The following is a 56,374-nucleotide window of genomic DNA, read 5'->3' as shown; positions in this document are numbered from 1 at the left end:
GGTCACGGAATGGATGATGTCTTTGCCCATTGGGCAAACGTCTCCCGTCGACAATGACTTCGCGCCGGCTGCTTCGATCAGCCCGCCCGGATGGTCCTTAATCCGGCGCCAGAATATGTTGTCCTCTCGGCCACCGTAGATGCCTATGACGGCCCACATTGCGTGGTTGTGAGGTGGGATGGTTGTTGAAGGCTTCCAAGCCAGGTTGATAATAGTCAGCTTGGATGATTGATAGAGCGGCGTGATCCCAGGCTCACATGGTTCCCCCAGTGCTGCAAGGACTTCGGATGGATCGGACATCGCACGTCGCATGACCTCTGCTGTCGTTTTGTTCGTTGGATCTTTGTTAACCGCATCGAGGCAGTCAGCAATAAACGTGTCTATGTTAAACATTTGCATCCCTCCACCGCAGCAGAGCTTATCACAGATTCCCACATGCGTCAGCTTAGGGCTCGAGGCGGTGCAGCACGACTCTTATATCGGGTCAATGCCCGTAGCCGAAACACTCGGCCCACTCCGGCCATTGAGCTTTTGTCTCTTCCGCTGTGGTGCAGCCCGTCAGACCGGACTTTCGCTGAAGGTGCGAAACCCATGCCGGGGAGAAATCACAGCCTGCGGACTCAGCCGCCGCTCGCAAAAAGGCGAGACAACCAGTTACCAAGTAGAAAACATCAGCAGCCGAACTGCAACATCGGCCCTAATGAACTATGCCGTGTGGTCCGTGCTTCATAAAATGCCATTGACCGTAACTGTCCTTCAAATCAAGCGCGATGGCCGTAGTGCCCTTGGTCGACGCGTTGCCAACCTCGGCAACTGAAAACTCTATACCATTGGGCATGTCGATGCGCACACGGTGCTCTCCGTCGCCATGTGGCGGCTTGATCGGGCGACCGGAAGAAGTCAGCATATGGCCGATTTTCACCGATGCTGTGCGCGCTTCCATGTCGGAGGTGAAGTCGATGGCCTCAAAAACAGTGTCATGCAGCGTCGGACACATGGCGCGAAATACCCACCAGTGTGTTGCCTCCTCATCGGTCTCGCCGCCCGTGAGTACCGTCTCGAGCGCTGCGCGTTGATCAGGCGACGCCGCAGGGTCGATGATCAACTGCATCTCGCCTTTACCTTCGTGGATTGGCCCGGGCCATGCATAAAGCACCGCGACTTTCAAACCCGTAAGTTCAAGGTCTTCAAAGTGCCCCTTGGTGATCTCCATCACTTCAAAACCCCGGCAATCGCCGTGGGTCGGGTCCTCCTCGAACTGGCAGGGACATGAATAGCCGCAATTGCAGTTCCCGAATGCCGGGCCTTCGACATACCAATCTTTATGAGCCATGAGTTCTCCTTTCTTTTGGCCGTCGTCACACGGATGTGAAAATGCAGCAGAGGCCCCAACCAATGAGGAGGGCTCCTGTCAGCCTCGCGAAGAAGCGCGGTTTAGGAATGATTTTTTCGGCCAGCACGTACAGAGCAAGGCCGACAATCCAGTAAAGGTTCATGATGCCGCCGACAAAGAGCAGCGCCATCAACGCCCAGCAACAGCCAAAGCAATAGGCGCCGTGATGCATACCCATCAGAAGCGCGCCTGCGCCGCCTGTTCTGCGGTGACGTGTGAGAAAGTCTGCGGGAGAACTGCATTGTTTTAGGCAGGCCGTCTTTAGCGCTGAAAACTGGAAGAGGCCAGCCAAGATCAGCACTACGCCCGCGGCGGGACGTGACGCGAGTGTCATCATCGGCCCATCAACGAAACCCAAAGTTTCTGTTCCCCATTGTAGCCCTGCCGCCAGGAGGCTGAAACCACCCCAGATCAGAAGATAACCAGCAAGGAAGATCAGGCTGAGTTTCGTCGCCGATGCGCGTTCTGAACCATACCGTTTCAGTGCAGTGTAGAGCAAAAGCGTTGGCGTGGCACTTGGCGTCATCATGGCAATCATCATGACCCACCACATCAGAAAGATGAGCAGCGCAGCACTCAATGTCCAAGGCTGCAATCCACCCATTGCCATAGGTTCGCCGATCGGACCCGCCATCTTAGTCATGTCCAGCGCAGACATGTTCATGCCGACGCCGCTAAATGTGTAAAGACCGGCCAACAGGACGATCATAGTAACGGCGCCCGCCACCACCCAAGTGTCGCGCGCCATAATCCTTTCGAAGGGCCCTACGGAACCAATCATCACAGATCTAACGTTATGCGGCGACGCGGCCTTGGCCGGTCAGGTGCAAGCTTGCCATATGTGCGTGGGTGCCTGTGTTCTTGTTCAGGTCTAGATCACCACCAGAAGTCTTGGTCTGACCCTTGGCCATTTCGGCAAACCCGAACTCGAAACCGTGGGGCAGCCTGATGCCGATGCGGTGCGGCTCCCCTGTTACGATGTTCGGAATTGGCTCTGCATTAATTTCGAAAATGCCCTGGGCGACTCCTTTGCCTACGCGATCCTCACTGTTCATATCCAAAGAAACCGGTGCGTAGATCGTTTTATGCTTGTTTGGGCTCATCGCGCCAAAGACAAACCACATGGTGGCCATTTCTTCCGTATCGGCCCCGGTCATGATCGCTTCGAGCGCTGCGCGCTGATCGGCATCCGCATTGGTGTCGATAATGAGCTGCATGTGGCCATTCCCTTCGTGAATTGGGCCAGGCCACTTATAGACACCCGCCGCCGTCAAGCCGTCGAGTGACGTGCTCCCGTAGTGCCCTTTATGGATTTTGTAGACAACTGCTGCTTCGCAAGTGCCATCTGTAGGCAAGACGCCAAATTGACAAGGACATCCGAAATTACAGTTACAGTTAGCGAGCTCTTCGCCCCTTATCTCCCAGTCGATCATAAATCCTCCTCCTTGGATTAACTGCTGCCAAAGCTGGCAAAGCTGTGTTTTGCTCGAAGGTTTGCAGATCGCTACGTTTATTAAATTTACTTATTTTTAGGCCCGATCTTTGATGCGAATGATAACGTAAAATTGGTCGTGTGTCATCAATATCGAAATGGGCGAAGATGAGGTTCCGTCATGGGACTGCCATGGGCTCACAGCCGTCTCGCGGCAGTGCCGGATGGTGCCCAGAAAAAACGCCGGTCGAATGTCTGCTTCCAACTTCTCAGACGGTTTGCTTCGCGACTGCGGAAAACGGCCGCTTCCCGCCCTTCCCAACGAACGCTGCGTCGCGGCAACAAGATCAGATCGCATCTTTGCCGGTGATGAGATACATTTGGATTTCAGAGTCATCTGGTTGAGCGTGACTAGCATCGAAGTCAATTTTCGACTGCTCAAATTCTTCCATCGAATTAGTGGCTTACGACCTGAACACCAAAACAACGTAGTCATCAGGTTCGGAGAATAACAGCCCGTAGAGAATGCGTGTGCGCCTTTCTGGGCGTGGGCCGGTGAACAGCCCAACGCGCATAACCCTCTAAAACAACGGGAAAATCCGGCCTCAGGCGGATCGGGAGAACCGTTTTTCAGGGTCAAGTGGCGGAGCGGGAGGGATTCGAACCCTCGAGACGGTTCCCCGCCTACACACTTTCCAGGCGTGCGCCTTCGACCACTCGGCCACCGCTCCATCGGGCGCGTTCTAGCCGCAGGGGGGCGGGGTTTGCAAGGGGGAGTTTGCGCAGGCAGGCGGGAAAAAATTGGGGTGTCGCTTTGACGCTGATTGCCGCAAGGTTCTGTCGGAAATTTGTCAGGGCTGCCGCTTTTTGGCATTTCGGGGGTAGATCGCTTTTGTAACCCTGCCCCTCAAGCATAAGGCAAAGGCAGGACAGGCTGTGACGGGTTATGATTATGTTATCGTCGGCGCAGGCTCGGCTGGCTCTGTGCTGGCGGACCGGCTGAGCGCGAGCGGGCAGTATTCCGTCCTGATCCTCGAAGCTGGTGGTCGGGGACGCAGCCCTTGGATCGCCCTGCCCCTTGGCTATGGCAAAACCTTCTTTAACGAGCGCGTGAACTGGAAATACGAGTCTGAGCCAGAAGAGACACTGAACGGTCGCCGAGGCTATTGGCCACGCGGCAAGACCGTGGGCGGATCGGGCGCAATCAACGCGCTGGTCTACGCCCGAGGCCTGCCGCATGATTTTGATGACTGGGAGGCTGCCGGCGCTACCGGCTGGGGCTGGGAACAAGTCCGCCAAACCTATGAGGCACTGGAGACCCTCGTGGCTCCTGATGGAGCGCGGCGCGGCAACGGGCCGATTACGGTGCAGGATGTGTCGGATCAGATCCATCCGGTGAACCGGCACTATTTCGCAGCGCTTGACGAGCTGGGCCTGCCCCGCGCCGAGAACATCAACGACCCTGCGGGCGAAGGGGGCGCGGTCTACCGGATCAACACGGCAGGCGGTTTGCGCAATTCCTCGGCGCGCGCCTGCCTCAAACCGGCGCTGAAACGCAGCAATGTGACGCTGGTGATCGGCGCCTTGGTGGAGCGGATCGCCTTTGACGGGACAAAGGCGGTGGCGGTGCACTATCGGCGCGGCACCCAAGCGCATGTGGTGCGGGCCAGACGTGAAATCATCCTGAGCGCCGGGGCTGTCACCTCGCCGCGCCTTTTGCAACTCTCGGGGATCGGCCCTGCCGACCTCTTGCGGCAGCATGGCATCACACCGCTGCGCGATTGCGCCGATGTCGGGGGCAATTTGCAGGATCATCTGGGGATCAACTATTATTTCCGCGCGACAGAGCGCACGCTCAACAACGATCTGGCCCCGTTCATGGGCAAGGTGCGGGCGGCGTTGCGGTTTGCGTTGACGCGGCGCGGGCCTCTGGCCCTGTCGGTCAACCAATGCGGTGGATTCTTTCGCTCAACGCCCGGCCAGAACCGGCCCGATCAGCAACTCTATTTTAACCCCGTAACGTATACGACCACACCCGCGGGCACCCGGTCTGTGGTGCGGCCTGATCCCTTTCCAGGCTTTATTATCTGCTTTCAACCCGCGCGCCCGACCAGCCGGGGGCGGATTGACATCAGCGGTCCCGATCCAGAGGCCCCGCCTCTGATCCGACCCAATTCGCTGGCGACCCAAGAGGACTGCGCGCAGGTGATAGCCGGGGGCAGGCTCTGTCAGCGGCTGATGTCCACAAAGGCGCTCGGCGGTCTGGTGGAGAGCGCGATGTACGAGGACCTGCGGACCATGGACGACGCCGCCCTCCTTGCGGATTTCCGCAAGCGCAGCGGTACGGTCTTTCATCCGGTGGGCACCTGCCGGATGGGTTGGGATGCCAGTCACTCTGTGGTCGATCCGCGTCTCAGGGTGCATGGCGTGACAGGGTTGCGGGTGGTCGACGCCTCGGTGTTTCCCAATGTCACCTCCGGCAATACGAACGCTCCCACGATGATGTTGGCGTGGCGGGCGGCAGATCTGATCCTCGAGGATGCCCGAGCGCCACTTTAAATCGCAGCAGAGCGGTGAAATACCTGATTTTACCACTTAAATGCGTCGTTCGGCGATTGTCACCTGCCCTGAAATTCCCGATACTCGGGCGCAACAGCATGCCAAGGACAGGCCAGACCGTGACCGCAAGAGAGCACGACCACCACCCCGGCCCGAGCACGCCGGAATTTCAACGTATTCGCACTGTGGCACAGATCATCATTGCCTTTGCGGTGGTGCTGTTTTTGTTGGTCCAAGCGCGGTTCCTGCTGATCTCGTTGGCCACAGCGATTATCCTCTTCAGCCTGACGTCGGATGCGATCAATTCTATTGCCCGCCTGCGGCTCGGTCCGGTGCGGGTGCCCAACTGGCTGGCCAGCATTGTGGCCTTGCTGCTGATCTCGGCGGCGCTGCTCAGCCTCTCGGCGGTGATCCTGTCGCAGCTCAACACGGTGCTGTCGACGACGCTGGCCTATACCGACCGCGCGCCACAGGCGATGTCCGCAATGGTGGCATGGTTGGGACCGGATGCCGAAAAAGCGGTGTTCAACGCGGTGGCGACGCTGGATGTGGCAGGGTATCTGCGCACCCTGGCCGGGCAGGCTGGCGGCCTCATGCAGGCCACGGTTCTGGTGATCCTCTTCGTCGGCTTCCTCTTTGCCGAACGCATCTGGTTCACAACCAAGCTCGAGAGCCTCTTTGGCGATGCAAAACAGGCCGAACGGGTGGGCCGGATCGTCAGCTCCATCATTCACCGCGTGAACTATTACCTTCTGGTCAAAACCCTCGTCAGCGTCGTGACCGGCCTCATGGTTTACGGTGTCGCGCGCTACTTCGCGCTCGATCTGGCCGGGGCCTTGGGGATTCTCACCTTCGTGCTCAATTACATCCCCTCGATCGGCTCGATCGTGGCGACGGTGCTCGTGGCTCTGGTGGCCTATGTGCAATTGGCCGATGGCACCCTCGCGCTGGTGATCTTTCTGATCGTCGGGATCATCCAATTCTTGAACGGAAACATCATCGACCCGATGCTCATGGGCCGCGCGCTGCGGGTCTCCTCCTTTGGCATCATCATCAGCCTTGCCTTCTGGGCGGCGGTCTGGGGGATACCGGGGATGTTTCTGGCAGTGCCGATTATGGTGGCCCTGATGATCGTGTGCAGCCATGTGCCGGGACTCCGCGCCATCGCCATCCTGCTGTCCCGCGAAGGGCTGCCCGAAACCGATCAGGATCTGGATGCGCCGGCCCGCAGGCGTGGGTGAGGCGTAAAGCGCTGACCTGAGGCGATGTTTCTTTTCGGGAAATCCGAAGCAGCCTTTCAGCGCCTGAAAAAACCGGATCGCCGCCCCGGCAAATCCCTTGCTCCACGTCGCTGCACGGCCCATTCCTCATACGAAAGGAGACCCTGCCATGTCGATCACCCCTTTGAAAACCGCCCCCGGAGAGCCGCCACAGACCGCGCATGACGTGGCCGATACCGTCCAGATCATGCTGGCCCGGCTGCGCACCGGCGGCGCGCAGGTGGCGCTGGAATATGCACGGCACCTGGATGGCTGGCCCGGGGCAATCACGGTCACGCGCGCTGAAATCGACGGGGCAATCGCCCGCGTACCGCAATCGCTCAGGGATGATATCGCATGGGCGCATGACAATATCTCGCGCTTTGCCGCTGCACAGCGCGCCACGGCACAGGATATGGAGATCGAATTGCGTCCCGGGCTGCGCGCCGGTCAGCGCCAGATCCCGCTGCAGGCTGCAGGCTGCTACGTGCCCGGCGGGCGCTATAGCCATATCGCCTCGGCGCTGATGACCATCGGCACGGCACGCGAGGCTGGTGTCGCCGATATCACCGCCTGTTCGCCCCCCTGCGGCAATCAGGGGATTCCCGATGCCATGCTCTATGCGATGGATCTGGCCGGAGCCACGCGCATCCTGACCATCGGCGGGGTGCAGGGCATCGCCGCCATGGCCCTTGGCCTCTTTGGTGCGCCCGCGGCGGATATTCTCGTCGGTCCCGGCAATGCCTATGTGGCCGAGGCCAAGCGGCAACTCTTTGGTCCCATCGGCATCGACATGTTCGCAGGCCCGACTGACAGCCTGATCCTTGCCGATGACACGGCCTGCGCCGAAACGGTCGCCGCGGATCTGGTCGGACAGGCGGAGCATGGCGCGAATTCACCGGTCTGGCTTGCCACCACTCACGAACCCTTGGCCAGATCGGTGATCTCCCGCGTGCCCACCCTCATCACCAGCCTACCGGAGCCAAATCGAAGCGCGGCTGCCGCCGCGTGGCGCGATCTTGCAGAAGTCGTGCTCTGCGACACCCCCGAGGATATGGCGCAATATGCAGATCAAAAGGCACCCGAACATTTGCATGTGCAGGCGCGCGACCTGCCGTGGTGGCTGGGCCGCCTGCGCGTCTATGGCTCGCTCTTTCTGGGCGAGACCACCACCGTCGCCTTTGGCGACAAGGCGGCGGGGCCCAACCACGTCTTGCCCACCTCTGGGGCCGCGCGGTATACAGGGGGGCTATCTGTGCATAAGTTCCTGAAAACCGTCACGTGGCAAGAGGTGGACGAGCGCGCGCTGCCTGATCTCGCGCGTGTCACGGCCAGCCTGAGCCGGGCCGAGCGGATGGAAGGCCACGCGCGCAGCGCCGACATCCGTTTGACCACCGCACCCGTCGCGGCAACCTCCACAGGGTAAAGTCCAAGCTATGAAAACTGTTGGCATTCTCGGGGGTATGGGCCCCGAAGCGACCATTCTTCTGATGCAGAAACTGCTGGCCGCCGTGCCTGCACGCGACGACAGCGATCACATTCCGCTGATCGTTCACCAGAACCCACAGGTTCCCAGCCGCATCAAGGCCCTGATCGAGGGCACAGGAGAAGACCCCGGCCCGACCTTGGCGCGCATGGCGCGGGATCTCGAGGCAGCGGGTGCGCAGGCACTGGCGATGCCCTGCAACACCGCGCATCATTATGCGCCAGCCGTGGTGGCGGCCACATCCCTGCCGTTTCTCAATATGTTGGACCTCACGGCCGCTGCGCTCGTCGCCCAAGGCGCGCGCCGGATCGGCATGCTCGCCTCGCCTGCGACGCGGCTTGCGGGCGTCTTTGCTGCGCCCTTTGCCGCCCACGGGCTGACACCCGTCTTCTTGCCTGACGACAGCGATCTTCTGACGCTCATCCGCGCGGTCAAAGCCGGAGAAGTGGCTGCGTCCCTCAAACCCCGGCTCACCCATGAGGCAGAGGCGCTCTTGGCCGAGGGGGCGGATCATTTGCTCGTGGCCTGTACGGAGCTGTCCTTGATGACAGACGCCCTGCCCCGGACGGCCCCGCATACCGACAGCTTGGATTGCCTGACCGTTGCAATTGCGCGTTTTGCACAGAATGGAGCGCCGCAAGAGCGCCTCTGAGGGCTCTCAGCCGTCCAGATGCAGATAGACCCGGCGGTTCTGGCGGCCCTTCTTTTCGAATTTGCCCAGTCTGAGCCGTCCGATCTCGCCGGTGCGCGCCACATGTGTGCCGCCGCAGGGTTGCAGATCAACCTGGTCTCTCCCCTGCCCAATCCGCACCAAGCGCACCCGGCCAGAGCCCATGGGCGGTGCCACCGACATGGTCTTGACCAGTCCCGGATTGGCGCGCAGTGCGTCATCGGTGATCCAGTCTTCTGTCACTGGCAGATCCCGGTCTACCAGTTGATTGAGATAATCCTCAAGCGTGTCACGGTCGGTCGGCGCCTCGGGCATATCGAAATCAAGACGGCTGCGTTCCTCGGCGACGGCCCCGCCCGAGACGGGCAATGGGATCACCACCGACAAGAGGTGCAGCGCCGTGTGCATACGCATCAGGCGGTGCCGTCTTGGCCAGTCGATCGTTTGCCGCAAAGCTGTTCCGACGGCTGGCAAAGGCTGCGGCTCTGCCGCGACAAGGGCGATGGCCGCACCGTCGGCCTTGACCGCCGTGGCAATCGGCAGGCTACGCCCCCGCCACTCGAGCCGCCCACTGTCGCCCGGCTGCCCACCACCGGTGGGATAGAACAGGCAATGGTCCAGCACAATGCCCCCCTCCGGCGTGTGGGCGGTCACGACCGCCTCGGCCTCGGTCTGATAGGCATCCTGCCGAAAGAGCGCTATGGTCATCGCCCATCCCCCCCACCGTCGCCGTCAACATCGCCTTCGGTCAGGCCGGCTGGCGCGCGGCTGGTCTGGCCTTCGGCCTCAACAGGGCGCTCTTGAGGCGTGCTTGTTGGGGTGCGAAACCAGATATCCTGTTGCGGGAATGGGATCTCGATCCCCTCCTCGGCAAAGCGGCGCGCGATTTCGTGGTTCATGTCGGATTTCACGCTGGCCACCCAATTCACATCGCGCAGGATGGCGCGGATCTCGAAATCCAGCGAACTTGCCCCGAAACTCTGGAACAGCACCGTCGGCGGCGGCTGCATCAGCACCATCGGATGCGCCTCGGCCACCTCGCGCAGGATCCCTTCCACCCGGCGCGTGTCTGTGCCATAGGCCACGCCCACCGGCACAATCACCCGGCCCACGGTATTGCCTCGGGTATAGTTCGTCACCGTGCCACTGACGAAATCGGCATTGGGCACGATCACATCGGTGCGGTCAAAGGTCTCGATCCGGGTCGAGCGCACCGAGATCGAGCGCACATAGCCATGCTGGCCGCCCACTTCGATCCAATCCCCTTCCGAGATCGGTCGCTCGATCAACAGGATGATGCCCGAGACAAAGTTGGACACGATGTTCTGCAGACCGAAACCGATGCCCACAGAGAGCGCACCGGCCACGATGGCTAGCGAACTGAGGTCAATGCCGGCACTGGTGATCGCGATCAGCGAAGCAAGGAATATCCCGATATATCCGACGCCCGACACAATGGCATTGCGCCCGCCCATATCGAGTTTGGTCTTGGGCAGGATCGAGTTCTTGAGTGTCCCCTGAACCAACCGCGTGAGCAAATAACCGATCGTAAAGACCGCCGCGAGCGTGAGAAACCCGGTGGGCGAAATGGTGATGCCGCCAAAGCTGACGCCTTGGGTAAATTGCAACCACGCCTCATGCAGCTGTGCAGGCCGCGCCCCCCAGATGAGGGCAAAGATCGGCACCGACGCCAGCACAAAGACAAAACCGAGCAGCACTGGAAAGAGCGACTCCTCGGCGTTCTGCGAATTGCCGCGCAGCATGATGTAAACTTCGGTCAGGATGCGTTGCAACAGCAGCAGGGCCGCGATCATCATCAGCGACAGCAGCGCAGGCAGCATCATCGCCTCGGCAGCAGCCACATACCCGATGGCGGCCAACACGGGCGCAAGGATCGCCAAGGCCCAGAGCACGCGGGCCAGAATACGCACCAGTTTGCTGCGGAACCCAAGCTCGGTTTCCACCTCATCCGCCGTGGCGCGGTTGTGCTGCATCAAGAGCCGTGCCAGTCGCCACAACAGCAGCGACGCCACAACCATGATCGGGAAAATCAGAACGTTTCTCGCCTCTTCGGACCATCCAAATCCATTGGCAAGATCCTGAACATAGGCAAAACCCCCAATCACGAGGCCCAGCATCGCCCCATAAAGCCGCCCGGCATAGCGCTCGGCGGTCTCGAGGTTGAGCAGGGACATTTGCAGGTCGTCACGTGGAAAGACACGCAACGCCAACCAGCGCGCCAAGAGGAAAATGAAAATCGCCGACGGGATGGACCCGATCACCAAAAGCCCCTTAGAGCCGAGCAATCCGGTCAAAGCCGCCGCAGCAACCAAAGCGATGGTGCCCAGATAGGGCAGCAGCCAGTCCCCGAGCGATATGGCAAAGGCAGAAAGACGCCGTCCTGCGGTCGGGGTCGATCCCAGAACGCGCGCGTAAAGACGGGTCGTCCAGATACGTCCCCGGCTGATCAGGAAAATCCCGATCAGACAGAGAACAAACACGCCCGGCAGACTGCCTTGGAACCGTTCCCGGCGAAAGGCGCTCTGCCAGTTGGTGGCGGTTTCTGCACGCAACGTCTCTACAGTGCGATAGAGCGTCTTGACCGCCTCGGGCCAATGCAATGGATTGACGGGCGACGGACCAAGGCGCAACAGAGCCTCGGTCTGGCGGTTGCTGATCACCCGGTCAATCGCGCTCACCAGCCCTTCGGCACGGCTGCGGGCCAGTTCAGCCAGCTTCACCGGAGCCTCGAGCCGCGCAAGGCGGCGCTTCAATTCCTCGCGTTGTGCAGAGATGTCTTCGGGTTCTTCGCCGCTTTCAGGCACCGGCCCAAGCGAGTCAATCTGACTGCGCACCGTGGCTATCGCGGCGGCGTTGCTGCCTTGCATGTCCACGAATTGCTGACGCCAGCCATTGACCTGACTGCGCAGGCTTTCGAGATCTTCGGTCGAGGCATCGCCATTTGCGAGCATGTCGTCGGCGCTGGTCGCGAGATCTTCCCAGGCGACGTAATCAGGAGCGTTCGGGCTATGTTGGCCCTGCGCCAGACCGGATGGGACGTGACCAACCGCCGCGCTGAATGCCAGGCAGAGGATCAGGCCAAGTTGCCGCAGCATCCGTGTCACCCTGCGAAAACCCCCGGGATCGAGCGCGGCGCCTGATCGAGCCAATCCGGCGTCGGCAAGTTGTTGGCGCGCAGAAATTCAGGATTGAAGAGCTTGGATTGATAGCGCGTGCCGTAATCGCAGAGGATCGTCACGATAGTATGGCCGGGCCCCATCTCGCGGGCCATGCGGATGGCCCCGGCGATATTGACACCGGTCGAAGCGCCCATGCACAGCCCCTCGTATTGAAGGAGATCAAAGACGATGGGCAGCGCCTCGGCATCGGGAACCTGACAGGCGAAATCGGGGGTGAACCCCTCAAGATTGGCTGTGATGCGGACCTGCCCGATACCTTCGGCGATGGACGACCCTTCGCTCTCCAACTCGCCCTTGGTGTACCAGGAATAGAGCTTGGCCCCCATCGGATCGGCGATGCCCACCTTGACGCCCTTGGGTTGCAGCGCCATGCCGACCCCCGCCAATGTGCCGCCCGATCCCACCGCGCAGATGAACCCATCGACCTTACCACCCGTCTGATCCCATATCTCGGGTCCGGTGGTCTCGATATGCGCCTGACGATTGGCCACGTTGTCGAACTGGTTGGCCCAAATCACCCCGTTGGGTTCGGTTCTGGCAAGCTCGGATGCCAGCCGCTCGGAATAGCGCACAAAGTTGTTGGGGTTGGAATAGGGCGCTGCGGGCACCTGAACCAGATCGGCTCCGGCGAGGCGCAGCATGTCCTTTTTCTCCTGACTCTGCGTCTCGGGGATCACGATCACTGTCTTGAACCCAAGCGAGGCCCCAACCAGCGCCAGACCGATGCCGGTGTTGCCAGCAGTGCCTTCGACAATCGTGCCGCCGGGTTTCAGGTCACCGCGCGCAATGGCGTCACGGATGATGAAGAGGGCAGCCCGGTCCTTGACCGATTGACCGGGGTTCAGAAATTCGCATTTGCCGAGGATTTCACAGCCGGTTTCCTCACTGGCGCGACGCAAACGAATAAGGGGAGTATTTCCCACGGCTGCGGCCAGATCCTGTGCGATGCGCATCTCTCATGCTCCTGTGGTAAAACTGTTGTCTTGGTTTAGGCGGTCGGATGCTGGAACTCAAGGCGATGCGCGCAGGCGCGCGCGTTCGCGCTCGAGCCAGATCAAGCTCAGGATCAGCGGACCGTTGTTCGCTTCGCCAGTCCGAAGCAGTGCCATTGCACGTTCAAAATCAATGACATGGGTGCGGATGTCTTCATGTTCCGTGGCCAACCCGCCCTGGCCCGTATCGGTATCGGGCAAGTCGCAAACGCCAAGGAAAATATGGAAGAACTCCGTAGAGTAGCCCGGTGTGCAGTAATGCGCGGAAATCTTCTCGAGATGGCGCAGTGTCAGCCCCGCTTCTTCCAGACATTCGCGCCGTGCCGCCTCTTCCGGTGACTCGCCGCCATCTATCCGGCCTGCGACGGGTTCCAGCATCCACGGGTGCGGATCGCCGCGCCCATAGGGGCCCATGCGAAACTGTTCAACAAGCAGCACCCGGTCGCGGACTGGATCATAGGGCAGCACCAACGCGGCGTCTGTGGCGACAAAAACCTCACGTCCCAAGGTGGCGCTCATGGTCCCGTCAAAGCGCGGATGGCGCAGCGTATAGGCACGAGACAGAAAGAAACCCACGTGGGTGATCTCGCACGCCATATCCTGAACCTGATCGGCATGGGTTGCGCTGCGCAGGTTGGCCGGGGCCGATTGTCGCGCGGCAACCCTGCCGCCCGCGCGCGACAGGATCATTGGCAGGCGGTCCGCCAGATCAGCGGCGGGCACGCGGTCTTTGACTGTCATGATTTCACGCGCAGCCGCCTGCAGGATGGCCCCTGATTTTGCCACCCACTCTTGGGGATGCCACGCGCAGCGCCCCGGTCGACCCGGAAACACGAGCGCCTCGCGCTCTGTCCCATCCTGCAGGACCACAAGTCTCTCAGCCGGGCCCAACCCCAGCACCTGTGCGAGATAAGAGAGCCGCGCCACGGCGTCAGCACCCGAGATCAAGAGACCTTCTGCGTTGCCCTGCCCCGCGCTCAGGCCTGAAACCGGCACGGGTTCATCACACAGGGTGATCGCAAGGTCCGGCGCTTGAGCTGGCCGGACATCCGCATCGCCGATCACGGTCTGAAGCAACATCGGGGTAGCCAGCGGACCATAGACAAAGAGCGGTTCCGTCAGGACCACCTGTGCGACACCCATTCCGAAACGATTCCGACCACAATCCCGCCCGTGACCAGCAGACCGATCAGCGGTCCGTTGATCATCAGGCTGCCATATTCCACAATCAGTTCAAACATCGAGATAACGCCCTCGACGACCCCGTCGTACCGAGTGTCGAGGGCGCGTTTGAGCATCTCGTTGAGGCTCTGGAGAAACAGCGCCCAGAACACCAGCGCGCCGACACCCGTCAACCCGGCGCTGAACCCCTCGGCATAGCCAAAGCCAAGCCGCTTGCCGGTCACGCGCCAGCCGCAAATCGCGCCAAGGACAACGTTGACCACATTGAACCAACCGAAATTGGTATCTTCGGGCATGAGAGGGCGAAAGAGCTCTGATCCGTACCACCCCAAAGCGCCCAGACCGATCGCTGCGACCAGCCTCCCGGCAGTTGGCATGTGATCTGTGACGGGCATCTATCCGGGCCTTGCGATGGTGATCTGTGTCACATCGCAACTACCCCCTTTGAAGGCCCCCGCGCAAGAGGTCAGGTAGAAATTCCACATCCGGCGAAAGCGCTCGTCAAAGCCCATTTCGGCAATTGCGTCCCATTTGTCGTTGAAAGTCTGGTGCCACCGGCGCAGGGTCTGGCTGTAACTCTCACCAAACTCGATGGAGCGCGCGACGTTGAGACCTGCCCGCTCGATTTCGGCGCGCAGCGCGGTGGGGCTGGGCAGCATGCCACCCGGAAAGATGTACTTCTGGATGAAATCCACATCGCTGCGGTAGCTTTCCCACCGCTTGTCCTCGACCGTGATGATCTGCAATGTGGCCAGAGCTCCGGGATTAAGGCGCTCGCGCAAGCTGTTGAAAAACACCGGCCAATAGCGTTCTCCCACCGCCTCGAACATCTCGATACTGGCAATGCCATCGTAGGTACCGCGCTCGTCGCGATAGTCCTGCAACTTGAGCGTGACCCGGTCCGACAATCCCGCGCGCGCCATCCGGTCGCGCGCATATTTCAACTGCTCCGCGCTGATCGTGAGGCCGGTCACGCGCAGCCCGCGTTCCTTGGCGGCATATTCGGCAAAGCCACCCCAGCCACAGCCGATTTCCAGCACGTGATCACCGGGTTTCACCCCCATCTGATCGACCATGCTGGCATATTTGGCGATCTGCGCCTGTTCGAGACTGTTTTGGCCGGGCTGAAAGATCGCGCTGGAATAGGTCATCGTTTCATCCAGCCAGAGGCTGTAGAACTCATTACCCAGATCGTAGTGATAGCTGATGTTGCGGCGCGCTTGCGTCTTGGAATTACGCTTGAACCAGAACCGGATGCGCTCATAAATCTGCGCCAGTCGCTGACCGGGATAGCCGTTGTAAATCCCGTCATTGTCATCGTTGAGCAGATCCATAAAGGATTGAAGATCCGGCGTGGACCAATCGCCATCAAGATAGGCCTCGCAAAAGCCCAGATACCCCTCGCGCACCAGCCGTGCAAAAACCTCGGTATCGTGGATCTCCAGAACGGCCACCGGTCCGGGCCGATTGCCTTCGGCGCGGAACACGCGACCATCGGGCAAGCGGATATCAAGCCGCCCGGCGTCGATCTGACGGGCCACACCGAAGCAACGGGAAAAATAGCGCGGCAGGCCGGTCTGGCCGTTGGTATCGGTCAGAATCATGCGGTCTGTCCTCTTGTTATCGGTCAGTGCAGCAGCCGTTGGCCCAGCGGTCAAGTCAGTCATGGCTCAGAACTCCCGTGCTTCATAAGCCGCAAGTGCGCGGTTTCGGCCTCCGGCAAGATCGACCAACCGGTTGGGATAGGAGGATGTCGACGACAGACTCCAACGGCGGGGAATGGCCTTGAAATAGTCAAGCGCCGTCGCGGGTGGTTGCCCCTGTCCCTCGGCGATCCATCTACGGGTATAGGCACCGTCACGGTCGAATTTTTCCAGCTGCGTTTCGGGGTTGAAGACCCGGAAATAAGGGGCGGCATCCGGGCCGCACCCCGCCGCCCATTGCCACCCCATCGCGTTCGAGGCCGGGTCCCAATCCGTGAGGCAGTCGGCGAACCAGTCCAGACCGACCTTCCAATGGGTCATCAGGTGCTTGGTCAGATAGGACGCCACGATCATCCGCGCGCGGTTGTGCATCTTGCCTGTGACATACATCTCGCGCATGGCGGCATCGACAAAAGGCTCTCCGGTTCGCCCCTGTTTCCACGCAATGACGTCGGGATGATCGGCATCGGTGGACCACGGAAAGGCATCCCAATCCGTCCGCCAATTGTCCGTCAGGATATGTGGCGTGTGATACATGAGATGATAGGCAAACTCGCGCCAGACCAACTCTTTCAGCCAATGTTCCGCGCCTTGTGCCCCTGCATGCAAAGCCCTCTGCCCGGCATGCCAACATTGCCGGGGCGAAATCTCCCCGTAGGTCAGGTTCTCCGAGAGGCTGGATGTAGCCTCCACCGCCGGAAAATTGCGCGCGTCCTTGTAGTCCGCGATGGCTCCGTCGGTGAAGGCGTGAAGGCGATCCATGGCCGCCGCCTCGCCCACGCGCTGATAGGGCAGGCAAACCTCTGCGCCGCGCACCATCGCCGCCCCCATATGCCAGTCATCCAGACCATCACTGACGGGCCACATATCCGGGGCCAGGATCATTGACGGTGCCCGAAGAGGCACTGCCACCTCACGATCCTTCACCGCGCGCCACATCGGACTATAGACGCGGTAGAACCCGCCGGTCTTGGTCTCGACAGTCCAAGGCTCGAACATCACATGACCCGCATGGCTCTGCGCGGCGATGCCATCCTCACGCAGCGCGGATTTAACCGCCTTGTCGCGTTCAATTGCCTGCGGATCATAGAGCCGGGACCAATGCACGGCCCCGGCCCCGGTCTCAGCCACCAGTGCGCGCAAGACCTCAAGGGCCGAACCGCGACGCAGGATCAGACGGCTGCCCCTGTCCTCCAGATCGCGCGCCAAAGATGCCAGCGACAGACCCAGCCGCCACTTTGGCGCGGCACCCAGCCCCGCCACGCTGTCATCATGGATAAACACTGGTATGATCGGCCCACCGCCCTCGATCGCGGCACAGAGCGCCGGGTGGTCCGCCAGGCGCAAATCGCGTCTGAACCATACGAGTATTGGTGGTTTCACCGTCATCCCCTGCCCCGGTCTTTGGTGGGTATACGGTGCGTATCAGCAGACGGATCAAAGAATATCATCAAGCGCAGTCAAGAGTTTGTCCACCTCGGCACGGGTCGTGTAATGCACGAAACTCAGCCGCAAAACGCCACGCTCGGGGTCTACCCCCATGGCTGTCAGAGGCCGCACAGCATAGAAATCGCCACCCCCCGCCATGATCCCATGCCCCGCCAATTGCGCCGCCGCCTCGGCCCCCGCCCGGTTGAGGGCGACGGCCACGGTTGGTGCCTTATGCTCGGCCTCGACCGGGCCGATCAGCCGCGCCGAATTGCGCTCCTTGAGAAAATCCAAGAGCGGCTGCAAAAGTGCTGTTTCATGCGCCCGCATGAGATCATGCACCCCTGCCGCCCGTGTCACGGCACCGCCCGTGATCCCGTGATGCGCTGCCAGATCGTCGATATAATCCGCCATGCCCGCACTTGCGGCAACCTGCGCATGATCCGGGCCCGCCGGCGTGAAGCGTTTGTAGAGCGTGCCTGCGTTGAAATAATGCGCCTGATTGGGCAAGAGATTGCCCAGTTCCCGCCGGATCACCATGATGCCCTGATGCGGCCCATAGGTCTTGTAGGCCGAGAAAAGGTAGATATCCGGCCCCATCCCGCCCACATCGGGCAGACCATGCGGCGCGTAGCTGACCCCATCGACACAGACAAAGGCCCCGGCGGCATGCGCCAGCGCCGTAATCTCGACCACCGGGTTGATCGCCCCCACCACGTTGGAGCAATGCGGAAAACACACCAGCCGCACCCGGTCATCGAGCAGGTTCTCGAGGTCTGCGGGATCAAGCAATCCGCTCTCGGGGTTGATCTTCCACTCGCGGACTTCGAACCCCGCATCGGCCAACCGCCGCCACGGCCCGGAATTGGCCTCGTGATCCTGATTGGTGACGATGATCGCATCGCCGGGCTCCATCCACTGCCGGAACGCTTGCGCCAGAACATAGGTGTTCTGCGTGGTCGAGGGGCCGAAACTCAGCTCATCCGCCGCCACGCCCATCATTGCCGCCAGCCGCGCCCGCGCCTCGTCCATCTCGGCGCCCGCCAGTTGGCTGGCCGCATAGGGCGCATAGGGCTGCACCTTGCGTTGCCGGTAATACCGCTCCAACCGCGCGATCACAGGCGCGCAAGTATAAGAGCCGCCCGCATTCTCGAAAAACGCCTGTCCCACAAGGCTCGGTTCGGCAAAAGCCGGAAATTGCGCGCGCACGAAATCGGTGTCGAGTGTCATACTTGTCCCCAGTGTCCCTTTTTGTCGCCACAAAACAACAAAGCCCCCCGGCACGCAAGCGTCGGGGGGCTTCAAGATTACACTCTTTAGAGTGTTACAGGCTTTTCATTTCGCTCTGCAAGCCACGAAAGATCGCCCAGCACATCACCAAGAGCACCAAAGTAAAGGGTAGACCGGTCGAAATCACCGCCGATTGCAGCGCCGCAAGACCACCACCGATCAAGAGCACGATGGCAACTGCCCCCTCAAAGATGCACCAGAACACCCGCTGCGCGACTGGCGCATCAACCTTGCCACCCGCCGTGATCGTATCAATCACCAGCGAGCCGGAATCCGAGGAGGTGACAAAAAACACCACCACAAGGATGATCCCGATGGTCGAGGTGATCGTCGCCAAGGGCAACACATCGAGCATCTGAAAGAGCTTGAGCTCCAGCGGCGCAGTCATGGCCGCGTCATACCCATCGGCAATAACCTGATTGAGTGCTGTGCCCCCGAACACACTCATCCAGAGCACGCAAACCAGCGACGGAATGAGCAGCACGCAGATCAGGAACTCCCGCACCGTGCGGCCCCGGCTCACCCGGGCGATGAACATGCCCACAAAGGGCGACCAGCTGATCCACCACGCCCAGTAAAACGCGGTCCAACCCTGCATGAAATTGGTGTCCTCGCGCCCAAACGGGTTGGAGAGCGCCAGGAGGTTCTGCAAATAGGCCCAGAGGCTGTCAAAGAAGAACGTCAGCAGGAAAACCGGCCCGCCCACAAAGAACACAAAGATCAGCAGCAGGCCAGCCAGCCCCATATTGATCTCGGACAGCACCTTGACCCCGCCATCAAGACCCCGCACCACCGAAATGAGCGCAATCGACGTGATGCCGGTAATCAGCAGCACCAAGAGCAAGCTGGAATCCGGCACGCCACTATCCTCGGTATTGCCATAGGTGATGCCAAGGAAACTGCGCGTTCCCTCTGCCGCGTCGCCAGATCCAAACAGGAACGTCAGACCCGAAGCGGCCTGTTCCGCGCCAAAACCGAGCGATGTCGCGAGGCCAAAGAGCGTGGCAAAGACCGCCAGCGTGTCGATGGCATGTCCCCACCAGCCCCAGACCCGCTCGCCCAGAATTGGATAAAACGCCGAGCGGAGCGTGAGCGGCAGGCCCTTGTTATAGCTAAACAGCGCCAACGCGAGGGCAACAACCGCGTAGATCGCCCAAGGATGCAGACCCCAGTGAAAAATTGTCGCCGCCATGCCCAATCGCGTCGCCGCTTGCGGATCCCCTCCTGCGGCACCGAGAGGCGCCCAATCGCTACGCGCCCCGCCCTCCATCGCCGTGCCGCCCAAGGCACTGGAAAAATGGCTCATCGGCTCTGACACGCCAAAGAACATGAGGCCAATACCCATGCCAGCGGCAAACAACATCGCGAACCAGCCGATATAGCTGTAATCCGGCGTCGCCTCGTCGCCCCCCAGCCGCACCTTGCCGAACGGGCTGACAATCAGAAAGAGACAAAAGATCACAAAGACATTTGCGGCACTCAGGAAGAACCAGTCAAAGCCCTTGGTAACGGCCGAAAAGAGCCAGTCAAATACGCTCGCCGCCTGATCCGGCAGAACCAGAGCATAGAAAACGAAGATCACGATCGACATCCCGGAAATGAAAAAGACCGGGTTGTGAATATCAAGGCCGAAAGGCCCGACATTGTCCTGCCCGATCGTATACTCCGTATCGATCACATCCGACTGCCCCTCTGGCGCGGGTATCCCTTGGTTTGTTGTTTCGTCGGCCATCTGGCCTCCTTTTCCTGTTCTTTTGGCTGCCAGCCCTGTCCCGTCGCTGGGGATGGTCACCGCTCCGTCGCGGCGCGTGGCAGCGTTTCGGGTTCGCGCGCACGGCATGACCCCTGCGCGAGCCGGGCCTCAGAGGCCGGTGTCTGTCCTTGGCTTTTAGCAAAAAACCGCCAAGACTCGCAACCCAATGACGGGAAACATGTAACTTTTCCGCCATTCCAATGTCGCAAAACATCCTGCTTTTGGGGATTCGCACAGGTGTTCGCACAGGTCTTCGCACTGGGCAATTCGGGTACTCCCGTTTGCCATCGTGATGGTGCTGATGGTCATATCGCTGACCAAGGCGCTTTACCGCGACCATCTGCGCGAAAGACATGGCGTTATGGCCGAGCAACCGGCGGAGTGATCATAGAGACGTAAAGCCAAAAGACGCCGCGCCCCCGCGCGGCGTTATTCTTTTTGACGTGCCCGGTCCCGATAATAGGCCAAGATATAGAGCCGGATCGCCGTGGCCAAGCCTGCGTCAACCCCGCGCTTTTCATCAATTTCGGCCGCCAAGACATTGAGAGCCATAGATTTTTCCTCGGAAATCTCGCGAAATGCCTGCCAGAATTCATCCTCCAGCGACACGCTGGTGCGATGGCCGCGCAAGGTGAGCGAGCGTTTGACGGGGCGCGCGTTCATCGCGGCCAAGGTTTGGGGGCTCTGCCCCCGTCCCGGACCGTGTCCCGGCCTCCTCCGAGGTATGTCAGGTCAGATGAAACCGCCATCAATCCTTGTCCAGACGATGGTCATCGAGGGCGACGCGCGCCTTGTCGGCCTGGGCTTGCTCAATCGCCTTCTGCGCCTTGGTTCGGCCAAAGCGCGCGGCATTCTCCTCCGCGCGGGCCTTGTCAGCGGCCCGCGCCTTTTGCTTGCGCACCCGGTTCAGATTGACCGGGCCCTCGCTCATTTCGGTCCGACCATGTCTTCGGGGCGCACCACGCGGTCAAAGGTTTCGCCATCGACGAAGCCAAGCGCAATCGCCTCTTCCCGCAGGGTCGTGCCGTTCTTATGCGCGGTCTTGGCGACCTTGGTGGCATTGTCATAACCGATGGTGGGCGCCAGCGCCGTCACCAGCATCAGGCTTTCCTGCATCAGCTTTTCGATGCGCGGGCCATTGGCCTCGATGCCATTGAGCATCCGCTCGGTGAAACTGTCGGCGGCATCGCCCAAAAGCTGCATGGATTGCAGGAGGTTATAGGCCATCATCGGGTTGTAGACATTCAATTCGAAATGCCCCTGAGAGCCTGCAAACTTGATCGCCGCGTCATTGCCCATGACATGGGCCGCCACCTGCGTCAGCGCCTCGGCCTGCGTCGGGTTGACCTTGCCCGGCATGATCGACGATCCCGGCTCGTTCTCGGGCAGGATCAATTCGCCCAGACCCGAACGCGGACCAGACCCGAGGAACCGGATGTCATTGGCGATCTTGTAGCAAGAGCCCGCCACGGTGGCGAGCGCGCCGGACATGAAGACCATCGCGTCATGGGCGGCCAGCGCCTCGAACTTGTTGGGGGCGGTGACAAACGGCAGACCGGTGATCTCGGCCATTTGCGCCGCCACGGTCGTGTCCCAGCCTTTGGCGGTATTCAGGCCGGTGCCCACGGCGGTGCCGCCCTGGGCCAGCTCATAAATGCCGGGAAGGCAGAGGTTCACCCGCGCGATCCCCTGCCGGATCTGATGCGCATAGCCCGAGAATTCCTGACCCAAGGTCAGCGGCGTGGCATCCTGCGTATGGGTGCGGCCGATCTTGATGATATCCTTGAACTCTTCCGACTTGGCCTCAAGCCCCGCCAAGAGTTTTCCCAGCCCCGGCAAAAGCACGTCGCGCGCGGTCATCGCTGCGGCGATGTGCATGGCCGTCGGGAACGTATCGTTCGAGGATTGCCCCATGTTGACATGGTCATTGGGATGCACCGGGTCCTTGGTGCCGATGACGCCGCCCAGAATTTCAATCGCACGGTTGGCGATCACCTCATTGGCGTTCATGTTGGATTGCGTGCCCGATCCCGTCTGCCAGACCACCAGCGGGAAATTGTCGTCGAACTTGCCCGAAATCACCTCTTGCGCGGCCTGAATAATCGCGTCGGCCAGACGCGCGTCTAGCGTACCACTGGCCTTGTTGGCCTGCGCACAGGCCTGTTTGATCACACCGAGTGCGCGCACAATCGCGATGGGCTGCTTCTCCCAACCGATCGGGAAATTCTGGATCGAGCGCTGCGTCTGCGCCCCCCAATATTTATCGGTGGGCACCTCAAGAGGGCCAAAGCTGTCGGTTTCGGTGCGGGTGGCGGTCATGGCAAAGCCTTTCGTGACAAGTTTGCCCCGTTCATACCGCAGTTGCACGAAATATCAATGCTGTATACGACGGAATACAACGGGTCGCACCCACGCGTTCTGCCTATGACTTGCGGAAACTGTCGAGGCTCACCACCTCGGCCTTGTTCGGACTCGGGTCATCATCCGGTGGCTCGGTATCGTCGAGGTCGTCGTCTTCCTCATCGACCTCTTGCGTCTCGAACCGCAACCCGAATTCCACGGACGGATCGACAAAAGTCTGTATCGCGTCATAGGGCACATAAAGCCGCTCTGGCGCGTCGCCGAAATTCAGGGTTACGGCAAATCCGTCATTGGTCACCTTGAGATCGTCATACCAATGCTGCATCACGACCGTCATCTCGGATGGATAGCGCTGTTTCAACCAGTTGGCGAGTTTGGCCTCGGGATGTTTGGTGTCGAAGGTGATGAAAAAATGGTGTGCGCCCGGCAACCCCTCGGATTGCACCTTGCTCAACACCTCTTGGATGAGGCCGCGCATGGCACGGTGCATAAGATTTCCATAGTCGATTGATCGAGACATGTTGGACCCCGGGGAATTGCTGCACGTCAGCATAGGGGATTCTAAGCAAAACAAAAGACCTGCAATGCGCGGCTCAAGTCAAAACATGCCACGCGCCCGAGAGCGCCGCCATCAGCGCCAGACCCAAGACCATCGGCAGACGAAATACCAGTAAGAGAACGCCTGCGAGGGCCACAAATGTCGCATCGAGCGGCGAAAAGCTGCTGAGCTCTGGACGTGGTCCGAGACGCGTCATCGCCACCTCCGCAAACAGCACATGGAGCGCGAACCAGACCGACAGGTTGAGGATCACACCCACAACCGCCGCAGAAATCCCCGCCAAGGCCCCCTTGAGTCGGGGGCGCGCCAGAATGCGCTCGATATAGGGCGCACCCGTGAAAATCCAAAGAAAACAGGGCGTGAATGTCACCCAGACGGTCAGAACTGCCGCTGTGATTGCCATCCCTGCCCCGCCCTGCGCATATCCGGCCAATAGCCCGACGAACTCGGTCACAAGGATCAGTGGTCCCGGTGTGGTCTCGGCCAGCCCGAGTGCGTCGATCATTTCGGCGGTGGTCAGCCAGCCCTTGGTCGCCACCACCGTATCGGTCATATAGGCCAGCACCGCATAGGCTCCGCCAAAGGTCACGACCGCCAGCTTGCTGAAGAAGAGCGCCAGATCGGTGAGAAACGTGGCTCCCATGCCCCAGGCGAGCAGCACCGGTGCCGCCCAGAGCGCGCCCCAGACCAGCGCCGTGGTCACGGTCCCGGAGAGCGGCACAGCCGCCGGGGTGACGAGGCTCAGATCCGCCGCCATGTCCCGATGGGACCACCACCCCCAGAAAGCGGCGGAAGCAATGATCAGCGGGAAAGGCACCGACAGAAAGAACATCGCAACAAAGCCAAGGCCCGCCAGCACCCAACTGTCCAGCCGCAGAAGTGCCCGACGCGCCAGCTTGAGCAGCGCTTGCAGCACGATAACCACCACCGCCGCCTTGACGCCCAGAAACACCGCCTGCACCAGCGGCAGATCGCCGTAAGTGGCATAGCCAAGGCCAAGCGCCAGGATCACCGCCGCCCCCGGCAGCACAAAGAGAAGCCCGGCAATCAGCCCCCCCAGCACCCCGCGCAGCCGCCAACCGGCGTAGGTGCAAAGCTGCATCGCCTCTGGCCCCGGCAAGAGCATGCAAAACGACAGCGCGCCCAGAAATTGCTGCTCGGTCAGCCAGCCGCGCCGCTCCACCAATTCATCATGCATCATCGAAATCTGCGCCGCAGGCCCGCCAAAGCTCAGGAGGCCAATTCGGCCAAAGCTTCGAAAGAGATGGCTGAGGGATACATCCGTCATCTCTCAACCCCGCCCCGCTGGCCAGTCATGGCCTTCATCAAACCCGTCGCGCGCCCAACGGTAGAGGGCATCATAGAGCAAGATCCCAGCCTCTAGCTGGGCGTGATCGTCGCGGTATTGCCGCGACAGACCCACCGAGATCGCCAGCAATCCAGCCGACACCGGGTGTAAATCATGTCGATTGGTATCCGCACCGCGCACGACGTCCGCCAGACGCTCCAATGCGGGCGCGTTCAAAGCAAAACACTCAAGCATGGTGTCAAAGGTGCAGGTCTCGCCCCGGTGGCTGAAAGAAACTCCCTCAATGTCAAACGGCGTGGCTCCAAAACGCTCGGCCACTGCCGTTACCTCGGACGGGGCCACAAACAGAAACCGCGCCCTCGGATCGACAAACCGACGGATGAGCCACGGGCAGGCAATCCGGTCCACCTTGGGTCTGTGGCGCGTGACCCAAAGGGTGGCCCCCTCTACGGGTGCAGGCAGAGCCGCATATGGCACGCGCAGCGTATCGTCAGCCGCACGCCAGGCATGGATGCCTCCCTGAAGGTATTCGGCCTGCTGCCCCTCGGACTCGAGCCACGCCACCACACCCTGACTGAGTTTCAGGCCCCTTTGACAGACGATTACGGCGCGTCGTCCATGAAGACGCACGATCAACCCTCTGATATCGCTGTGAGAGTGACGTATCGAGCCGGGAATGAGATACGGATCTGCATCAAAATCCTCGGGCAAGCAAACATCGACAATGACCGGACAATCGGGCGTGCCGATCAGGCGGTTGAGTTGTGAGACAGTGATTTCGTTGGTGGCAGGCATGGCACATCCTCTGGGATTTCAGTGGATGCGACTTTGGGCCTTGGCCTCACGGGGCAGTCGCGGAGGCCCCATGTTGCTATCTGCACGTAAGGGGAGAAGTCTGTCAAGACTGGTTTGAAAGTGCAGGCTTCTGTTGCCAGGTGCCTGCGAACCCCGCCTTACGCGGCTAAGCGCAAGGGCTTAAGTTTCGGTTTGGTTACTGCTTACGCAGCAACGGCCACCGGAGCACGGTTGTCATTTGCAACTGTACGTTTCGGACCGATAACGGTGGTACCTCACCGAGACAAAGCATAACCCCTTTAGACGTTCGTCGATCCTGTTTCGACCCCATGATCCCCAAATGAAGGATGTTTGGTGGAGTCGCCGGGTACCGCCCCCGGGTCCGATCCGCGTATTACGAGCGCGTTTATGTCCATAGTCCGCTTGCGCGAACACCCTATACATAGGCGCTCTGATCCCGCTTGCAAAGGGGGTGTCGGATCACCGTGGCAAAAGTTTCAGCCAGATGCCATCGCGCCCCCGCACTGTCAGATGCGCCACCGGCACCGGCGGACGCTCTGCCACCACGTCAAATCGGTAGGCCTGCACCAGCATCGCCAGCAAGAGCGGCCCTTCGATCATGGCAAACCCCGCCCCGGTGCAGACCCGCTGCCCGGCGGAAAACGGGATGAACGCCTCGCGCAGACAGGTCTTGCCATTCTCGGTGCTATAGCGCGCCGGATCGAACCCGTCGGGATTATCCCACAGCCGTTCATGCCGGTGCAAATGCCACGGGCTGATCACCACCTGCGCGCCGGGGGCAATGTCGCGGTCCCGGAACCGCTCGGGACAGGTCGTCTCGCGCACCATCATCGGCACCGGCGGATAGAGGCGCAGCGTCTCACGGAACACATCGCGGGTGATGCGCAGTCCGGACATGTCGGAAAACTCTGGCGGGCCTGCGCCAAAGACCGCGTCTGCCTCCGCCGCAACCCGCTCCTGCCACTCCGGGTAAAGCGCCAGCAGATAGAGCGCCCAAGCCAACGCCGATGCACTGGTTTCATGCCCCGCGAGAAAGAAAATCGCGACCTGATCGACCATTTCCTCCGTCTCGAACCGGTCACCTGTGACCGGATCAACGGTGGTCATGATCTTGGTCGCCAGATCGTCGGGCGCTGTTCCCGCTTCGATCTCGGCACGCCTTTTGGTCGTCAACCCAGTGATGAGCGCCCGGATAGAGCGGGCAGTGGCCCGCGTCTGGCGCCGGTGAAACCGGGGAAACCATTGCGGCAAAGGGATAAAAGCCGCAAGATTGAGCACCGGCTGCGTGCGTTGATGCGCTTTGAACTGCTCGAACACCTCTGCAGCTGTCGTGTTCTCGATCGGGATAGAAAACAAGGTGCGAAAGATCACATCGGCGGCGGCGTGGCTGGTGTGAAACTCAATCTCTAGCGGCGTGCCATCGGCCAAAGGGGCAAGGCGTGTCACCGCCCCCTGCCCGGCTGTGACCATAGCCGCGAACGTATCGCGCAGCCGCCCACCCTCAAACGCGGGGTCGATGATACGGCGTTGGCGCTTCCATGTCTCGCCATTGGTGACGAACACCGATTGCCCAAGCAGAGGACGCAACCCCTCGGAAACACGGGTGGATTTCGGAAAATCATCAGGGCGTTGCTTAAGCACCAGATCGACCAGCGCGGTATCGTTGCAGAGGTAGGATCGAAAGAACGGCGTGCGAAATTCAGCCATCCAGGCCCGGTAAAGACGTGCCGGCTGAGCAGAGAGGATATCGGCGCGAAAGAGCCGCAGATAGCGCCAGAGCGTCACGCGGTTCGGGCGCGCGGGCGGCTTGGGCGGGATCATGGCGCAAGGCTCGTGTAACGCGAGGTGGCGCGTTCGATCCGGCTTTTCGACGGTGGGCGGTCGCGGAAGCGTTCAGCCAACGTCAAAGGCCCTGCCGTGATGCGGAAATAATCGTAGTCGTTGGGCCGGTCAAAGGCGCAGAGGTATTGAAAATGCAGCCGAAAAAAGCGCCATCGCAAAGCGCGCCACCGCTCGGGGCTCAGCGTCTGCGTGAACGCCGCCGAAATGACCAGCGGCCAACGTTTGTTGGCCGGGGCCACCCCTGAAACGCTGACGGGATCACAGAGGGCAAAGGCGCAGCCATCGCCGGGGGCGGTGACATCGACCCAGGTCAATTCCTCCCGCACGCTCAGATAGGCCAGGTCCGCCCGCAGCCTGTGTGCGCGCGGCAGAAACGACACCATCGGCACCACCTGCCCGAGGCTCAGGAACGACAGCACCGGGCCTGTCTTGGGGACCTGTCCGCCGCGGATCAGATCGGCCAGAAGCGACACCCCCAGATGCGCGCCAGAGGAATGGCCAACAATCAGAACCTCGTCGTTATCCCCTTGTAATGCCGTCGCAATTTCAGTGGTAAACGCCGCCATCCGCGCCTCCAACTCGGGCGGATTGGCCCCAAGATACTGCGCTGAATAGGCGTAATCATGCATCAGGTAATAGGCAAAGAACCGGCCATCCTGCCGCCGGAACCATTCGAGGATGAATGGCACGACAATGACACCGCCCCATGCGGCCCAAGGATGCCAGAGCGCCAGCACGCGGCCCAGTCCCCAGGCTGCCAAGAGCGCCAAGGCCAATTGCGCCAGAAGGAATCCCACCGGATAAAGCGCTGCAATCACTGGACCTTTTCGCAATCGCATGAGGCGAAAGAGTGCGCCGCTGCCGATGTAGATGGCCGCAGTGCGGATCAAGGTCAGATAGGTGGCCAAAATCCCCTGATCCATGCTGCCCTTGACGATGTCGGACCAAACCAGCACTTCAAAGCTGCTCTCGACCTCCGCATCTTCGATCCGCGCGGCCACATTCCAACCGAACCTAACCTGAGCTTTGGCAGGCAACACACTGATTTCATATCCGGAAATAGAGGATTGCTCCGCACCTTCCTTGCGATAGAGCTCGCGGTAGCGGCGCGGTGGAATGGGGTCATAGCCCGGAATATAGAACACGCGCCGACGGCGCACGGGGGCCTTGCTGCTCATGTCCAACCTCTTGTTGAGCAGAGCCTAACGTGAAAATCGGGCAAGCGTAAGGTGTTATCCAAGCACCGCAAGGGCCGGGAATGTTTCCAGCAGCCAAAAGGAAAAGGCCGAGAAACCGCCGGTCAACATCAAGAGACCGATGGTCCAGAGCAGGAGGCCCATGACCCGCTCAATCTGCTCCATATGGCGTTTCATCCAGCCCATAAGCCCCTGAAGACGCGGCAGAAATGCAGCCACCAGCAAGAATGGCACACCCAACCCGATGGCATAGATCGCCAAGAGCGCAGTGCCACGCGCAACCGATCCCTCGGAGGCCGCCAACGACAGGATCGCGCCGAGTTGGGGGCCGATACAGGGCGTCCAGCCGAACGCGAACGCAAGGCCAAGGACATAGGCGCCAAAGGACGATCCCCCCTTGTCCCCCGCATCAATCCGCGCCTCGCGGTCGAGGAATTTGATGCGGTAGACACCCACGAAATGCGCACCGAAGGCCATCACAAGAACGCCCGCTATCGTATTGAAATAGCTTTGATATTGCAGAAACACAGTCCCGATCGCCGAGGCGGTGAACCCCAAAAAGATAAAGACCGTCGACAGGCCAAGCACGAAAAACAGCGCCGGCACCACCGCTCGAGCGCGGCTGCTGCCGCTTTCAGAGAGGTCACTCAGGCTGATGCCGCTCATATATGCAAGGTAAGGCGGGACGATGGGAAGCACACAAGGGCTTAAAAATGAAATGATTCCAGCAGCTAAGGCCACGAACATGGCGGGCAACAGGGCTGCGTCTATGATTTCGATTCCGAACATGGGTCAGACATAGCCCGCCCGAGGACCGGCGTCACCACGCAAAAAGTCACATCCTTGTGGACAGGCTGTAACAAGGCCGCTATCTGGATGGCCATGATACCGAATGACACGCTCGATGCCTGTGGGCTGCTGTGCCCCCTGCCCGTTCTCAAGCTGCGCAAGCGCTTGAAATCATTGGGCATTGGTGAGGTGATCGCGATGCAGGCCGATGATCCGGCCGCCATTATCGACGTGCCGCATTTCTGCGCTGAATCGGGGCATGACTTGCTCTCGGCGACAGATACAGGCGGTGTCCAAACCTACCTGATCCGCAAGACCCTCTAACGCCCGCTTGATCCGACAGACATACGCCGCGCCCCAGATCTGAGGCGCGGCGTATGTACAGCCTGTACGCTGCGTACGCGCGTTGCGTACGCAGCGAGAAGGATCACCCCAGAGACCACCAACCGCGACGTTTCGGCTTGCTGTCTTCCTCGACGGCAGGCGCTTCTGCGGCGGGTGCCGGGGTCGGCGCTGGCGTCGGCTCGGGTTGCGTTTCGGCAACCGGCGCATCCACAACCGGCATCGGATCTGGTGCCACGACGTCGGCAACAGCCGGGGCCGCTTCGGCCTTGGGCGTTTCCGGCGCGGGTGCCGTCACCTCGGCCTCGGCATCCGCGACCGCCTCGGGTTCTTTCTTTTTGCGCGGGGTTGGCGTGCGCCTGGGTTTGGGCTTGGGCTTGTCTTCTGCCTTTGCCGTAGGCGCATCCTCAGAGGTCGACGCCTCACTGACCGCCGGCTCTTTCTTCTTGCGCGGCGCGCGGGTGCGCTTTGGCTTGGGCTTCTCCTCAGAGGTGTCGGCGATCTGGGTCTCGGCATCGGTCTGCGCCTCGGCGGGGGCCGCGGTCACGGCCTCAGGCGTCTCAGTCTGAGTGTCCGTCGCATCCGAGACGACATCCTCGTCGTCGTCCTTGCTGTCATCACCGCTGTCATCAGCGCCGTCCCCATTGCGATCAAAGCCGTTGCCCCCCTTGGGCTTGCGACGGCGGCTGCGACGGCGGCGGCTTTTCTTGGGCTTGTCCGAGCCATCACCACCGGTCTCCGAGGGGGTCTTGCCCTCATCGCTCTTGTCGGTGTCCGCCTCGTCCTCGTCCTCGATATCCTCTTCGATCTCTGTATCGTCGTCGATGTCATCCATCAGCGCCGAACTCCCGGACACGAACTGCGCCATCGGCACTTCGGGAACATTGCGGGTCGCGGTCTTGAATTTCTCCATCGTGAAATCCGGGCTGACCAGACGCGGGTCGCCTTCGATTCGCACCGACAGGCCATAGCGGCCCTCGATTTGCGCCACATGATCGCGTTTCTGGTTCATCAGATAGTTGGCGATGCCCACCGGGCATTTCACCAACACCTCGCGCGAGCGGCGGCGCACGCCCTCTTCCTCGATCTGGCGCAGGATCGACAATGCGAGGCTGTCATCCGAGCGGATGAGACCCGTGCCATGGCACGCCGGACAGGGCTGCGTCGTCGCCTCGATCATGCCGGGGCGCAAACGCTGGCGCGACATTTCCAAGAGGCCAAAGCCCGAGATGCGACCCACCTGAATACGGGCGCGGTCGGTCTTGAGCTTATCCTTGAGGCGCTTTTCCACCGAAGCGTTATTGCGGCGCTCGTCCATGTCGATGAAGTCGATCACGATGAGACCGGCCAGATCGCGCAGGCGCAATTGGCGGGCGACCTCTTCGGCGGCCTCGATATTGGTCTTGAGCGCGGTTTCCTCGATCGAGCCTTCTTTGGTGGCACGGCCAGAGTTGACGTCGATGGCGACGAGCGCCTCTGTCACGCCGATCACGATATAGCCACCGGATTTCAACTGCACGGTGGGGTTGAACATGCCCGACAGATAGCTCTCGACCTGAAAGCGGGCAAAGAGCGGCTGTTGATCCACGTAATGCTTAACGTTCTTGGCATGGGACGGCATGATCATTTTCATGAAATCCTTGGCGATGCGATAGCCACGCTCGCCCTCGACCAGAACCTCGTCAATATCGCGATTATAGAGATCGCGGATCGAGCGTTTGATCAGGTCACCCTCTTCGTAGATTTTCGCAGGCGCAATCGAGCGCAGCGTCAATTCGCGTATCTGCTCCCAGAGGCGTTGCAGGTATTCATAGTCGCGCTTGATTTCGGCCTTGGTGCGTTTCGCCCCGGCGGTGCGCACGATAAGACCCGCGCCGCGCGGCACGTCAATCTCTGTGGCGATTTCCTTGAGCTTTTTGCGATCGACGGCATTGGTGATCTTGCGGCTGATGCCACCGCCACGCGCGGTGTTGGGCATGAGCACGCAGTAGCGACCGGCAAGGCTGAGATAGGTGGTCAGCGCCGCGCCTTTGTTGCCGCGTTCTTCCTTGACGACCTGCACCAGCATGATCTGGCGGACCTTGACGACCTCCTGGATCTTGTAACGCCGCGCACGGGGCTTGCGCACCGGGCGGATATCCTCGCTGTCGTCTTCCTCGGCGACGGATTCGATCTCGTCATCCTGGGCCGCATGATCGCGGGTATCGGTTTCCGGTTCCTCGTCGCCAGCCTCTTGCGAGGTCGGCGCGGGGCGGTCTTCGGGCTCTTCGACCGGGGTTTCGGGGACGCGTTCCATCGGCGATGTGCCTTCGGGCACCGCCGCAGTGGCCGCTTCATCCTCAAGGTCGATGGTTTCCATCCCCGAGATTTCAGACGTGGTCACGGCATCGTCAGACTGGGTCTTTTCCGACCGCGAGCGCGAGCGGGACCGCGACCGCGAACGGCCATTGCCGTTACCATTGCGATTATCGTTGCGGTTGTCGCCGCCGCCACTGTTGCGGCGCGGGCGATCCTCGTCCTCGTCGTTCTGGGCGTTGGCGAGGGCCTCTTCTTCGGCCATCAGCGCTTCGCGGTCAGCGACCGGGATCTGGTAGTAATCGGGATGAATCTCTGAAAAGGCCAGAAATCCGTGGCGATTGCCGCCGTAATCGACAAAGGCAGCCTGAAGCGAGGGTTCAACCCGCGTCACCTTGGCCAGATAGATGTTGCCAGCTAGCTGGCGTTTGTTTTCAGACTCAAAATCGAATTCCTCGACCTTGTTTCCGTCGACCACCACAACCCGAGTTTCCTCGGCGTGGGTGGCATCAATGAGCATTTTCGTAGCCATGTTTTCCGTTTGCATCGCGGCGCGGCGGCCGGCCCCGGAGGAGCGGCGCGTTGCGGCAAATGTCTGATAAGGGCGATAGCGGGCGCGCGTCGATCGGTGCCGGTTGCGGCCCCTGCTCTGACGTGGTGATGTCTCGCGCGCTTCATCGCGGTTCTTCTTCTCCGGCCCCTTGCGGCGCCAATTCAGAGCCTGTCCACCGATTTACAGGGTTCAGGCTTGTATGTGGCCCCTGAATCGGGGCCCAATCGGTCTGCCCAATCATGTCGGAGTGATCCTGACGGAGGATTGAAACAGCGAATCTCACCTGGCGCGGGGCGCATTTGCCCTTTTACCATACTGTCACAGTAAAGCGTCACAGGCGGCAATGACAATGGAGAAAATGAAATTGCCGCCCCGACTGCCTCAAAGATAATCAGAGCGCTGCAGGCTGTACTTGGCCATTTTTTCGTTCAGCGTGCGGCGCGGCAGGCACAATTCGTCCATCACGGCGGCAATAGAGCCCTTGTGGCGGCGCATGGTGTTGTCGATCAGCATGCGCTCGAACGCCTCGACATATTCCTTGAGCGGTTTGCCTTCGGTGGTCATCACCGGCTGCATGTCCTGATGGTCCGACATGAGCAGCGAGGTGATCGTGCCGGACCCGCGCCGTGCCTGAAGCACCGCACGTTCCGCCACGTTGAAGAGTTGGCGGACATTGCCGGGCCAGGGTGCCTGCAGGAGCTGCGTGGCCTCCTGCGCGCTGACCTGCGGGGCCTCGCAGCCATAGTCATCGGCAAATTGCTCGGCAAACCGGGTGAACAGCGTGAGAATATCCTCGCCGCGTTGCCGCAACGGCGGCACGGTGATCCGCAGGCTGGCGAGGCGGTAAAAGAGATCCGGACGCAGAGCGTCTTCGCAGGTGTGGCCCTCGTCCTGCATGTTCGAGATGCCCACAACGCGGGTCTCGGGCGGGTTGCCGTCGGCGTTGATATGGGTCAAGAGCCGCGCCTGAGCCGCGTCGCTCAGCGCCTCGATATCCTCGAGCACAAGCGTGCCGCCGCGCGCCTCTTCAAAGGCGGGCAAATGGGTGTCTTCGGGCTGCATCGGTCCAAAGAGGCGCTTGATCAGCCCCTCGTCATCAAAGGCGGCGCAGGCGATGGTAACGAACTTGCGCCCGGCCCGCGCCCCCACGGCGTGCAGCGCGTGTGCCACAAGCGTTTTGCCGGTGCCGGTCTCGCCTTCGATCAGGACATGGCCATCGGCCTGCCCGAGATCCAGAATATCCTCGCGCAGCCGCTCCATCGCATTGCTGGTGCCGATGAGTTTCTTCATCAACTGCCCGCCGTCCGACAAATCCTTGCGCAGCGCACGCGCATCCAGCGTCATGCGCCGGGCATTGGTGGCCTTTTTCGCCAGTTCGGTCATCCGGTCCGGGTTAAACGGCTTTTCCAGAAAATCGAACGCCCCGATGCGCATCGCCTCGACCGCCATCGGCACATCGCCGTGGCCGGTGATCATGATGACCGGCAAAGAGCTGTCGGACCCCATCAGTTTCTTGAGGAACTGCATGCCATCCATACCGGGCATGCGCACGTCAGTGACAACAATACCGGGGTAATCCGGGCCCAGAGATTTGAGCGCCTCTTCCGCCGAGGGAAACGCCTCTGTGTCATAGCCCGAGAGGGCCAGCCACTGGCTGATCGACTGGCGCATATCCTTTTCATCATCGACGATGGCGATTTTCATGGCTGCTGGCATTTCATTTTACTCCGCTGCACGAGTCTCTGCTGGCAATATGGGAAGCTGCATCTCGAATACAGCCCCCCCATCGGGCGCATTGCGCGCCACGAGACGTCCGCCAAGGTCGTTGACGATCCCCGAGGAAATGGCAAGCCCCAGCCCGACCCCGTCGCCGGGTTGCTTGGTGGTATAGAACGGCTCGAAGAGGTTCTTGAAATCGCCGATCCCCTCGCCGTTGTCGCGCACCGTCAGCACCGCCGTTTCCCCCGCCGCCAAGAGGATCTCGATGACGGCATCGGGCACCGTGTTGGTGGCGTCGATCGCGTTGCGCAAGAGGTTGACGATCACCTGTTCCACCCGCACCCGATCGCCCATGATCATCACCGGTTCATCCGGCAGGGTGCGGGTGATGGTGATCTTGCGCTGGCGCAATTGCGGCTCCATCATCGAGAGCGCAGAGGCCACGGCATCGGCCATGTTTACAGGGGAAAACTGCGTGCCAGACTGACGGGCATAGGACTTGAGCTGCTTGGTGATCGCCCCCATCCGTTCGATCAGATCGTCGATCCGCTGAAAGGCCGAGAGCGCCTCGTCGGGGCGGTTGCGTGACAGCAAGAGACGCGCCCCCGCAAGATAGGTTTTCATCGCCGCGAGCGGTTGATTGAGCTCATGGCTGACCGCCGCCGACATCTCGCCCAGCACCGCCAATTTCGAGCTTTGCTGGATCGTCTGTTCGGCCTGCGCAAGGTTCTCTTGCGCGCGCCTGCGCTCGGCGATTTCCCGCTGGAGGCGGGCATTCAATGCGCGAAGCTCTGCCGATTCCCGCTGAAAGAGCGCCATTCGGAGCGCCGCCTTGCGATTGAGGAAATAAAAGGCGAGCGCCAGAAGAATCGCGAATCCCATGATTTCGAGCGCGAGATAGCCGTTCACCTTGTCGCGCACCGCCGTGTAGGTGGTGAAACCGGCGATCCGCCAGCCGCGAAAGGCGACACGTCCTTCGACCCGCATCACCGCCTCGCCGCGCACATAGGCATCGGCCGGCAGCGCGGTCCAATCCGAGGTCGCCTGAATGGCGCGCTGGATGGCGCTGTTGACCGGCTCGCGGCGCAGCGCCTCGGTCTCTGTCAATCCGCGCCAGCGCGGTTCGGTGGCCAGAATGATCCGGCCTTCGGTATCCGTGACCATCACCGCATCGGAAATCCCGGCCCAGGCGCGTTCGTATTTGCGCAAATCGACCTCGACCACGATCACACCCAGCGTGCCATTCTGTGTCTCGATCCGGCGCGAATAGTAAAAGTTGAATTGCCCGGTTTCCTGCCGCAAAACATGGAAAATCGTATCGCGTGAGCGCATGGCATCAACGAAATAGGCCGCAGCCTTGTGGCTCTCGCCCAGACGCGACCGCTCTGTTGCCGCAACCGCGCGCCCGTCCTTGTCCAACAGCGTCAGACCCGCCGCACCGATTTCCTCGAGAAAGGAAATCAGGCGCTGCGTCGATTGCGCATAGTCCTGCGTGTTAAGCGCGGCAATCAACGCCGGATCGCGCGCCAGAAGCTGCGGCACGATGGCGTTCTGCCGAAGCTCCGACAAGAGGTTGCCGGAATAGAGCACCAACCGCAGTTCGGCACGATTGCGCGTGTTTTCGGTAAAGCGGTCGGTGAGCAGACGATTGGTCGTCAGCACCACGCCCACCGCCGCCACAAAGAGCAGGGCCAACACCAGCCGGGCGCGCCAGGATATGGTGCGCATACGAAGGCGTGTGCTGGACGGGACAGTCTTGCTCATGCGCTCAGAGTAAGCCGAGCCGCGCGGCACCTCAAGCGGTCACGCGCTCAGGCGTCGGCCAACTGGCCCACCACCCCGGCAAAAAGCGCCGCGCCATCGGTGCCCCCATGCAGCGGCTCTGCCATCCGCTCGGGATGCGGCATCATGCCGAGCACACGGCGGTTCTCGGACAGGATGCCCGCAATGCCGCGCGCCGAGCCATTGGGATTGTCGCAATAGGTAAAGGCCACGCGGTCTTCGGCCATCAGCCGGTCGAGCGTGGCGTCATCCGCATAGTAATTGCCATCGTGATGCGCAATCGGCACGGTCAGATTGCTGCCCTTGGCATAGCCAGAGGTAAAGGCACTGTCCGCGGTCGCAACGCAGAGCTCGACCGGCTTGCAGACATATTTCAGCCCGGCATTGCGCAAGAGCGCACCGGGCAGAATGCCGGTCTCGGTCAGGATTTGAAAACCATTGCAGACGCCCAGCACATAGCCGCCCTTGTCCGCATGCGTGATCACAGACCGGCAGATCGGCGAATTGGCGGCAATGGCCCCGCAGCGCAGATAATCGCCATAGGAGAACCCGCCCGGCACACCGACGATATCGACGCCCTGCGGCAGATCCGTATCCTTGTGCCAGACCATGGACACCTGCGCGCCCGCACGCTCAAACGCCACGGCAAGATCACGGTCACAGTTGGACCCCGGAAACACGATCACGGCGGCATGCATCAGGCGATCTCCACCGAATAGCTCTCGATGACCGTATTCGCGAGCAGCTTTTCACACATCGCGGTGACGGTGGATTTGGCCTTGGCCGCGTCCGTCTCGGCCAGATCGAGTTCGATCACCTTGCCCTGACGCACCCCCTCGACCCCGTCAAAGCCCATCGAGCCCAGAGCGTGGCGCACCGCCTCGCCCTGCGGGTCTAGAACGCCGGATTTCAGCATGACATGCACGCGCGCTTTCATGGGAATATCCTCTTTAGTTGATCAGTTTGGGCCGGGCCATCGGCGTGCTGCCCTTGGGCATGACACCAAGGCGGGTGGCAACCTCTGTATAGGCATCGGTCAGACTGCCCAGATCGCGGCGGAACACATCCTTGTCGAGCTTGCGCCCGGTCTCGATGTCCCACAGGCGGCAACTGTCGGGGCTGATTTCGTCGGCCACGATCAGGCGCTGGAAATCACCATCATAGACGCGCCCGATCTCGATCTTGAAATCAATCAGCTTGATACCGACGCCGTACATGACACCCGTGAGGAAATCATTGACGCGCAGCGCGAGGCTCAGGATGTCGTCCATATCCTGCTGGCTGGCCCAGCCAAAAGCGGCGATATGTTCCTCTGTCACCAGAGGATCGCCCAGCTTGTCATCCTTGAGGCAATATTCCACGATCGGGCGCGGCAATTGCGTGCCCTCGTCAATGCCCAGACGCTTGGCCATGGTGCCGGCGGCATAGTTGCGCACGATCACTTCCAGCGGAATGATCTCGACCGCGCGCACGAGTTGCTCGCGCATGTTGATCCGCTTGATGAAATGCGTCGGCACGCCGATGGCGTTGAGACCGACCATGAAATACTCGGACAGCATGTTGTTGAGCACGCCCTTGCCTTCGATCACGGCCTTCTTTTCGGCGTTAAAGGCGGTGGCGTCATCCTTGAAATATTGGATGATGGTTCCCGGTTCGGGGCCCTCATAGAGGGTCTTGGCCTTGCCTTCGTAAATTTTCTTGCGCCGCGCCATGGGAACTCCGTCGCTGAGGGTGGGGGGCGTGAGTCCCCCCATGCCGATGCGCTCTCATAGTGCATGGGCAATCACGTCGCAAGATGGCGTTGGCCCCTTGCCCTTTTGCCCGCCAGATTGCATATCGGTTCTGACGGCAACGCATGCAAGAGGACTGGCCCAATGACCACCTTTGACGACCGCGAGAAAGCATTCGAGAACAAATTCGCCCATGACGAAGAAATGGCGTTTCGCGCCGTCGCGCGGCGCAACAAGCTGCTCGGTCTCTGGGCCGCTGAACTGATGGGCAAGACCGGCGACGACGCCGATGCCTATGCCCGTGAGGTGGTCAAGGCCGATTTCGAAGAGGCCGGGCACGAGGATGTCGTGCGCAAGGTCGCCGTTGATCTGGGCGATATCGCCGATGCCGACACGATCCGTGGCAAGATGGACGAGCTGCTCAAGATCGCCAAGGGCCAGTTGGCCAAGGAAGTCTGAGCACTCTGATCTGACACCATATGGGCGTGCCACAGACTGGCGCGCCCTTTATTCTTGGCGCGTCAATTCATACGCGCCTCACCATTTACATGAAATTTATGCATTTGCACGCACGCGCCGTTAGTGGCACATCTGCGTGCTCAAAGATCACAGGACCATGACATGCCAAATGCCCTCACCAAGATGCTTGCCACGCGCGACTGGATTCTCGCCGATGGGGCCACGGGCACCAATCTCTTCAACATGGGTCTGCAATCGGGCGATGCGCCCGAAATGTGGAATGATCAGCATCCCGACCGGATCAAGCGGCTCTATACAGAGGCGGTGGATGCGGGCAGCGATCTTTTCCTCACCAATTCCTTTGGCGGCAATGCCGCGCGCCTGAAACTGCACGGCGCACAGGGGCGTGCGCGGGAATTATCGCGCATCTCCGCCGAGATTGGCCGCGACGTGGCCGACCGCTATGACCGCCCGGTGATCGTCGCGGGCTCTGTCGGGCCCACGGGCGAGATCATGGCACCGATGGGTGCGCTCACCCACGCGCTTGCCGTAGAGATTTTCCATGAACAGGCCGAAGGCCTTAAGGAAGGCGGGGCCGATGTGCTCTGGCTCGAAACCATTTCGGCCCCCGAGGAATACAAGGCCGCCGCCGAGGCGTTCAAACTGGCCGATATGCCGTGGTGCGGCACCATGAGTTTCGACACGGCGGGGCGCACCATGATGGGCCTCACCTCGTCCGATATGGCGACGATGGTGGAAAAGCTGGGCAATCCGCCGCTGGCATTTGGCGCCAATTGCGGTGTCGGGGCCTCGGACCTCTTGCGCACCATACTCGGCTTTGTGGCCCAAGGATCTGACCGGCCCATCGTCGCCAAGGGCAACGCCGGAATTCCGAAATACCATGACGGCCATATCCATTACGACGGCACGCCCGATCTGATGGCGGATTACGCCGTGCTGGCCCGCGATGCCGGTGCCACGATCATCGGTGGCTGCTGTGGCACCATGCCCGAGCACCTGTCCAAGATGCGCGCCGCGCTGGAGAGCCGCCCGCGCGGCCCCCGCCCGACGCTGGATGAGATCACCGAGGCGCTTGGTGCCTTCTCATCCGGTGGTGATGGCACCGGCGACGATACCGCCGCCCCACGCCGCCCGCGCCGCAGACGGGCCTGAGCCTGCGACACGGGATGCTTCGCCTGATGTTTCTTGTCGCGGCTCTGCTGGCCCTGCTCGCATGGGCCTTGGGCTATATCTGGATTTCCGGCCTCGCCTGCGCCTTTGGCGCGCCAAGCGGGGCCTGTTCTATCCCGATGCCCTGGACCTTGCGCGGTGAAGACCTGATGATCCTTGTCCTGATGCCCGGAGCCGTGGTCGCGGTCCTGCTTGGGCTGGCCTGTCTGAGCGGTTGGCGCGCTCAAAACAGCGACAACTGATCCCCCCGCGCCAAGGGCACCTCGAAGAGATCAGAGCGTAACGCCCCCTGCGCCGCATCCAGCCCCAAACGCCGTGCCGCCAGATCAAAGCGGCGGGCAATCATCCGGGCATAAACCCCCTCACCGCGCATCCGTCTGTGCCAGTCGGCGCTATACTCTTGCCCACCATGCATTTCCCGCAGCCGGTTCATCACCCGGCCTGCGCGGTCGGGATAATGCGTGGCCAGCCACTCCTGAAAGAGCGGCGACACCTCGCGCGGCAGGCGCAGCATGATCCAGCTCGCGGCCCCTGCCCCGGCCTCTTGCGCGGCGGTCAAAATCGCTTCGATCTCTGTATCCGTCAGACCCGGTATGACCGGCGAAACCATGACGCGCACCGGAATCCCCGCCTGTGCCAAGCGTCGGATCGTCGCCAGACGCCGCGCAGGCGACGGCGCCCGCGGCTCCAGCCTGCGCGCCAGCCCCTCATCCAGCGTGGTCACGGAAATCCCCACCCGAGCAAGCCCGCGCGCCGCCATATCGCCCAGAATATCCAGATCCCGCTCAATGAGCGTGCCCTTGGTCACGACCGCCACCGGATGGTTGAACCGGTTCAGCACCTCCAGACAGGCGCGGGTGATCTTGAACTGTTTTTCAATCGGTTGATAGGGATCGGTATTGGTGCCGATCGCCATCGTCGCCACCCGGTAGTTGCGCGCCCGCAATTCAGCCTCAAGCCGCGCCGGGGCCTCGGGGCGGGCGATCAACCGAGTCTCGAAATCGAGACCGGGGGATAACCCCAGATAGGCGTGGGTTGGCCGCGCAAAACAATAGACGCAGCCATGTTCGCAACCGCGATAGGGATTGATCGAGCGGTCAAACGGCAAATCGGGCGAACGGTTGTAGCTGATGATCCGGCGCGGACGTTCTTCGGTCACATGCGTGCGCAGCGGCCGCACCTCTTCGTCGCGGTCCCAGCCATCCGCCTCGTAGCTCACGGCATACGCCTCGAACCGGCCCGCCGCATTGCTGACAGCACCGCGCGCCCGAGGGCGCAGATCATGGGGTAGGCTAGGGTCCCGAGTCATGGTGCGAATATGGAACATATAGAGAACATGCGCAAGTGACGCAGCGGCCTGATGCGCAAACGGGAAATTGATTTGCGCTGCATCTGACGACCGTGTTCACTTTGCCGTGCAGAAATTTAATGTCTGGGAGGGATTATGATCCGCAATATTCTTTTGGCCGGGGTGACAGCGCTGCTGCCGACGCTCGGCTCTGCTGCGCCCATTGGGCCGTTTTCCGATCTGGTTGTCTTTGGCGACAGTCTGAGCGATCCGGGCAACATATTTGCCCTCACCGGCGGAATCGTGCCCGATTCAACGCTCTATCCCAATGGCCAATTCACCAATGGCGACACCTGGGCGAGCAAGCTTGGCGCGAATTTCGCCTCGGGCACGAATTTTGCCTTTGGCGGAGCAAAGGCCGTGGCAAACCCGGAACCCGTGGGCGGGGACACGGATGACAACACCGACAACATTCCCGATTTTGCGGCGCAGCGCGGTATTTTCAATGCGGCAAAGCCTGCTCTTGGCCTTGGACCCAACCCGCTGGCGGCGGTCTGGTTTGGCGGCAACGATCTGCGCGCAGGTCTGGCCGATCCGGCCAGTCTCGGCGCGGTCATCTCGGGGGCGGTCACCGAGATTGTCACCGGGGTGGCCGACCTCTTGTCGGGGGGCCTGACTGACGTTCTCGTCTTTGGCCTGCCGAACCTTGGGCGCATCCCCGAAGTGACCTCTCTGGATGCCTTTCTGGCCAGCATCGGGGCGGCCCCAGCCGGGACCGCAATCGCCGGCGCGACGGCGGCCACTCAGGGCTTCAATGCCGCGCTTCGATCCGGTCTCAACACCCTGACACCGCTCGGCAACGTGCAGTTTCTGGACACGTTCGCGCTATTCGAGGACATCCTTGCGAATGCGAATGCGCTCGGGTTCACCAATACGACCGACGCGTGCATCCTGACGCTTGTCCCGGCAAGCGACTGCGCCACGGATCAGGGGTTTGTCTTTCACGACAGCATCCATCCCACAGACCGGGCCCATGCGCTGATCGCGAGCGAGGTCCGCGCCGCTGTTGTGCCGCTTCCGGCAGGCGGGTTGCTGTTGCTGACGGCGCTCGGGGGCATCGCGCTCATACGCCGCCGCGCCTGAGTATCGCGCCCCGCAGGACAGCCTGTCGGGGCGCATATTCTGTCCGCACAGACACCAAGTTGCGGAAATTCGAATATCTTCATGCCGACAATTCAGTCACATCCCGCGCGTTTTCCGGCTATAGGTCGGTTGCGGCGCGGGCAGCGTCGCAATTCGGAAAGTGGCCGAGGCGCAAATTGACGAAAGCTGCGCCCAGTCAACCCACGATGCGCGCGCGCAGAGAAACCAAGGATTCCCGCAATGTCTGACCAAGAAGACGAGATCATCCTCTCCGAGCTGGACGACGAAGAGCTTGTCCAACAGATGTTCGACGACCTCTACGACGGTCTGAAAGAAGAGATCGAAGAGAGCGTCAACATCTTGCTCGAGCGCGGCTGGGCCCCCTACCGCATCCTGACCGAGGCGCTGGTGGGTGGCATGACCATCGTCGGCAAGGATTTCCGGGACGGTATCCTCTTTGTTCCAGAGGTTCTCTTGGCCGCCAACGCGATGAAGGGTGGCATGTTCATCCTCAAGCCGCTTCTGGCCGAGACCGGCGCGCCGCGCGTCGGCAAGATGGTGATCGGCACCGTCAAGGGCGACATTCACGACATCGGCAAGAACCTCGTTGGCATGATGATGGAGGGTGCGGGCTTTGAGGTGGTCGATCTCGGGATCAACAACGCGGTCGAGAAATATCTTGACGCGCTCGAAACCGAACAGCCCGACATCCTCGGTATGTCCGCCCTGCTGACCACGACGATGCCCTATATGAAGGTCGTGATCGACACGCTGGTCGAGCAAGGCAAGCGCGATGACTATATCGTGCTGGTGGGCGGCGCGCCGCTCAACGAGGAATTCGGCAAGGCCATTGGGGCCGATGCCTATTGCCGCGACGCCGCCGTGGCCGTGGAAACCGCCAAGGATTTCATGTCCCGCAAGCACAACCGGCTGGCTGCGGGCTGAGTCCGAAATCCCTGCGCGCCGACCGCTCGGCGCGCAGGGCTGACGGGCCGGATCAGCCGCGCTGAATGAGCCGCATCACGGCGACCATCACGATCCCGTAGACCACATGCCCCACCAGCGCCACCCAGGCGATGCCGGTGAAATTCAGGAACAGAGGCAGACCGGCAATCGCCGTGATGCCGCCAATGGCAAAGATCCACAGACCAAAGCCATAGACGAACGACGGAAGGAACCAGCCAGACCCCGACCCGACGATCCTGTTCCAGAGCGGCGCAAAGATAAACAGCCAGCCCACCGGATAGCCGATCAGCCCAACCAGATAGAAATGCACGAAATAGCCTGCGAAATCGCCATTGGGCAGGCCCAGACTGCCAAGCAGGCTTTTGGCGAGCCCATGCGGCGAGAGGTTGGCAAAGCCAAGACCGGGGCTGATGACCTGGCCCCAGAGGTCAAAGGCATTTGTCGCGAAGAACCCCGCGATGAACATGAGACCCAAGGTCTGGAAATTGAGCGCCGGCAGTCCAGTGGACTTGGCAGATGATCCGATCATACGCATATGTCCTGTGTGTTAGTGGGTTAAGTTTCGGGTACTTTTACCCTGTTTCCCTACGCCGACAAAGCGATTGCGACACGATAACGAAAAGGTCAGACTCTGTGACAAACGCTGCCGCCCCCTTGCCCGATCCTGACCTGTTGACCTCTCAGGGGTTGGAGGCGCAGGGCAAGGGCCGCATCCTGCTGATCGCGTGCGGGGCGCTGGCGCATGAGATCCTCGCGCTCAAACGCGCCAATGGCTGGGATCACATGGACCTGCAATGCCTGCCGGCCAAGCTGCATCTCTACCCCGACCGGATCACCGAAGAGGTGGAACAGGCCGTGCTGGCGCATCGTGATGACTATGACCGCATCTTCGTGGTCTATGCCGATTGCGGCACCGGCGGGCAGTTGCAGGCGAAATGCGCCGACCTCGGTGTCGAGATGGTGGCAGGCCCGCATTGCTATGCCTTTTACGAAGGTCTGGACCGCTTCGCCGCCCATGAGGATGAGATCAGCGCCTTTTACCTCACCGATTTTCTCGTGCGACAGTTCGATGCCTTCGTCTGGAAACCGATGGGTCTCGACCGGCACCCGCAATTGCGTGACATGATCTTTGGCAATTACACCAAGCTGGTCTATCAGGCGCAGACCGACGATCCCGCCCTGCGCGCCAAGGCAAAAGACTGCGCTGCGCGGTTGGGTCTCGCCTATGAATACCGTTTCACTGGCTATGGCGATCTTAAAGCATCACTTGAGAAACAGGTTGCAACAACCTGATTCTAAATTCATCTTGCTTCAAATACTTCGGGGTATTGGGGGCAGCGCCCCCACGCTCTTAGGCCGCCTCTGCCGCCACCAGCCTGATCCGCTCGACCATCGCCCGCACCCCGTTCGAGCGCTGCGCCGAGAGATGTTCATCCAGCCCAAGCCGCGCCAGTTCGGCCGGGGCATCGACGCGCCCCACCTCGACCACCGGCAACCCGTTGTAGAGCGCCCGCAACACCGCAATGAGGCCGCGCACGATCATGGCATCGCTATCCCCGTCAAAGCTGAACTGACCGGCCTCGATCCTGGGATGCAACCAGACCTGACTGGCGCAGCCATCGACCTTGGTCACCGGCACCTTGAGCGCATCGTCGAGCGCCGCCATCGCCCGGCCCCGGTCGATGACATAGCGATAGCGGTCTTCCCAATCCTCGAGAAACTCGAAATCTTCGACAATCTCTTCAAAGGCGGCGGTGGCCATGACACTCTCCCTGATCTCTGCCTCAGACCTAGGGCCGGTCCGGAAAAAGGTCCAGACCCCGCTTGCACCTTTTCAAGCTGGACCGGATAGGATAGTCGAAAGAAAAAGGGTACAGGGGCAGATGGTATGCAACGTCGGGTCTTTCTTTCATTGGTAGCAATGTCGGCTCTGGCGGGCTGTGGCGGCTATCGCCAGTCGCGCGCCAACCCGCGCAATTGGTTCGGGCGCAGCCAGTCGCGCCCCCGTCCCACCGAAGCTGTGCCCGCCTCGACCAATCCGCTGATCCCCGAGCGCGAGGACACGATTTTCCGCCGCAACCGGGAAAGGGTGTACGAGGGCACACCCGTGGATCAAATCACCCGCTTGGTGATCGAGCGCACCAGTGACGGTGCCATCCTGCGCGTCGAGGGGGTCAGCCTGCGTCAAGGTGCGTTTGACGTGCGTCTGGTCTCGGAGACCGAGAATGAGCCGGTGAATGGCGTGTTGGAGTTCCGGCTGATGGCCTTGCAACTCGAGGATCAGCCGCAGGGCTCAGAGCGCGCCCGCACCGTGACGGCAGCCGTCTTTCTGTCGAACCAAACGCTGGAGCGCTCGGAGGTAATCCGGGTCATCGGCGCACGCAGCGAACAGGTCAGCCGACGCTGAACGCAGGCGGCGGTTTACCGCAGCACCGCCCGCCTTACCGGCTCAGAGAGGCTCAGAGATCCACCGTCTCGACGCCATGCCCCTTGACCGCCAGAGCCACCTCGCCCTTGCAGAGCCGTAGCGCATCGACCCCGAACACATCGAGCCGCCAGCCGCGCAAGGCGGGCAACTCGCGCGCCCCCGCCGCAATGGCATCGAGATCGGCAGCACTCGCAATCAGCTTGGCCGCCACGCCATAGCTCTCGCTCTTGGCCTTGAGCAGCACGCGCAAGAGATCGGCCAGCGCCGGGTTGACCTGTGCGCGGTCGTCCAGCACCTCGGGACGCGGCATCTGGTCGACGGGACATTCCAGCCCTGCCTTGACCGCCGCCAGAATCCCATCGGCAATCTCGCCCTTGCGGGCCTCACGCAGCAACAGCCGTGACCGCCCCAGATCCTGATGTGTCACCGGCTTGGTCGAGGCCAGTTCCACCAGCGCATCATCCTTGTAGACCCGGCTGCGCGGCACATCGCGCGACTGGGCATACTCCTCGCGGAACCGGGCCAATTCGCGCAGAATGGCGAGAAATTTGGGCGAGGTGTTGCGCGTCTTGATCCGCAGCCAGGCCTCGGCGGGATCGGTGCGATAGGTGGCGGGATCGGTCAGCACGCTGAGCTCCTCGGCCACCCATTTGTCGCGCCCGGAACTTGCCAGTTTTTTGGCCAGAAATTCATAGACCACGCGCAGATGCGTCACATCAGCCAAGGCATAGGTTTTCTGCGCATCGGTCAGGGGGCGGCGCGACCAATCGGTAAAGCGCGAGCTTTTGTCGACGGTCTGCTTGGCGATCCGCTTGACCAGCGTCTCATAGCCCGCCTGTTCGCCAAAGCCACAGACCATCGCCGCCACTTGGGTATCGAACATCGGATCGGGAATCACCCCGGCATCGACATAGAAGATCTCCAGATCCTGCCGTGCGGCGTGAAACACCTTGACCACCGACGTGTCGCGGAAAAGCTCATAAAGCGGCTCCATCGACATGTCTTCACCCTCGATCGGATCGACCAGAACGGCGCTGTCGTCGCCCTTGCCCGGCACCGCCAATTGCAAGAGGCAGAGCTTGGAGTAATAGGTGCGCTCGCGCAGGAATTCCGTGTCGACGGTGACATAGGGATGGGTGCGCGCCATGGCGCAAAATTCCGCCAGGTCTTCAGTCGTGGTAATGGTTTTCATAAGGGGTGATCTTTGCTCTTGTCGTTTATGCCCAGTCTTGTCCCCCGCCCCAGCTATAGACCAGATTGGTCGAATTGCAAATGCTGGCAGAGGCCCCTGACCGGTCTCAGGGCAGATAAAGCGGCGTGCGGTTTCCGGCGGCAAACCGGCGCAGCACCGCCGGGTAGAGGATATGTTCCTGCGCCAGAACGCGGGCCGCCAGCGCGTCAGGCGTATCCCCGGCCAGCACCGGCACGCGGGCCTGTCCCAGCACCGGCCCCTCGTCCAGCTCCGCCGTTACCTCATGCACGGTGCAGCCTGCCTCATGCTCGCCCGCCTCCAGCGCGCGGGCATGGGTGTGCAGCCCGCGATAGTTCGGCAAGAGAGAGGGATGAATATTGATCATCCGCCCCTGCCAATGGGTCACGAACCCGGCTGTGAGAACGCGCATGAACCCGGCGAGGCAGATGATGTCGATACCATACGGGACAAGGCGCGCCTCGATCTCCGCTTCAAAGGCGGCGCGGTCGCCACCATGCGGGCGGTGATCCACCACCTCGGTCGCAATCCCCTGCCCTGCGGCCCAGGCAACCCCACCCGCGTCACTGCGGTTCGACAGCACCAGCGCAGGCCGCGCCGGATGGTCGCCGATCATGCTCGCCACCAGCGACCGCATGTTCGAGCCGCCCCCCGAGAGAAAAATCGCGACCCGCTTGCTCACAAAAGATGGCCCCGGTATGCCACGCCCGCGCCCGGCACCACCTGCCCCAGCCGACAGACCGTCTCGCCTGCCGCCTGCAAGGCCGCCATGACCGCTTCGGCCTCGTCCGCGGCGACGACAGCGATCATGCCGATGCCGGAATTGAAGGTCTTGAGCAATTCCGCCTCGGCCATGTTGCCGGTCTCGGCGAGCCAGCGAAACACCCCCGGCAACGCCCATGCGCCAAGGTCAATCTCGGCCCCCAGCCCCTCAGGCAGCACCCGCGGCAGGTTCTCGGTCAGCCCGCCCCCGGTGATATGCGCAAGGCCATGGATGCCACCTGACCGCAGCGCCGCCAGAACCGGCCGCACATAGAGCCGTGTCGGCGTCAAGAGCACCTCGCCCAGACTGCCCTCGGCCCAGGGACAGGCATCGGCCCACCCCAGCCCTGACATCTCGACAATCCGCCGCACCAGCGAATAGCCGTTGGAATGCACCCCGTCCGAGGCGAGACCCAGCAACACATCGCCCTCCGCCACATTGGCAGGCAATTCCGTGCCCCGTTCCATCGCGCCGACGGCGAACCCCGCCAGATCGAAATCGCCCGCCGGATACATGCCCGGCATTTCCGCCGTCTCACCACCAATCAGCGCGCAGCCAGAGCCTTCGCAGCCGCGCGCGATCCCTTCGATGATCCGCGTCGCCTGATCCAGCTCCAGCTTGCCCGTGGCAAAATAATCAAGGAAAAACAGCGGCTCCGCCCCCTGACAGATCAGGTCATTGACGCACATCGCCACCAGATCGACGCCCACGCCATCGACATGGCCGGTATCAATCGCGATCCGCAGCTTGGTGCCCACACCATCGGTCGCCGCCACCAGCACCGGATCGGCAAAGCCAGCCGCCTTGAGATCGAACAGCCCGCCAAAACCGCCAAGCCCCGACATGACGCCAGAGCGTTGCGTGCGCTTGGCTGCGGGTTTGATCCGCTCCACCAACGCGTTGCCCGCGTCGATGTCTACGCCCGCATCGGCATAGGTGATCCCGTTCTGTCGCTCGGTCATGGCCTGTCCCCATCGCTTGAATGCGCCACCCGTTAGCTGATTGGCAGGCCTCGTGCAATCTGAAAGCCTTGACCCTGCCCCGGCCCCGGCTTACCAACCACCGCAGGTGGGGCCTGTAGCTCAATTGGTTAGAGCAGAGCGCTCATAACGCTTTGGTTGGGGGTTCGAGTCCCTCCGGGCCTACCAGATTAACGGAATGCCACCGATGCCTCTGCCCGTTTCCTCCATCCGCAACCTCGGTCCTGCCTCTGACGCAGGCTTTGCGCGTGCCGGCATCCATGACGCCGAGAGCCTGCGGGCAATGGGGGCAGACGTGGCCTATGAGGCGCTGTTGCGCGCTGGCACACAGCCGCATTTCATCGGCTATTATGCCTTGGTGATGGGATTGCAGGGGCGGCCTTGGAACGACTGTCAGGGCGCAGAAAAAGCGGCCCTGCGCGTCCGATTCGACGCAATCAAGGCGCGCGTCGCAGGCGAGATGACCGGACCAAACGCAACGCTTGAGGCGATTCTGAATGAGATCGGGACGGGGCTGCGGCGCTAGATTTGATCTCAAGCCGCAACGGCGTGGGCCAGAACCCGGCGCGCGTCTAGCCCTCCAGCGCCTGCGCCAGATCGGCGATCAGATCCCCCGCATCTTCGATCCCCACCGAGAATCGCAGCAGGCCCTCAGGAATGCCGGTATGCGGCTCGATGGTGTGGCGATGCTCGACAAGGCTCTCGACTCCGCCCAGCGACGTGGCACGGTGAAAAAGCTGCAACCGCCCCGTCACCTCCAGCGCCCGCTCGCGCCCGCCCGCCACCACCGCCGACAAGAGATACCCATAGCCACCACACATCTGCCGCGCTGCAATCGCGTGGCCCGCATGGCTGACAAGCCCCGGGTAATACACCGCCGCGATGCCCGCATGCCCCTCGAGATACGCGGCCACCGCCAGAGCATTCTCGCACATGCGCTCCATCCGCAGCGGCAGCGTGCGCATGCCCCGCATCAAGAGCCACGCCTCGAACGGCCCCATCACCGCTCCCGCATCATGCCGGTCGGTCACAATCTCCTGCCACATCGCATTGCCCGGCTCGCGGCAGGACAGCACACCTGCCAGAACGTCCGCATGCCCGTTGAGCGCCTTGGTGCCGGAATGCATCACAATATCCGCGCCCAGATCCAGCGCCCGCGTCAGAACCGGCGTCGCCGCCGTGCCATCAACCACCAGAATCGCCCCCGCCTTGTGCGACATCCCCGCCGCCGTGGCGATATCCACGGTCTTGAGCCAGGGATTTGACGGCGTCTCGATCCAGACCATATCGGCCGAAGAGCGACACGCCGCAGCCAGAGCCGCCGGGTCCGCCGCGTCGATCTCATCGAGCAGAATGGCCCGGCGTACGCAATAGGCCCGCACCCATTTCAGCGTGCCCCAGTAGATACCGGTCTGCATCACCACCCGCGCGCCCGAGGGCAGCGCGCGAAACACCGCCGCGACCGCTGCCATGCCGCTTGGGAACAGCAGCGTCGCCGCCGCCGCCTCCAACTGCCGGATCACCTCTTCGGCCTGCCGCACCGTGTCATTCTGATCGCGCCCATACATGTTGTCCGGTCGCAGCAGCGCATAGTCCGCATCGCGCCCATAGGTGGTCGAGAGCGAAATCCCCGGCACCACGCCTCCGGTCGCACTGTCGGTGGCCCCTGCCGCCTGTGCCGCAATCGTCGCGGGTTTCAGCTCGGTATTCTTCATCTGTCCTGTCCCCTTCTTTATATCGTAAAGAGCCGCCCCGGCCCCCAGCCGCGCGCCTCTGCCCCGGCCCGGCGCAGCATGTCCCACAAGAGCGCCTGATTGGAGGTCACGACCGGCAGGCCCAACTCCGCCTCAACCGCGTCGATCACGCCAAATGTGCGCAAATTGGTGCAACTTGCAAACACCGCTTCGACCCCCGGCACGCGCCCCGCCGCCAGCATCGCGCGCCGCGTGCTCGCTTCGGTGATCCGCGCCACCGTCCAATCCTCTTTTTGCCCATAGCTGACCGAATGGAGCACCTCGATCCCTGCCACACGCAGACACTCCGCCATCGGCCCGCTGACCGCCTCGACATAAGGCGTCACCATCGCGGCCCTTTTCACCCCAAGCGCGTGCAGCGCGTCAATCACCGCACTCAGCGGGTTCGTGACCGGCACGCCCGGATGCGCCAGATTGACCAGCCGCGCGACCTCCTGCGACCCGATGATCGTGGCCCCCGACGTGCAGGCATAGGCCAGCGCCCGCAAATCGCGTGGCAAGAGCGCCGCGGTGCGCGTCATCTCGGGCGTCATGCTCGCCAGATCCTCGGGCGTCACATCCGCCCGCGCCGGAATGCGCGCATGCATCAGGTTGACATCGCGCCCCGCCAGCACCATCCGCGCCTCATATTCTACGGTCTCATCTGTGCTGAGCAGGATCATCCCCAGCCGCAGCCCCGATCCCGCGCCCTGATCCAGTTCATACTCCATCACATCGCCTCCGATGGGTGGCCCAACCGACTGATCGTCCCGCCTGAGACAGCGGCGCGCACCCCTGTGGTGCTGGCACAAGACGTGGGCAAACCCCGCGCCACGCGAACGGCCAGATAGGCAAAGGCCTGCGCCTCCAGCATATCGCCATCCAGCCCCGCCGCCTCGACCGGCTCCACGGGACAATCCAGCGCGGCACGCAGCATCTGCATCATCACCCCATTATGCCGCCCGCCCCCCGTCACCAACAGCCGCGCAGGCGGGCGTGGGCAATGCTCCATGCCCCGCAGCACCGCCGCTGCCGCCATGCCGGTCAACGTGGCCACGGCATCGGCATCGCCCAATTCCCCCACCAGACCGATCATGTCGGCAAAGGTGTCACGATCCAGCGACTTGGGCGGCATGCGCAGAAAATAAGGCTCGTCCAGAAACAGCTCCAACGCCCCCTGCGCCACCTCACCCTGACGCGCCAAGGCGCCATCGCGGTCAAAGCGCTCGCCCCGCCGCGCCAGCATCAAATCGTTGATCGGCGCATTGGCCGGCCCGGTGTCAAACGCCAGCACCGCCCCCGCCTCTTCAGGCCGCGCGAAACTTGGATCAACCCAAGTGATGTTGCCCACCCCGCCAAGGTTCAGAAACGCCAGCGGCTCGGTCGCGCCGATCCACTTGGCACAGGCAAAATGAAAGAACGGGGCCAGCGGCGCACCTTCACCGCCCAGCCGAACATCCGCGCTGCGAAAATCCCAGACCACCGGCAGGCCCAGCCCCTCTGCCAAACGCGCCCCATCCCCCAGCTGATGCGTGCCCCGCCCGCGCGGCTCATGCGCCAGCGTCTGCCCGTGAAACCCCACCAGCGCCGCGCCGTCAAACCGGCTTAAAACCTCCAGATGCGCGCTCTCAACCAGCGCTTGTGCCTCCGCCAAATCTTCGCCCGGCCACTTGCCCAACGCCGCCGCCAACACCGCTTGCTCCTCGGCGGAATAGGCACGATAAGCGCTTGGGCCAAAGGCATAAATCGCCGCGCCATCGGTCTCAACCATGGCCGCATCCACCCCATCCAGAGAGGTGCCCGACATCGCCCCCAACGCCCAGAGGCGTTCTGCCTTCAACATGGCCTTTTCCTTTGCCCACCGACTGCATATACATGCCGCGCAAACCAAGCCGGGACAAGCATTATGACCTATCGCCCCAGATCCGATTTTCTCAACGTGATGATGTCGCGCGGCTATCTCGCCGACTGCACGGATTATCAGGGTTTGGACGAGGCCCTGAGTGCCGGAACCGTCACCGCCTATATCGGCTACGACGCCACAGCGAAATCCTTGCACGTGGGGCATTTGCTCAACATCATGATGCTGCGTTGGCTGCAAAAAACCGGACACCGCCCGATCACGCTGATGGGCGGCGGCACCACCAAAGTGGGCGATCCCTCGTTCCGCTCCGATGAACGCCCGCTGCTGTCCCCGGCCCAGATCGACGAGAATATCGCCGGCATGAACCGGGTCTTTGCCCGCTACCTCGATTATGGCGAGGGGCCGCAGGATGCGCTCATGCTCAACAATGCCGACTGGCTCGATGGGTTGAACTACCTCGAGTTTCTGCGCGACATCGGGCGACATTTCTCCGTGAACCGGATGCTGGCGTTTGAGTCGGTGAAATCGCGGCTCGACCGCGAGCAATCGCTCTCATTCCTCGAATTCAACTACATGATCCTGCAAGCCTATGATTTCCTTGAAATTAACCGCCGTCATGGCTGCCTCCTGCAAATGGGTGGCTCGGATCAATGGGGCAATATCATCAACGGCATCGACCTCACCCGTCGCGTGATCGACCATGAGGTGTTTGGCCTGACCTCACCGCTCCTGACCACCTCGGATGGGCGCAAGATGGGCAAATCGGCGGGCGGCGCGGTCTGGCTTTCGGCGGATATGCTGTCGCCGTACGAATTCTGGCAATTCTGGCGCAACACCACCGATGCCGACACCGGACGCTTCCTCAAACTCTACACCGAACTGCCGGTTGAGGACTGTGACCGCCTTGGCGCGCTCGAAGGCTCCGAGATCAACGCCGCCAAGATCATTCTCGCGCGTGAGGTCACAACCCTCTTGCACGGGGCCGAAGCGGCAGCAGCAGCCGAAGCCACGGCGCGCGAAGTGTTCGAACACGGCGGCGTGGGCGACGACCTGCCCACGGTCGAGGTGACGGCTCAGGAGCTGGCCGACGGGATTTCCATCGTGCAACTGATCGTGCGCGCGGGCCTCGCCAAATCCGGCAAAGAGGCCAAGCGCCTCATCACCGAGAATGGCGCGCGGCTGGATGACGAACCGTTAACCGACGCAGGCCTGATGATCGACGCCGGCGCGCTCAAATCCCCGATCAAGCTTTCGGCGGGCAAGAAACGTCACGCGCTGGTCAAACTCGAAGGTTAAGATACCTCTAACCGTACGGTTTAACGCGAAAACCGTACGGTTATCCGCGCCCCCTGAGGGCATCGGTCAGCACGTCGCGCACCACCTCCGGCGGCACGTCCGAGGTGATGAACGCCTCGCCAATCCCGCGCGCCAGAATAAAGCGCAGCTTGCCATCGACCACCTTCTTATCCTGCCCCATCAGCGCGATCAGCCCATCGGCATCCGGCAAATCTCCTGCAATATCCGCAAGATCCACCTTCATCTTCATGTCGCGAAAATGCGCCCGCACCCGGCTCGGGTCTTCTTGCGAACACAGCCCCAACCGCGCCGACAGCTCAAATGCGAGCGTACAGCCAATGGCGACCCCTTCGCCATGCAAGAGCCGCGCCCCATCATACTGTGTGGCCGACTCCAGCGCATGACAAAATGTATGCCCCAGATTGAGCAATGCCCGGTCGCCCTGTTCGGTTTCATCGCGCGTCACAATCTCTGCTTTCATCTCGACCGAGCGTTTGACCAGATGGATACGCGCCGCCATATCCCCCGCCGCAGCGCGTGAGGCATTGCTTTCAAGCCATTGAAAAAAATCACTATCTCCGAGAAGTCCATATTTGGCAACTTCGCCATATCCGGCCAGATAATCGCGTTCCGTCAGCGTGCCCAAGACCTCGGTATCCGCCAGAACAAGGCTCGGTTGATGAAACGCGCCGATCAGGTTCTTGCCCTGCGGCGCATTAATCCCTGTCTTGCCGCCCACCGAACTGTCCACCTGCGCCAGCAAACTCGTCGGAACCTGAACAAACCGCACGCCCCGCCGCAACACCGCCGCCGCAAACCCCACCAGATCGCCGATCACGCCACCGCCAAAGGCGACCACCACATCATTGCGCTCGATTTTCTGCTCCAGCAACCATTCCACCACCCGCTCAAAATGCGGCCAGGATTTGGTTGCCTCACCGGCGGGTAGCGTCATGGACACAGCCGAAATTCCATGCGTTTCCAACCCCTTGCAGAGCGACCCTAAGTGCAAAGGCCTCACCGTCGCGTCGGTCACAATCGCCACGCGTGGCCGCCGCAACAGCGGTGCAATCAGCGCCCCGGCCTCTGCCAACAGGCCCGGCCCGATATGAATGTCATACTCCCGCCCCGGCAGACCCACATGCACGATCTCTGTCATTCCACCAACTCCAATACGTCCTTGCGTTCGCTCAACGCCTTGAACACCTGCTCTGCCATCGCCTCGACACTATATTCGCTGCGCGCCCGGACCCGGATTTCCGCAAGCGCATAGATCGGCACCCGCGCGTTATAGATTTCTGTCAGCGTCTCAAGTGGTTGAGCTGTGCGCAGTAAGGGTCTGGTATTCTTTCCTTTTACACGCGACCACAAGAGCGGCAAATCGGCATCGAGCCAGACCGAAACCCCCTTGCGCGAGACCAGAGCGCGATTGCGCTCGGCCAGAAACGCTCCGCCGCCGGTCGACAATATGGATCGTTGACCATCCAGCAGACGGTCAATCACCTCAGTCTCCCGCGCCCGAAAGAAAGCCTCGCCATCCCTTTGAAATATCTCGGCAATCGTCATGTTCGCGGCTTTCTCGATCTCGGTATCCGAGTCGAGAAACGGCACGCCGATCTTCGCCGCCAGCGCCTTGCCCACGGCTGTCTTGCCTGCCCCCATCATGCCCACCAACACAACGGTTTTGCCCAGTTTCCAATGCCCCTTGGCCGACACGATCGGCGCTCCCTTGCCCATTCACAAAGTTTTTCACTCAATGACGTGATCTTGCACAAAAGGCCAGTTATAACTTGGGAAAAAGAACGGGCAAAACAGGCAGGGGATGATATGTTGCGATTGATCAAATGGCTGTTTTATTTGGCCATTCTAGGGTTTATCGCCCTCATGGCCTATGCGTATCTTGGCCCGTTTTTTGGCGCGGATTTCTCGCCACCACAAACCGAGATTCGTCAGGACATCATACTTGAGACCGATTAGTGCGTTATTTTTGCTCGGATGTTGCGCGGCAAGCGTGGCCGCAGCGCAGCAACCGCTGTCTGCGATTGACTGGTTGGATCAGGCCAGCACCGCCGCCGTGACCACCATTCCCCGCACGCCTCTGGGTGAACCGCCAGCCAGCGACGGCGTGGATGTGCCGCCCGTGACCGTGACAGCCCTCGACGCGCCGCGCGCCGATGCGGTTGGCCTCTTGCCCAGCACGACCACCGGCCTGCCTGCGACACTCTGGGACAAGAGCGCCGCCAATGACCTGACCCGCGCCTTTGCCCGGCTAGAGGCAGAACCCATTCCCGCCATTCAGGCGCTCTATTACACACTCCTTCTGGCAGAGGCGAACGCACCGCTAGATGCCGGATCAGAGGCAAAGTTTCTGCGCGCGCGCCTCGATGCCCTGACAGAGTTTGGTGCAATCGAGCCTGCGCAAGCCCTGTCAGAGCGCGCCGGGCCAATGACAGAAGTTCTTTTTGATCAATGGTTTACCCTGTCACTCTTGCTGGGACAAGAGGACGCCGCCTGCACCGCGCTGACACGCAAACCGCACCTGTCCTCGGATCTGAGCGCACGGATTTTCTGTGCGGCGCGTGGCGGTGACTGGAATACGGCGGCCCTTACCTATCACAGCGCCACCGCAATTAACGCACTCTCAGAGACGGACGCGACCCTCCTCGCGCTCTATCTCGATCCCGAACTGATCGACGAGACGGACGCACCCGAGCCGCCGCCCGCCCTCACGGCGCTGCAATTCCGTCTCTTCGAGGCCATCGGTACGGCCCTGCCCACCCATAACCTGCCCCGCGCCTTTGCCATGGCAGATCTGCGCGGCACGTCGGGATGGAAGGCCGAGATCGAGGCCGCAGAGCGCCTTGCGCGCACCGGTGCCGTTCCCGCCGCGCGCCTGCTTGGCCTCTATACCGAACGCCGCCCGGCGGCCTCTGGCGGTGTCTGGGACCGGGTCGCCGCCGTGCAGGCGCTTGATCGGACGTTGAGCGAGGGTGCGACCGAAGCCCTGACCGAAGCCCTGCCAACCGCCTGGCGTGCGGCCCGCGAAGAGCATCTCGAAGTGGTCTTTGCCGAGCTTTTTGCAGAGCGCCTCGCCGCGCTCGATATCCCCGTGAGCATTCGCTCCCAAGTCTTTGAAATAATGCTTCTTTCCCCGCAGTATGAACAGGCGGCGGCGTTGCTTGCAACACCCACACCGGACCAGACGTTCCTGATCGAAACCGCCCGTGGTAGCCCCCCGGCAGACACCGCGCTCAGCGCTCTCCAAGGCGCCATCGCCGCCGGATTTGCCAGCGAAGCGCCCGCGCCGGACCATCAGGCGCTGATCGATGCAGGCCGCTTGGGCGAAGCGATCCTGGCCGCGGCGCGGCAAATCAGTCACGGCGACGCCGCCCGCGACGCGTTGACCGGCGCCC

The 56,374-nt window shown here is 61.6% G+C and carries 55 protein-coding genes, 2 tRNA genes and 1 other RNA gene (1 of these 58 cut by a window edge); 17 read left to right on the top strand and 41 right to left on the bottom strand.

Features of this window, described 5'->3' with window-relative positions; genetic code table 11:
• The 5 genes from VR71_RS06760 to VR71_RS06740 all read right to left on the bottom strand — a co-directional run.
• Nucleotides 1-393 carry the 5' portion of a hypothetical protein gene (locus VR71_RS06760; protein WP_045682327.1) on the bottom strand. Its footprint begins 141 nt before the window's first position, so only the first 393 of its 534 coding nucleotides appear in the window; the start codon lies at nt 391-393; its stop codon lies off the left edge, out of view.
• A 304-nt stretch (nt 394-697) separates the two neighbouring features.
• Nucleotides 698-1,333, bottom strand: coding sequence for a DUF1326 domain-containing protein (locus VR71_RS06755; RefSeq protein WP_045682294.1), 636 nt, complete (start codon nt 1,331-1,333; stop codon nt 698-700).
• 25 nt (nt 1,334-1,358) lie between these two features.
• The gene (locus VR71_RS06750; RefSeq protein WP_296429992.1) at nt 1,359-2,141 is read right to left on the bottom strand and encodes a DUF2182 domain-containing protein; all 783 of its coding nucleotides are present in this window, start codon (nt 2,139-2,141) and stop codon (nt 1,359-1,361) included.
• Nucleotides 2,142-2,187: 46 nt separating this feature from the next.
• Complete coding sequence (locus tag VR71_RS06745; protein WP_045682290.1) at nt 2,188-2,826, bottom strand: DUF1326 domain-containing protein; 639 nt, start codon at nt 2,824-2,826, stop codon at nt 2,188-2,190.
• Between the two features lie 640 nt (nt 2,827-3,466).
• Nucleotides 3,467-3,556: transfer RNA gene (locus VR71_RS06740), tRNA-Ser, on the bottom strand.
• Nucleotides 3,557-3,761: 205 nt separating this feature from the next.
• On the opposite strand from VR71_RS06740, the gene VR71_RS06735 reads away from it, so the two are divergent.
• The 4 genes from VR71_RS06735 to VR71_RS06720 all read left to right on the top strand — a co-directional run bounded on the left by VR71_RS06735 (nt 3,762) and on the right by VR71_RS06720 (nt 8,781).
• Nucleotides 3,762-5,384: a GMC family oxidoreductase gene (locus VR71_RS06735; RefSeq protein WP_045682288.1), complete on the top strand. Its 1,623-nt coding sequence runs from the start codon at nt 3,762-3,764 to the stop codon at nt 5,382-5,384.
• 185 nt (nt 5,385-5,569) lie between these two features.
• Nucleotides 5,570-6,625, top strand: coding sequence for an AI-2E family transporter (locus VR71_RS06730; RefSeq protein WP_045682286.1), 1,056 nt, complete (start codon nt 5,570-5,572; stop codon nt 6,623-6,625).
• A gap of 148 nt (nt 6,626-6,773) precedes the next feature.
• A complete protein-coding gene (gene hisD / locus VR71_RS06725; RefSeq protein WP_009818758.1) occupies nt 6,774-8,069 on the top strand; it encodes a histidinol dehydrogenase in 1,296 nt (431 codons plus the stop codon).
• A gap of 10 nt (nt 8,070-8,079) precedes the next feature.
• Nucleotides 8,080-8,781 (top strand): amino acid racemase, encoded by a 702-nt coding sequence (locus VR71_RS06720; protein WP_045682283.1) that lies wholly within the window; start codon nt 8,080-8,082, stop codon nt 8,779-8,781.
• 6 nt (nt 8,782-8,787) lie between these two features.
• On the opposite strand, the gene VR71_RS06715 is transcribed toward VR71_RS06720, so the two are convergent.
• The 19 genes from VR71_RS06715 to VR71_RS06630 form a co-directional block, all read right to left on the bottom strand.
• Nucleotides 8,788-9,507, bottom strand: coding sequence for an alanyl-tRNA editing protein (locus VR71_RS06715; RefSeq protein WP_045682281.1), 720 nt, complete (start codon nt 9,505-9,507; stop codon nt 8,788-8,790).
• Nucleotides 9,504-11,915 (bottom strand): DUF3772 domain-containing protein, encoded by a 2,412-nt coding sequence (locus tag VR71_RS06710; RefSeq protein WP_045682279.1) that lies wholly within the window; start codon nt 11,913-11,915, stop codon nt 9,504-9,506. Before VR71_RS06710 ends, VR71_RS06715 begins: the two co-directional genes overlap by 4 nt.
• Before the next feature lie 5 nt (nt 11,916-11,920).
• A complete protein-coding gene (locus VR71_RS06705) occupies nt 11,921-12,952 on the bottom strand; it encodes a cysteine synthase A (RefSeq protein ID WP_045682277.1) in 1,032 nt (343 codons plus the stop codon).
• A 57-nt stretch (nt 12,953-13,009) separates the two neighbouring features.
• On the bottom strand, nt 13,010-14,134 hold the full coding sequence (locus tag VR71_RS06700; protein ID WP_296429987.1) for an NUDIX domain-containing protein: 1,125 nt from the start codon (nt 14,132-14,134) through the stop codon (nt 13,010-13,012).
• The gene (locus VR71_RS06695; protein WP_296429984.1) at nt 14,110-14,568 is read right to left on the bottom strand and encodes a TrgA family protein; all 459 of its coding nucleotides are present in this window, start codon (nt 14,566-14,568) and stop codon (nt 14,110-14,112) included. The genes VR71_RS06700 and VR71_RS06695 overlap by 25 nt, the downstream gene beginning before the upstream one ends.
• On the bottom strand, nt 14,569-15,777 hold the full coding sequence (locus VR71_RS06690) for a cyclopropane-fatty-acyl-phospholipid synthase family protein (RefSeq protein ID WP_045682275.1): 1,209 nt from the start codon (nt 15,775-15,777) through the stop codon (nt 14,569-14,571).
• A gap of 66 nt (nt 15,778-15,843) precedes the next feature.
• Nucleotides 15,844-17,265 (bottom strand): deoxyribodipyrimidine photo-lyase, encoded by a 1,422-nt coding sequence (locus tag VR71_RS06685; protein ID WP_045682273.1) that lies wholly within the window; start codon nt 17,263-17,265, stop codon nt 15,844-15,846.
• Between the two features lie 48 nt (nt 17,266-17,313).
• Nucleotides 17,314-18,534 carry an aminotransferase class V-fold PLP-dependent enzyme gene (locus tag VR71_RS06680; RefSeq protein WP_045682270.1) on the bottom strand — a complete coding sequence of 407 codons (1,221 nt, stop codon included), beginning with the start codon at nt 18,532-18,534 and terminating at the stop codon, nt 17,314-17,316.
• Nucleotides 18,535-18,628: 94 nt separating this feature from the next.
• Nucleotides 18,629-20,326, bottom strand: coding sequence for a BCCT family transporter (locus VR71_RS06675; RefSeq protein WP_045682268.1), 1,698 nt, complete (start codon nt 20,324-20,326; stop codon nt 18,629-18,631).
• Between the two features lie 450 nt (nt 20,327-20,776).
• Nucleotides 20,777-21,010, bottom strand: a complete 234-nt coding sequence (locus tag VR71_RS06670) for a ribbon-helix-helix domain-containing protein (protein ID WP_045682265.1) — start codon at nt 21,008-21,010, stop codon at nt 20,777-20,779.
• Nucleotides 21,011-21,095: 85 nt separating this feature from the next.
• Complete coding sequence (locus VR71_RS06665) at nt 21,096-21,278, bottom strand: DUF4169 family protein (RefSeq protein ID WP_045682264.1); 183 nt, start codon at nt 21,276-21,278, stop codon at nt 21,096-21,098.
• Entirely contained in the window at nt 21,275-22,666 is a 1,392-nt protein-coding gene (fumC, locus tag VR71_RS06660) for a class II fumarate hydratase (RefSeq protein WP_040651568.1), read from the bottom strand. The genes VR71_RS06665 and fumC overlap by 4 nt, the downstream gene beginning before the upstream one ends.
• A gap of 103 nt (nt 22,667-22,769) precedes the next feature.
• Nucleotides 22,770-23,228, bottom strand: a complete 459-nt coding sequence (locus VR71_RS06655) for an SspB family protein (RefSeq protein ID WP_040651566.1) — start codon at nt 23,226-23,228, stop codon at nt 22,770-22,772.
• 73 nt (nt 23,229-23,301) lie between these two features.
• Nucleotides 23,302-24,555 carry a chromate efflux transporter gene (chrA, locus tag VR71_RS06650; protein WP_045682262.1) on the bottom strand — a complete coding sequence of 418 codons (1,254 nt, stop codon included), beginning with the start codon at nt 24,553-24,555 and terminating at the stop codon, nt 23,302-23,304.
• Nucleotides 24,556-24,558: 3 nt separating this feature from the next.
• The gene (locus VR71_RS06645; protein WP_045682260.1) at nt 24,559-25,371 is read right to left on the bottom strand and encodes a sulfurtransferase/chromate resistance protein; all 813 of its coding nucleotides are present in this window, start codon (nt 25,369-25,371) and stop codon (nt 24,559-24,561) included.
• A gap of 119 nt (nt 25,372-25,490) precedes the next feature.
• Nucleotides 25,491-25,843: a transfer-messenger RNA gene (gene ssrA / locus VR71_RS24720) on the bottom strand.
• An 8-nt stretch (nt 25,844-25,851) separates the two neighbouring features.
• Nucleotides 25,852-27,213, bottom strand: coding sequence for a cytochrome P450 (locus VR71_RS06640; protein ID WP_045682258.1), 1,362 nt, complete (start codon nt 27,211-27,213; stop codon nt 25,852-25,854).
• The gene (locus VR71_RS06635; protein ID WP_045682256.1) at nt 27,210-28,412 is read right to left on the bottom strand and encodes a hypothetical protein; all 1,203 of its coding nucleotides are present in this window, start codon (nt 28,410-28,412) and stop codon (nt 27,210-27,212) included. The genes VR71_RS06640 and VR71_RS06635 overlap by 4 nt, the downstream gene beginning before the upstream one ends.
• A 54-nt stretch (nt 28,413-28,466) precedes the next feature.
• A complete protein-coding gene (locus VR71_RS06630; protein WP_009818739.1) occupies nt 28,467-29,219 on the bottom strand; it encodes a cytochrome c biogenesis protein CcdA in 753 nt (250 codons plus the stop codon).
• An 87-nt stretch (nt 29,220-29,306) separates the two neighbouring features.
• Between VR71_RS06630 and VR71_RS06625 the strand changes: the two genes are divergently transcribed.
• Nucleotides 29,307-29,543: a sulfurtransferase TusA family protein gene (locus VR71_RS06625; RefSeq protein ID WP_296429982.1), complete on the top strand. Its 237-nt coding sequence runs from the start codon at nt 29,307-29,309 to the stop codon at nt 29,541-29,543.
• Between the two features lie 103 nt (nt 29,544-29,646).
• On the opposite strand, the gene VR71_RS06620 is transcribed toward VR71_RS06625, so the two are convergent.
• The 6 genes from VR71_RS06620 to purC form a co-directional block, all read right to left on the bottom strand.
• Complete coding sequence (locus VR71_RS06620; RefSeq protein WP_045682254.1) at nt 29,647-32,388, bottom strand: ribonuclease E/G; 2,742 nt, start codon at nt 32,386-32,388, stop codon at nt 29,647-29,649.
• 402 nt (nt 32,389-32,790) lie between these two features.
• Nucleotides 32,791-34,113: a sigma-54 dependent transcriptional regulator gene (locus VR71_RS06615; protein ID WP_296429981.1), complete on the bottom strand. Its 1,323-nt coding sequence runs from the start codon at nt 34,111-34,113 to the stop codon at nt 32,791-32,793.
• An 18-nt stretch (nt 34,114-34,131) separates the two neighbouring features.
• Complete coding sequence (locus VR71_RS06610) at nt 34,132-35,892, bottom strand: ATP-binding protein (protein ID WP_045682249.1); 1,761 nt, start codon at nt 35,890-35,892, stop codon at nt 34,132-34,134.
• Nucleotides 35,893-35,939: 47 nt separating this feature from the next.
• Nucleotides 35,940-36,608, bottom strand: a complete 669-nt coding sequence (purQ, locus tag VR71_RS06605; protein WP_045682247.1) for a phosphoribosylformylglycinamidine synthase subunit PurQ — start codon at nt 36,606-36,608, stop codon at nt 35,940-35,942.
• Nucleotides 36,608-36,847 carry a phosphoribosylformylglycinamidine synthase subunit PurS gene (purS, locus tag VR71_RS06600; RefSeq protein ID WP_045682245.1) on the bottom strand — a complete coding sequence of 80 codons (240 nt, stop codon included), beginning with the start codon at nt 36,845-36,847 and terminating at the stop codon, nt 36,608-36,610. Before purS ends, purQ begins: the two co-directional genes overlap by 1 nt.
• A gap of 13 nt (nt 36,848-36,860) precedes the next feature.
• Entirely contained in the window at nt 36,861-37,622 is a 762-nt protein-coding gene (purC, locus tag VR71_RS06595) for a phosphoribosylaminoimidazolesuccinocarboxamide synthase (protein WP_009818732.1), read from the bottom strand.
• Nucleotides 37,623-37,784: 162 nt separating this feature from the next.
• Here purC and VR71_RS06590 point away from each other — a divergent pair, with 162 nt between their 5' ends.
• From VR71_RS06590 to VR71_RS06580, 3 genes are all read left to right on the top strand, one after another.
• On the top strand, nt 37,785-38,099 hold the full coding sequence (locus VR71_RS06590) for a DUF1476 domain-containing protein (RefSeq protein WP_009818731.1): 315 nt from the start codon (nt 37,785-37,787) through the stop codon (nt 38,097-38,099).
• A 162-nt stretch (nt 38,100-38,261) separates the two neighbouring features.
• Nucleotides 38,262-39,272 carry a betaine--homocysteine S-methyltransferase gene (bmt, locus tag VR71_RS06585; RefSeq protein ID WP_009818730.1) on the top strand — a complete coding sequence of 337 codons (1,011 nt, stop codon included), beginning with the start codon at nt 38,262-38,264 and terminating at the stop codon, nt 39,270-39,272.
• Nucleotides 39,273-39,298: 26 nt separating this feature from the next.
• Nucleotides 39,299-39,532, top strand: coding sequence for a methionine synthase (locus VR71_RS06580; RefSeq protein ID WP_296429979.1), 234 nt, complete (start codon nt 39,299-39,301; stop codon nt 39,530-39,532).
• Here VR71_RS06580 and VR71_RS06575 read toward each other — a convergent pair.
• Complete coding sequence (locus tag VR71_RS06575) at nt 39,514-40,617, bottom strand: PA0069 family radical SAM protein (RefSeq protein WP_296429976.1); 1,104 nt, start codon at nt 40,615-40,617, stop codon at nt 39,514-39,516. The genes VR71_RS06580 and VR71_RS06575 overlap by 19 nt on opposite strands.
• 117 nt (nt 40,618-40,734) lie before the next feature.
• On the opposite strand from VR71_RS06575, the gene VR71_RS06570 reads away from it, so the two are divergent.
• Nucleotides 40,735-41,721 (top strand): SGNH/GDSL hydrolase family protein, encoded by a 987-nt coding sequence (locus VR71_RS06570; protein ID WP_045682242.1) that lies wholly within the window; start codon nt 40,735-40,737, stop codon nt 41,719-41,721.
• Between the two features lie 240 nt (nt 41,722-41,961).
• Entirely contained in the window at nt 41,962-42,666 is a 705-nt protein-coding gene (locus VR71_RS06565; RefSeq protein ID WP_009818726.1) for a cobalamin-binding protein, read from the top strand.
• Nucleotides 42,667-42,718: 52 nt separating this feature from the next.
• Here VR71_RS06565 and VR71_RS06560 read toward each other — a convergent pair whose 3' ends face one another.
• The gene (locus VR71_RS06560; RefSeq protein ID WP_296429974.1) at nt 42,719-43,216 is read right to left on the bottom strand and encodes a hypothetical protein; all 498 of its coding nucleotides are present in this window, start codon (nt 43,214-43,216) and stop codon (nt 42,719-42,721) included.
• A 104-nt stretch (nt 43,217-43,320) separates the two neighbouring features.
• On the opposite strand from VR71_RS06560, the gene VR71_RS06555 reads away from it, so the two are divergent.
• Complete coding sequence (locus VR71_RS06555) at nt 43,321-43,980, top strand: DUF1638 domain-containing protein (protein WP_045682238.1); 660 nt, start codon at nt 43,321-43,323, stop codon at nt 43,978-43,980.
• 58 nt (nt 43,981-44,038) lie between these two features.
• Here VR71_RS06555 and VR71_RS06550 read toward each other — a convergent pair whose 3' ends face one another.
• The gene (locus VR71_RS06550) at nt 44,039-44,449 is read right to left on the bottom strand and encodes a SufE family protein (protein WP_009818723.1); all 411 of its coding nucleotides are present in this window, start codon (nt 44,447-44,449) and stop codon (nt 44,039-44,041) included.
• Nucleotides 44,450-44,575: 126 nt separating this feature from the next.
• Here VR71_RS06550 and VR71_RS06545 point away from each other — a divergent pair, with 126 nt between their 5' ends.
• The gene (locus VR71_RS06545) at nt 44,576-45,094 is read left to right on the top strand and encodes a hypothetical protein (protein ID WP_045682236.1); all 519 of its coding nucleotides are present in this window, start codon (nt 44,576-44,578) and stop codon (nt 45,092-45,094) included.
• A 52-nt stretch (nt 45,095-45,146) separates the two neighbouring features.
• Here the strand turns inward: VR71_RS06545 and rnd are convergent, their stop codons facing one another.
• The 3 genes from rnd to purM all read right to left on the bottom strand — a co-directional run bounded on the left by rnd (nt 45,147) and on the right by purM (nt 48,050).
• A complete protein-coding gene (gene rnd / locus VR71_RS06540) occupies nt 45,147-46,307 on the bottom strand; it encodes a ribonuclease D (RefSeq protein ID WP_045682234.1) in 1,161 nt (386 codons plus the stop codon).
• A gap of 106 nt (nt 46,308-46,413) precedes the next feature.
• Entirely contained in the window at nt 46,414-47,007 is a 594-nt protein-coding gene (gene purN / locus VR71_RS06535; RefSeq protein ID WP_045682232.1) for a phosphoribosylglycinamide formyltransferase, read from the bottom strand.
• On the bottom strand, nt 47,004-48,050 hold the full coding sequence (gene purM, locus VR71_RS06530; RefSeq protein WP_045682230.1) for a phosphoribosylformylglycinamidine cyclo-ligase: 1,047 nt from the start codon (nt 48,048-48,050) through the stop codon (nt 47,004-47,006). Before purM ends, purN begins: the two co-directional genes overlap by 4 nt.
• 109 nt (nt 48,051-48,159) lie before the next feature.
• Between purM and VR71_RS06525 the strand changes: the two genes are divergently transcribed.
• A tRNA-Ile gene (locus VR71_RS06525) sits at nt 48,160-48,236 on the top strand.
• 19 nt (nt 48,237-48,255) lie between these two features.
• Nucleotides 48,256-48,594 (top strand): TfoX/Sxy family DNA transformation protein, encoded by a 339-nt coding sequence (locus VR71_RS06520; protein ID WP_040650642.1) that lies wholly within the window; start codon nt 48,256-48,258, stop codon nt 48,592-48,594.
• Nucleotides 48,595-48,640: 46 nt separating this feature from the next.
• Here VR71_RS06520 and VR71_RS06515 read toward each other — a convergent pair whose 3' ends face one another.
• From VR71_RS06515 to VR71_RS06505, 3 genes are read right to left on the bottom strand one after another with little or no spacing between them, the layout of a single operon-like run.
• Nucleotides 48,641-49,783 carry a PLP-dependent aspartate aminotransferase family protein gene (locus VR71_RS06515; RefSeq protein ID WP_045682228.1) on the bottom strand — a complete coding sequence of 381 codons (1,143 nt, stop codon included), beginning with the start codon at nt 49,781-49,783 and terminating at the stop codon, nt 48,641-48,643.
• A 17-nt stretch (nt 49,784-49,800) separates the two neighbouring features.
• Nucleotides 49,801-50,532 carry an aspartate/glutamate racemase family protein gene (locus tag VR71_RS06510; protein WP_045682226.1) on the bottom strand — a complete coding sequence of 244 codons (732 nt, stop codon included), beginning with the start codon at nt 50,530-50,532 and terminating at the stop codon, nt 49,801-49,803.
• Entirely contained in the window at nt 50,532-51,644 is a 1,113-nt protein-coding gene (locus VR71_RS06505) for an anhydro-N-acetylmuramic acid kinase (protein WP_045682224.1), read from the bottom strand. Before VR71_RS06505 ends, VR71_RS06510 begins: the two co-directional genes overlap by 1 nt.
• Nucleotides 51,645-51,707: 63 nt before the next feature.
• On the opposite strand from VR71_RS06505, the gene tyrS reads away from it, so the two are divergent.
• Complete coding sequence (gene tyrS, locus VR71_RS06500) at nt 51,708-52,961, top strand: tyrosine--tRNA ligase (protein ID WP_045682222.1); 1,254 nt, start codon at nt 51,708-51,710, stop codon at nt 52,959-52,961.
• A gap of 40 nt (nt 52,962-53,001) precedes the next feature.
• On the opposite strand, the gene aroB is transcribed toward tyrS, so the two are convergent.
• A complete protein-coding gene (gene aroB, locus VR71_RS06495) occupies nt 53,002-54,120 on the bottom strand; it encodes a 3-dehydroquinate synthase (RefSeq protein WP_045682220.1) in 1,119 nt (372 codons plus the stop codon).
• Nucleotides 54,117-54,698: a shikimate kinase gene (locus VR71_RS06490; RefSeq protein WP_045682218.1), complete on the bottom strand. Its 582-nt coding sequence runs from the start codon at nt 54,696-54,698 to the stop codon at nt 54,117-54,119. Before VR71_RS06490 ends, aroB begins: the two co-directional genes overlap by 4 nt.
• Nucleotides 54,699-54,788: 90 nt before the next feature.
• Between VR71_RS06490 and VR71_RS24715 the strand changes: the two genes are divergently transcribed.
• Together VR71_RS24715 and VR71_RS06485 are read left to right on the top strand one after the other, a co-directional pair.
• The gene (locus tag VR71_RS24715; protein ID WP_009818711.1) at nt 54,789-54,938 is read left to right on the top strand and encodes a hypothetical protein; all 150 of its coding nucleotides are present in this window, start codon (nt 54,789-54,791) and stop codon (nt 54,936-54,938) included.
• The coding region (locus tag VR71_RS06485; RefSeq protein ID WP_045682318.1) for a hypothetical protein at nt 54,925-56,374 on the top strand (1,450 nt) is incomplete at its 3' end. The genes VR71_RS24715 and VR71_RS06485, both read left to right, overlap by 14 nt.

The sequence above is a fragment of the Roseovarius sp. BRH_c41 genome (genome assembly GCF_000961715.1).
GTDB lineage: Bacteria > Pseudomonadota > Alphaproteobacteria > Rhodobacterales > Rhodobacteraceae > Roseovarius.
Note: the sequence above shows the minus strand (reverse complement) of the source record. Positions and strands in the feature narration are given on the sequence as shown.

What these genes read in the sequence shown, in the direction of transcription:
- VR71_RS06755 (WP_045682294.1), bottom strand. Translation starts at nt 1,333, where the DNA reads ATGGCTCATAAAGATTGGTATGTCGAAGGCCCGGCATTCGGGAACTGC.
- VR71_RS06750 (WP_296429992.1), bottom strand. Translation starts at nt 2,141, where the DNA reads ATGGCGCGCGACACTTGGGTGGTGGCGGGCGCCGTTACTATGATCGTC.
- VR71_RS06745 (WP_045682290.1), bottom strand. Translation starts at nt 2,826, where the DNA reads ATGATCGACTGGGAGATAAGGGGCGAAGAGCTCGCTAACTGTAACTGT.
- hisD (WP_009818758.1), top strand. Translation starts at nt 6,774, where the DNA reads ATGTCGATCACCCCTTTGAAAACCGCCCCCGGAGAGCCGCCACAGACC.
- VR71_RS06720 (WP_045682283.1), top strand. Translation starts at nt 8,080, where the DNA reads ATGAAAACTGTTGGCATTCTCGGGGGTATGGGCCCCGAAGCGACCATT.
- VR71_RS06715 (WP_045682281.1), bottom strand. Translation starts at nt 9,507, where the DNA reads ATGACCATAGCGCTCTTTCGGCAGGATGCCTATCAGACCGAGGCCGAG.
- VR71_RS06710 (WP_045682279.1), bottom strand. Translation starts at nt 11,915, where the DNA reads ATGCTGCGGCAACTTGGCCTGATCCTCTGCCTGGCATTCAGCGCGGCG.
- VR71_RS06705 (WP_045682277.1), bottom strand. Translation starts at nt 12,952, where the DNA reads ATGCGCATCGCACAGGATCTGGCCGCAGCCGTGGGAAATACTCCCCTT.
- VR71_RS06700 (WP_296429987.1), bottom strand. Translation starts at nt 14,134, where the DNA reads ATGGGTGTCGCACAGGTGGTCCTGACGGAACCGCTCTTTGTCTATGGT.
- VR71_RS06695 (WP_296429984.1), bottom strand. Translation starts at nt 14,568, where the DNA reads ATGCCCGTCACAGATCACATGCCAACTGCCGGGAGGCTGGTCGCAGCG.
- VR71_RS06690 (WP_045682275.1), bottom strand. Translation starts at nt 15,777, where the DNA reads ATGATTCTGACCGATACCAACGGCCAGACCGGCCTGCCGCGCTATTTT.
- VR71_RS06685 (WP_045682273.1), bottom strand. Translation starts at nt 17,265, where the DNA reads ATGACGGTGAAACCACCAATACTCGTATGGTTCAGACGCGATTTGCGC.
- VR71_RS06680 (WP_045682270.1), bottom strand. Translation starts at nt 18,534, where the DNA reads ATGACACTCGACACCGATTTCGTGCGCGCGCAATTTCCGGCTTTTGCC.
- VR71_RS06675 (WP_045682268.1), bottom strand. Translation starts at nt 20,326, where the DNA reads ATGGCCGACGAAACAACAAACCAAGGGATACCCGCGCCAGAGGGGCAG.
- VR71_RS06670 (WP_045682265.1), bottom strand. Translation starts at nt 21,010, where the DNA reads ATGAACGCGCGCCCCGTCAAACGCTCGCTCACCTTGCGCGGCCATCGC.
- VR71_RS06665 (WP_045682264.1), bottom strand. Translation starts at nt 21,278, where the DNA reads ATGAGCGAGGGCCCGGTCAATCTGAACCGGGTGCGCAAGCAAAAGGCG.
- fumC (WP_040651568.1), bottom strand. Translation starts at nt 22,666, where the DNA reads ATGACCGCCACCCGCACCGAAACCGACAGCTTTGGCCCTCTTGAGGTG.
- VR71_RS06655 (WP_040651566.1), bottom strand. Translation starts at nt 23,228, where the DNA reads ATGTCTCGATCAATCGACTATGGAAATCTTATGCACCGTGCCATGCGC.
- chrA (WP_045682262.1), bottom strand. Translation starts at nt 24,555, where the DNA reads ATGACGGATGTATCCCTCAGCCATCTCTTTCGAAGCTTTGGCCGAATT.
- VR71_RS06645 (WP_045682260.1), bottom strand. Translation starts at nt 25,371, where the DNA reads ATGCCTGCCACCAACGAAATCACTGTCTCACAACTCAACCGCCTGATC.
- VR71_RS06640 (WP_045682258.1), bottom strand. Translation starts at nt 27,213, where the DNA reads ATGATCCCGCCCAAGCCGCCCGCGCGCCCGAACCGCGTGACGCTCTGG.
- VR71_RS06635 (WP_045682256.1), bottom strand. Translation starts at nt 28,412, where the DNA reads ATGAGCAGCAAGGCCCCCGTGCGCCGTCGGCGCGTGTTCTATATTCCG.
- VR71_RS06630 (WP_009818739.1), bottom strand. Translation starts at nt 29,219, where the DNA reads ATGTTCGGAATCGAAATCATAGACGCAGCCCTGTTGCCCGCCATGTTC.
- VR71_RS06625 (WP_296429982.1), top strand. Translation starts at nt 29,307, where the DNA reads ATGGCCATGATACCGAATGACACGCTCGATGCCTGTGGGCTGCTGTGC.
- VR71_RS06620 (WP_045682254.1), bottom strand. Translation starts at nt 32,388, where the DNA reads ATGGCTACGAAAATGCTCATTGATGCCACCCACGCCGAGGAAACTCGG.
- VR71_RS06615 (WP_296429981.1), bottom strand. Translation starts at nt 34,113, where the DNA reads ATGAAAATCGCCATCGTCGATGATGAAAAGGATATGCGCCAGTCGATC.
- VR71_RS06610 (WP_045682249.1), bottom strand. Translation starts at nt 35,892, where the DNA reads ATGAGCAAGACTGTCCCGTCCAGCACACGCCTTCGTATGCGCACCATA.
- purQ (WP_045682247.1), bottom strand. Translation starts at nt 36,608, where the DNA reads ATGCATGCCGCCGTGATCGTGTTTCCGGGGTCCAACTGTGACCGTGAT.
- purS (WP_045682245.1), bottom strand. Translation starts at nt 36,847, where the DNA reads ATGAAAGCGCGCGTGCATGTCATGCTGAAATCCGGCGTTCTAGACCCG.
- purC (WP_009818732.1), bottom strand. Translation starts at nt 37,622, where the DNA reads ATGGCGCGGCGCAAGAAAATTTACGAAGGCAAGGCCAAGACCCTCTAT.
- VR71_RS06590 (WP_009818731.1), top strand. Translation starts at nt 37,785, where the DNA reads ATGACCACCTTTGACGACCGCGAGAAAGCATTCGAGAACAAATTCGCC.
- bmt (WP_009818730.1), top strand. Translation starts at nt 38,262, where the DNA reads ATGCCAAATGCCCTCACCAAGATGCTTGCCACGCGCGACTGGATTCTC.
- VR71_RS06580 (WP_296429979.1), top strand. Translation starts at nt 39,299, where the DNA reads ATGTTTCTTGTCGCGGCTCTGCTGGCCCTGCTCGCATGGGCCTTGGGC.
- VR71_RS06575 (WP_296429976.1), bottom strand. Translation starts at nt 40,617, where the DNA reads ATGTTCCATATTCGCACCATGACTCGGGACCCTAGCCTACCCCATGAT.
- VR71_RS06570 (WP_045682242.1), top strand. Translation starts at nt 40,735, where the DNA reads ATGATCCGCAATATTCTTTTGGCCGGGGTGACAGCGCTGCTGCCGACG.
- VR71_RS06565 (WP_009818726.1), top strand. Translation starts at nt 41,962, where the DNA reads ATGTCTGACCAAGAAGACGAGATCATCCTCTCCGAGCTGGACGACGAA.
- VR71_RS06560 (WP_296429974.1), bottom strand. Translation starts at nt 43,216, where the DNA reads ATGATCGGATCATCTGCCAAGTCCACTGGACTGCCGGCGCTCAATTTC.
- VR71_RS06550 (WP_009818723.1), bottom strand. Translation starts at nt 44,449, where the DNA reads ATGGCCACCGCCGCCTTTGAAGAGATTGTCGAAGATTTCGAGTTTCTC.
- VR71_RS06545 (WP_045682236.1), top strand. Translation starts at nt 44,576, where the DNA reads ATGCAACGTCGGGTCTTTCTTTCATTGGTAGCAATGTCGGCTCTGGCG.
- rnd (WP_045682234.1), bottom strand. Translation starts at nt 46,307, where the DNA reads ATGAAAACCATTACCACGACTGAAGACCTGGCGGAATTTTGCGCCATG.
- purM (WP_045682230.1), bottom strand. Translation starts at nt 48,050, where the DNA reads ATGACCGAGCGACAGAACGGGATCACCTATGCCGATGCGGGCGTAGAC.
- VR71_RS06520 (WP_040650642.1), top strand. Translation starts at nt 48,256, where the DNA reads ATGCCTCTGCCCGTTTCCTCCATCCGCAACCTCGGTCCTGCCTCTGAC.
- VR71_RS06515 (WP_045682228.1), bottom strand. Translation starts at nt 49,783, where the DNA reads ATGAAGAATACCGAGCTGAAACCCGCGACGATTGCGGCACAGGCGGCA.
- VR71_RS06510 (WP_045682226.1), bottom strand. Translation starts at nt 50,532, where the DNA reads ATGGAGTATGAACTGGATCAGGGCGCGGGATCGGGGCTGCGGCTGGGG.
- VR71_RS06505 (WP_045682224.1), bottom strand. Translation starts at nt 51,644, where the DNA reads ATGTTGAAGGCAGAACGCCTCTGGGCGTTGGGGGCGATGTCGGGCACC.
- tyrS (WP_045682222.1), top strand. Translation starts at nt 51,708, where the DNA reads ATGACCTATCGCCCCAGATCCGATTTTCTCAACGTGATGATGTCGCGC.
- aroB (WP_045682220.1), bottom strand. Translation starts at nt 54,120, where the DNA reads ATGACAGAGATCGTGCATGTGGGTCTGCCGGGGCGGGAGTATGACATT.
- VR71_RS06490 (WP_045682218.1), bottom strand. Translation starts at nt 54,698, where the DNA reads ATGGGCAAGGGAGCGCCGATCGTGTCGGCCAAGGGGCATTGGAAACTG.
- VR71_RS24715 (WP_009818711.1), top strand. Translation starts at nt 54,789, where the DNA reads ATGTTGCGATTGATCAAATGGCTGTTTTATTTGGCCATTCTAGGGTTT.